Genomic DNA, 56,537 nt, shown 5'->3' with positions numbered 1-56,537 from the left:
GTCCAGTCCTCGATGCCGTCGGCGCGGCGCGCGAGCCCGGCCATCACCCCCCAGTGCTGGGCCGGGTCGATGCCGACGAGGTCGTGGCGCCAGCCCTGCGGGACGAACAGTCCGAACTTCATCGTGAGCTCTCCTCGTGGTCGTGGACCTCGATCATGCCCCAGCGCGCCGAACCGTAGGCTGTCGGCCGTGACCCACAGGATCTGCGTCGTCGGCACCTCGTACGTCGGGCTCTCGCTCGCGGTCCTGCTGGCGCGCCGGCACGACGTCGTCGCCTTCGACATCGACGAGTCCCGCGTCGCGACCCTGCGCGAGGGTCGCAGCCCCATCTCGGACCCCGACATCGAGAGCCACCTCGCCGCCGGCGGGCTGAACCTCACGGTGACGACCGACAAGGAGGAGGCGTACCGCGGCGCCGAGTTCGTCGTCGTCGCCACCCCGACGAACTACGACGAGCGGACGAACTACTTCGACACGAGCAGCGTCGAGCAGGTCGTCGGCGACGTCCGCCGCATCGCCCCCGACGCCACCGCCGTCGTCAAGTCGACCGTCCCCGTCGGGTTCACCCGCGGCCTGCGCGAGCGCCTGGGCACCGACCGCGTCGTCTTCAGCCCCGAGTTCCTCCGCGAGGGCCGCGCGCTGCACGACAACCTCCACCCCTCGCGCATCGTCGTCGGCGACCGCAGCGAGCGCGGCGAGCTCTTCGCCCGGCTCCTCGCCGAGGCGGCCCTCGACCCCGACGTGCCCGTCCTGCTCACCGACCCCACCGAGGCCGAGGCGATCAAGCTCTTCGCCAACACCTACCTCGCGATGCGGGTCGCGTACTTCAACGAGCTCGACACCTACGCGGCGACCCACGGGCTCGACACGCGCCAGATCATCGACGGCGTCGGCCTCGACCCGCGCATCGGGACGCACTACAACAACCCGAGCTTCGGCTACGGCGGCTACTGCCTGCCCAAGGACACCAAGCAGCTGCTCGCCAACTACGCGGACGTGCCGCAGACGCTCATCCAGGCGATCGTCGACGCCAACACGACCCGCAAGGACTTCGTGGCGACCGACATCCTCGCCCGCCGCCCGAAGGTCGTCGGCATCCACCGGCTCATCATGAAGTCCGGGTCCGACAACTTCCGCAGCAGCAGCGTCCAGGGCGTCATGAAGCGCCTCAAGGCCAAGGGCGTCGAGGTCGTCGTCTTCGAGCCCGAGCTGCACGAGGACCACTTCTTCGGCTCGCCGCTCGTCACGCTCGAGGAGCTCAAGGAGCGTGCCGACGTCATCGTCGCCAACCGCCTCGTCGACGAGCTCGCCGACGTCGCGGACCGCGTCTACACGCGCGACCTCTTCGGCAACGACTGACGGGCCCCGACCGTCCCGCCGTCGGGAGCCCACCCGCGCGGCGCCCCCCACCGGCACCGGCGGCGGAGCATGATGGACGGATGGGCGCACTGAGGCACCAGAACGACCCCGACCTGATCCGCGAGCTGCTCATGGACCCCGGCATCTGGGTGGTCGTCGGACTGTCGGACAACCGGTCCCGTGCCGCGTGGTCGGTGTCCCGCTGGATGAGCGTCGAGCTCGGCACGCCCATCATCCCCGTGCACCCCAAGGCCGAGACGGTCCACGGCGCACAGGGGTACGCGAGCCTCGCCGACATCCCCGACCAGGACCTCAAGGTCGTCGACTGCTTCGTCAACTCCTCGCGGGTCGGCGCGGTCGTCGACCAGGCGATCGAGCACAAGGACCGCCTCCAGCTCGACGCCGTGTGGATGCAGGTCGGGGTGGTCGACGTCGCGGCGGCCGAGCGCGCCCGGCGCGCGGGCCTCGGCGTGGTCATGGACACCTGCCCGAAGATCGAGTGGCCGAAGGTCCGCCGCGACGGCATGCAGCGCTGAGCCCCTCTCCCGGGCACCCCTCGGGCCCCGATATCGTTGACCCAGCGCGCGTGCTCACCGGCGCTCCCCTCTGCTCCGACCCCGAGAGGCCTCCACCGCCGTGCGGATCCTGCGTCCCGCCACCCTCGAGCGGCTCGAGGTCACCCAGACCGACGACAGGCTCGAGGTCCTCGTCGTCGCCCGCCCCGGGGTGCGGCTGCTCGAGGTCGCGGTGGTCGCCCGGACGGGCGAGGTCGCCACGCTGTGGTCGGCGCCCCTCGGCGGCAGCAGCACCGAGCGCGCCCGTGTGCCCCTCGCGCAGGTGGGCGCGTCCGCCGACCCCCGCTTCGAGACGATCGTCCGGGCCCCTCGCCCCGGCACCGACCCGATGGCCATCCTCGACCTCGAGCTCACCCTCGAGGCCGACGAGGGCGACGACGTCGTCCGCCCGGGGCGGGGCACCTACCGCACCCTGCCCGTCCGGCACTCCTCCTTCGCCGCCTCCCGGGCGGTGGAGGTCCCCGGCGGCGTCATCGCCCCGTACCAGCGCCGCGGGGGCAACCTCAGCCTCGCCTACGCCCGCCAGGAGCCCCCGGTATCGGGGTCCGGCCGGGTCGTCCGGGTGCGGGCCTCGCACGAGGGATGGGAGGTCCACGGTGTCGTCGACACCCGCAGCTTTGCCCTCACCTCCGGTGAGCTGACGCTCGTGGCGCGGCGGACGGGCGAGCGCATCCCGCTGCGCACCGAGCTGACGCCCCTCTCGCCGGTGGAGCGGCCGGCCGCGGCCCGGCGCACCCGCTTCGTCGCGCACCTGACGGCCGCGGACGTCGTCGGGCGCCTGGACCGGCCGGAGTTCCTCGACGTCGTGCTGTCGGCCGACGTCGCGCACCACCGCCTCCGCGCCGAGGTCCCCGTCCGCCAGGTGGCCCGGCGGATGCGGCTCTCGATGCCCGCGTCCGTCCTGCGGTCCGGCGACGGCGCCGGCGAGGTCCGCGCCTACCGCACCTTCAAGTCCGGCGCCCTCGCCCTCGAGTTCCGTCCGCTCGACGCCGCGGCCGTCGACCTCGCCCGCTCACCGGCGCGCAACGGTGTCCGCCTGCGCTGGCAGACCCGGCACCGTCCGGTCTGGGTGGTCGGCGAGCGTCCGGACACCGCCCAGGACACCGGGATCGCGCTGTACCGCCACCTGCGCGAGCACCACCCCGAGATCGACGCGCGCTACGTCATCGCCCCCGGGTCCCCCGACCGCGAGGCCCTCGGCGACGACCCGGGAGTGCTGGAGTTCGGCAGCCGCGAGCACGTCGAGGCCACCCTGGCGGCGCGGCGCATCCTCTCCTCGCACCACGGCGACTACCTGCTCGCCACCCGCAGCCCCGCCTTCCAGCGCAACGTGCGGGCCCGCAGGGTCTTCCTCCAGCACGGCGTCATGGGGACCAAGAACATGGTCTCCAACTACGGCTGGAAGGCGCCCGGCTTCAGCGCCGACGCGTTCGTCGTCAGCTCCGAGCGCGAGCGCCGGATGATCGTCGACGACTTCGGCTGGCCCGAGCACCGGGTCGTCGTCACGGGCCTGTCGCGGCACGACCGGCTCTTCGAGGAGCACCCCCCGCCCGAGCGCCGCCTCCTCGTCATGCCGACGTGGCGGGACTGGCTGCGCACCTCCGACGACGTCGTGACGAGCGAGTTCTTCGCGCGGTGGAACGACCTGCTCCACGACCCCGCGTTCGTCGACTTCCTGCGCCGCAACGACCTGCGCGCGGACCTCTACCTCCACGCGAACATGCAGCCGTTCGCGCACCTCTTCGACCTCTCGCACGTCGACGTCGTCCGCCACGGAGAGGTGAGCATCCAGGACCTGCTGCTGCGCTCGACCGCGATGCTCACCGACTACACGAGCGCGGCGATCGACTTCTCGTTCCTCGACCGCCCGGTCGTCTACTACCAGTTCGACCGCACCCGGTTCATCGGCAAGCGCCCCTCGCACTTCGACCTCGACGAGGAGCTGCCCGGCGAGATCGTCGCGACCCGGGCGGAGGTGCTCGAGGAGCTCGACGCCGCCGCCGCACGCGGGTTCGCCATCAGCCCGGCGGCGCGGCGCAAGTCCGACAACCTCATCGCCCACCGCGACGCCGGCGCCCGCGAGCGCATCGTCGAGGCGGCCCGCTCGGCCCCCCGTCGCCGCCTGGACCCGCCGGGCCTGCGCGACCTCGTCGGGTCCGCGGAGCGGCTGTGGAAGCGCTCGAGCCGCCGCGGCAAGGTCGCCGCCGTCCGTCGCCGGGTCGTGCGTCCTGCCGGCCGGGTCGCCTTCACCGTCGCGAGCCGGCTGCCGCGCTCCTCCCTCGTCGTCTTCGAGAGCAACATCGGCAACGACCTCGGTGACAGCCCCGGCGCCATCCACCGCGAGGTGCTGCGCCGCCGCCTGCCGGTGCGGACCGCGTGGAGCCTCGAGCCCGGCGTGCCGGTGCCGGCCGACGTGCCGGTGCTGCGCCGGCAGTCGCTGCGCCACCAGTGGGTCATGGGTCGCGCCCGCGTCTGGGTCAGCAACCAGAACATGCCGGCCCTCGTCCCCCGGCCGCGGGCGACGTCATGGGTGCAGACCTGGCACGGCACGCCGCTCAAGCGGATGCTGCACGACCTCGACGCCGTCGTCGGCCGCGACGCCGGCTACGTCGGGCGCGTCGACCGGATGATCGGCGACTGGAGCGTGCTGCTCTCGCCCGGGCCGTGGGCCACCGAGCGCTTCCGCTCCGCCTTCCGGTACGACGGGCCGGTCATCGAGCAGGGCTACCCGCGCAACGACGTGCTCGTCACCGCGCCGCAGGAGCGCGCCGCCGCGGTGCGCCGCCGCCTCGGCCTCGCCCGGTCCAAGAAGGTCCTCGTCTACGCGCCGACCTTCCGCGACGACCAGCGCTCGGGCAACCGCTTCACCTTCACCGTGCCGGTCGACCTCGACGCGCTGGTGCGCCTCGTCGGCGAGGAGTACGAGGTGCTCGTGCGCCTGCACCCGGTGGTCCGCGGCAAGGTGCGGCTGCCGTGGGGTGTCCACGAGACCGGCGCCGGCTTCGAGATGGACGACCTCCTCGCCGCCGCGGACGTCCTCGTCACCGACTACTCCTCGGTGATGTTCGACTACTCCGTGCTCGGCCGGCCGATGGTCTTCTTCGTCCCGGACCTCGACCACTACCGCGACTCGCTGCGGGGCTTCTACCTCGACTTCGAGCAGGAGGCGCCCGGGCCGCTCGTGCGCACGACCGCCGAGCTCGCCGAGGTGCTGCTCGACGACGCGCGCCTGGCCGGGTACTCCCCGGCGGTCCGCGACTTCCGCGAGCGGTTCGCGCCCCTCGACGACGGCGGCGCCGCGCGGCGCGTCGTCGACGACCTGCAGCGGCGCGGCATCCTCCCGGCCGACCCCGCCTGAGCCGACCTGCCGGGGCCGGCCTCCCGGAGCCGAGGGCTCAGGAGCGGCGGCGCTCCCGCAGGGCCGCGCCCTTGGCGTGCGCCTGGTCGCGCAGCGCGGTGCGGAACTCCCCCATCGCCGCGCGCAGCCGCTGCGCCTCGGCGCCCTCGCCGGACCCGAGGATGCGGGCCGCGAGCAGGCCCGCGTTGCGCGCCCCGCCGACCGACACCGTGGCCACCGGCACGCCGGCGGGCATCTGGACGATCGAGAGCAACGAGTCCATCCCGTCGAGGTACTTCAGGGGCACCGGCACGCCGATGACCGGCAGCGACGTGACCGACGCGAGCATGCCGGGCAGGTGCGCGGCACCCCCGGCCCCGGCGATGACCACGCGCAGCCCGCGCTCCTCGGCCGAGCGGCCGTACTCGAGCATCTCCTCGGGCATCCGGTGCGCGGAGACGACGTCGACCTCGCACTCGACGCCGAGCTCCTCGAGCGCGGCGACGGCGGCCTCCATGACGGGCCAGTCGGAGTCCGAGCCCATGACGACGCCGACGACCGGCTGCGTGCTCATTCGGTGACCACTCCCTGAAGGTAGTCGGCGGCGTGCCCGGCCCGCTCGCGCAGGTCGGCGAGGTCGTCGCCGGAGACGTTGACGTGCCCGATCTTGCGGCCCGGGCGCACGCCCTTGCCGTAGAGGTGGACCTTGGCCTCGGGGTCACGGGCCATGACGTGCCGGTAGGCCGGGTAGAGCTCGGGGTAGTCGCCGCCGAGGACGTTGGCCATGACGGTCCAGGGCGCGCGCGGCCGCGGCGAGCCGAGCGGCAGGTCGAGCACCGCCCGCAGGTGCTGCTCGAACTGCCCCGTCACCGCGCCGTCCATCGACCAGTGGCCGGAGTTGTGCGGCCGCATCGCGAGCTCGTTGACGACGAACCCGGGCTCGCCGTCCGCCCCCTCCAGCTCGAAGAGCTCGACCGCGAGGACACCGGTGACGCCGAGCGCGCCGGCCACCCGCAGCCCCGCCTCGACGGCCCGCGCCGACAGGTCCGCGTCGAGCGCGGGCGCCGGGGCGAGCACCTCGGTGCAGATGCCGTCGGTCTGGACGGTCTCGACGACGGGCCACGCGGCCGCCTGCCCCGAGGGGCTGCGTGCGAGGAGCACGGCGAGCTCGCGGCGGAAGGGCACCTTCTCCTCGAGGAGCAGCCCGGTGCCGGCCTCCTGGGCCCGGGCGAGCCAGTCCTCGAGCTCGGCGGCGGACGACACGACGGCCACGCCCTTGCCGTCGTACCCGCCCCGCGGGGTCTTGGCGACGAACGGCCGGCCGACCTCGTCGGCGAAGGCCTCGACGTCGGCCGCGGTGTCGGCGCGCACCCAGCGGGGGCACGGCACCCCGAGCGCGGTGAGCCGCTCGCGCATCGCGAGCTTGTCCTGGGCGAAGCGCAGGGCGTCGGGCGTCGGGTGCACCGGCACCCCGGTCGCGACGAGCTGCTCGAGGACCTCGGCCGGGACGTGCTCGTGGTCGAAGGTGACGACGTCGCAGGCCTGCGCGAAGGCGAGGACGGCCTCGGCGTCGGTGTGGTGGCCGACCGGCGAGCTGGGCACGACGAGGGCGGCGCTGGCGTCCTCGGCCTCCGCGAGGACGCTCAGCGTGACGCCGAGCTCGGCGGCGGGGCCGGCGCACATCCGCGCCAGCTGCCCTCCCCCGACGATGCCGACGACGGGGAACCCTCCGGGCGCACGACGTGGGGTGGTCACCCGGCCGAGGATACCGACCTGCACTCAGTAGGCTGCACGGGTGACCGCCCAGGACGCCCCCTCGCGAGGCCCCGTCTCCCGCGTCCTCGCCTCGGCGCGGGGCGCGGTCGACGTGCTGTACCGCGAGATGATCAAGTTCGGGGTCGTCGGCGCCGTCGCCTTCGTCATCGACCTCGGCGGCGCGAACCTCCTCTGGCACACGGTGCTCGCCGACAAGATCACGACCGCCAAGATCATCTCCGGGGCGGTGGCCACGCTCGTCGCGTGGATCGGCAACCGGCAGTGGACCTTCCGGCACCGCCGCAGCCGCCCGGTCCACCACGAGGTGATGCTCTTCTTCGGGGTCAACCTCGTCGCGCTCGGCATCTCGGCGCTCGTGCTGGCCCTCTCGCACTACGGGCTCGGGTTCGAGAGCCGCCTGGCCGACAACGTCGCGACGGTCGTCGGCATCGGCCTCGGGACGCTCTTCCGCTTCTGGGCCTACCGGCGGCTCGTCTTCTCGCACGAGCCCCTCTGAGACCTGCCGCTCAGTCGGTGCTGACCGACAGGAAGAGCGCGAAGACCGGCGGCGCGGCGCGGGCCAGCTCCAGCCGGCCCCCGGCGCCCTCGGCGAGGTCGCGCGCGAGCGAGAGCCCCAGCCCGGAGCCGGACGACGACACCGAGCGCTCGAAGATGTGCGGCGCCATCGACGCCGGCACCCCGTCGCCCTGGTCGCTCACCTCGATGACGACCGACGGCCCCGCGCGTCGCGCGTTGACCTCGACCGTCCCGCGCCCGTAGGCGAGGGAGTTCTCGAGCAGCGTCGTGAGGATCTGGCCGAGCGCCACCGGGGTCGCGCGCACGAGGAGGCCGCGCTCGCCGCTCACCTTGATGCTGCGCCGTGCCTGCGCGAAGGCCGGCTGCCACTCGCGCTGGAGCGAGGCGAGGACCGAGTCGAGCGAGACCGACGGGTTGACCTCGGCGCCGTGCCGCGTGCGCGTCATCAGGTCGTCGACGACCTTGCTCAGCCGCTCGACCTGCCCGATGGCGATCGTCGACTCCTCGGCGACGACGGAGAGGTCGTCGGTGAGGTTGATCTCCTCGAGGCGCATGAGGAGCGCAGTGAGCGGCGTGCGCAGCTGGTGCGAGGCGTCGGCCGCGAAGTCGCGCTCCGACGCCAGGCGCCGGGCGCCCTGGGCCGCGCCGCGGATGAGGGCCGCGTCGAGCCGGTCGACCTCGACGATGCCCGAGTGCAGCGGCACCGGCCGGTCACCGGCGTTGAGCCGGTCGACCCGTTGTCGGAGCGTCTCGAGCAGCGTCGAGACGCGCGCGGCACTGCGCTCGGCGAGCCACATCGCCCCGAGGACCGCCACGGCGAGCGCGGCGAGCACGGTGATCCCGGGCGCGACCCAGGACGCGGGGTCGTCGGTCGTCGGCACACCCTCGGCGGCGACCCCCGCGACGGCGGCGACGGCGGCCACGGTCGTGAGCCCGAACGCCTGGAGGACGACGGTCAGCGCGATGCGGCGCACGCGGCGTCAGTCCTCCGGGGAGTCGAACCGGAAGCCGAGGCCGCGGATCGTCGTGATGTAGCGCGGGCTCGCGGCATCGTCGCCGAGCTTCCGGCGCAGCACGGAGATGTGCATGTCGAGCGTCTTCGTCGACCCGTACCAGGCGCTGTCCCAGACGTCGCGCATCAGCTTCTCGCGGGAGACGACCTTGCCCTCGTTCGCGACGAGCACGCGCAGCAGCTCGAACTCCTTGCCGGTCAGCTGCACCTCCTCGCCGCGCAGGAACACCCGGCGGCCGTCGGGGTCGATGTCGATCAGCTGCTCGCCCTCGTCCTCGGCGGCCTCGACGACGCCGCGGCGCAGCAGCGCCCGGGCCCGCGCGAGCAGCTCGGCGAGCCGGAAGGGCTTGGTCACGTAGTCGTCGGCGCCGGCGTCGAGCCCGACGACGGTGTCGACCTCGTCGGCGCGGGCGGTGAGGATGAGGACGGGGACGCCGCTGCCCTCCTGCCGCAGGCGGCGGCAGACCTCGAGGCCGTCCATCTTCGGCAGGCCGAGGTCGAGCACGACGAGGTCGGGCTGGCGCAGGGCCGCCGCGAGGGCGGACTCACCGTCGGAGCACACCTCGACGTCGTAGCCCTCGCGCCGCAGGGCGCGGGCGAGCGGGTCGGAGATGGCCGGGTCGTCCTCGGCGAGCAACACCTTCGTCATGGGGGCGATCGTAGTCACGCAGAGCCGTTCGGCACGGCAGGGCGGCGACCTCCGGGCGAGCGCTGGAGCTCGTGGAGGGTCACGACGCCGATGCCGCGCAGCATCCGGCGGCGGCGTTCGACCGCCGTGAAGCCGGACACCGAGCCCAGCGCACGGGCCATGTCCTCGTCGACGAAGACGGTGCCCGACGGCGTGACGGCGGTGATCCGGCTGGCCTTGTTGACCGTCACCCCGAAGACGTCCCCGAGCCGCGAGACGACCCGGCCGTGCGCCATCCCGACGCGCACCGGGGGCAGCAGCTCGTCCCCGGCCATCGCGTCGACGAGGTCGAGGGCGATCGCGGACGCCGCGGCGATGTCGGTGTGGACGAAGAGGACCTCGTCACCCACCGTCTTGATGACGCGGCCACCGTGCTCGGCGACGACGTCGCTCGCGAGCAGCTCGAAGTGCTGGACGAGCCGGGCGAGCTGGCGCTCGCTCATCCGGCGCACGAAGGACGTGAACGACACGAGGTCGGCGAACCCCACGGCGCGCACGGGCGCCGACGGGTCGGAGCGGACGGCGGGGTCGGCGTCCGCGAGCATGCGCTGGATCGCGTTCGTCAGGTGCCGGCGCCACACGTAGACGAGCAGCGGCTCGATGTCGTCGATGGTGCGCGAGAGCAGGTTCGCCGCGTCGGCGGCGATGCGGGGCTCGGGCACCGAGCGGGTGTCCTTGCCCTCGAGCTGGTCCGAGACCTCCGGCGTCAGCGACTCGGCGACGAGCTGGGTCTGCCAGACCGCGAGCCGGTCGGCCGTCCGGGCGAAGGCCCGGGTCATCCCGAGCGCGAGCTCCTCGCTCACCGCACCGCGCTGGACGAGGTCGGTGACGCGGCGCAGGGCGGCCCGGTCGGCCTCGGTGAACATCGCCTCGTCGTCCTCGACGAGCTGGAAGCCCATCGCGTGCCAGAAGCGGCGCGCCTCGGTGGGGTCGACGCCCGCGGCCGCGCTCACCTCGGCGCGGGCCATCGACGCCGAGCGACCGAGCAGCGAGCGCTCGACCCGCTCGGCGAGGTCGTCGGCGGCCGGCTCCGGCGGCGGGACGGGGAGGACGGTCTCCTCCCCCGGTGGCTCCTGCGTCATCCCACCTCCCTCGCTCAGCGCGACCGGACGTGGACGACGTCGCCGGCGGAGACGCTCGTCGTCCCGCCCTCGGTGCGCACGGCCAGTCTGCCCTCCGCGTCCACGCCTGTCGCCCTGCCCCGCCGGACGCTGCCGTCCGGCTGGTGGACCTCGACGTCGCGCCCGACCGTGCCGCACGCGTCGCGGTAGGCGGCGACCGACGGGCCCGCCGGGCCGGTGTCCTCCCGCAGGACCGCGGCGAGGTGGCGCAGGTAGGACGTGAGCAGCGCGGCCCGGTCGACGCCCGGTGCGCCCGCGGCCCGCAGCGACGTGGCGGTGTCGAGCGGCAGCTCCTCGCGCGGCGTGTCGACGTTGACCCCGCAGCCGACGACGACCCCGGCGGGCGGGACCCACTCGCAGAGCAGGCCGGCGAGCTTGCGGTCGCCGTCCCCGGGGACGAGGACGTCGTTGGGCCACTTGAGGCTCGTCGCGACGCCGGCCACCTCCGAGACCGCCCGGTGCAGCGCGAGCCCGGCGAGCAGCGGCACCCACCCGGCGCCGGAGGCCGGCACCGGGACGCAGACCGAGACGGCGAGCGCCGTGCCGGGCGTCGTCGTCCACGCGCGACCGAGCCGGCCGCGCCCCGTCTCCTGCACCTCCGCGACGAGGACGCGCCACGGCCGGGGGTCGGCGCGCACCTCGTCGTTCGTCGACCCGACCCGCTCCCTCACCTCGACCGGCAGCCACGGGTCGCCGGGTGTGACGGACGCCGCGTCCAGCGCCGCGTTCAGGGGGTTCTCGCTCACGGCGCCAAGGCTAGGCTCGGGTCATGTCGAAGAGCGACCACCACTCCATGGGCGGTACCGACGTACCGACCGACATCGACACCACGACCACCGCGGGGAAGCTGGCCGACCTCAAGCGGCGGGTCGCCGAGGTCGCGAACGCGGGGTCCGAGCGCGCGGTCGAGAAGCAGCACGCACGCGGCAAGAAGACCGCCCGCGAGCGCCTCGAGATGCTCCTCGACGAGGGCTCCTTCGTCGAGATGGACAAGTACGCGCGGCACCGGTCGGTCTCCTTCGGGCAGGACAAGAACCGCCCCTACGGCGACGGCGTGGTCACCGGGTACGGCACGGTCGACGGCCGCACCGTCGCGGTGTTCGCGCAGGACTTCACGGTCTTCGGCGGCTCGCTCGGCGAGGTCTTCGGCGAGAAGATCTGCAAGGTCATGGACTTCGCGATGAAGGTCGGCTGCCCGGTGGTCGGGCTCAACGACTCGGGCGGCGCGCGCATCCAGGAGGGTGTCGTGTCGCTCGGCCTGTACGGCGAGATCTTCCGGCGCAACGTGCACGCCTCCGGTGTCGTCCCGCAGATCTCGCTCATCATGGGCCCCTGCGCCGGCGGCGCCGTGTACTCGCCGGCGGTCACCGACTTCACCGTGATGGTCGACCAGACCTCGCACATGTTCATCACCGGCCCGGACGTCATCAAGACCGTCACCGGCGAGGACGTCGGCTTCGAGGAGCTCGGCGGCGCGCGGACGCACAACACGAAGTCCGGTGTGGCGCACTACATGGGCACCGACGAGGACGACGCCGTCGAGTACGTCAAGGCGCTGCTGTCGTACCTGCCCAGCAACAACATGGACGACCCGCCGGTCTTCGGCGAGGAGCTCGACCTCGAGGTCACCGACGACGACCGCTTCCTCGACACGATCGTCCCGGACAGCCCGAACGTCCCCTACGACATGCACCAGGTCATCGAGAAGGTCGTCGACGACGGCGAGTTCCTCGAGGTCTCGCCGCTGTTCGCGCCGAACATCATCACCGGCTTCGGTCGCGTCGAGGGTCGCTCGGTCGGCGTCGTGGCGAACAACCCGATGCAGTTCGCCGGCACGCTCGACATCGACGCCTCCGAGAAGGCCGCCCGCTTCGTGCGCACCTGCGACGCCTTCAACGTCCCCGTGCTGACCTTCGTCGACGTGCCCGGCTTCCTCCCCGGCACCGACCAGGAGTGGGACGGCATCATCCGGCGCGGCGCCAAGCTCATCTACGCGTACGCCGAGGCCACCGTCCCGCTCGTCACGGTCATCACCCGCAAGGCGTACGGCGGTGCCTACGACGTCATGGGCTCCAAGCACCTCGGCGCCGACATCAACCTCGCGTGGCCGACCGCGCAGATCGCCGTCATGGGCGCGCAGGGCGCGGTGAACATCCTCTACCGCAAGGAGCTGGCGAAGGCCGCCGAGAAGGGCGAGTCGGTCGAGGAGGCGCGCGCGGCGTTCATCAAGCAGTACGAGGACGCGCTGGCCAACCCCTACGTCGCCGCCGAGCGCGGGTACGTCGACACCGTCATCACCCCGTCGAACACGCGGATGAACGTCACCAAGGCGCTGCGGGCGCTGCGCACCAAGCGTGAGTCCCTCCCGCCGAAGAAGCACGGGAACATCCCCCTGTGATGGCTTCGCAGGCTCAGCCCTCCCACGGGACCCGCCCTATGACCTCTTCGCAGGCTCAGAGCTCAGGGGGACCCGGCCCTGTGATGGTCGACGACGTGCAGCAGAACGAGCCGCCGGCGATCGTCGTCCACGGCCCCGCGACCCCCGAGGAGGTCGCGGCGGTCGTCGCCGTCCTCGCGGCCGCCGGCGGCGGCGAGGACCCGGCGCCGCCGCAGCGCACCTCGACGTGGGCGGCCCACGACGCCGCCGTCCGCCGGCCCGTCGGCCACGGCCCCGGCGCCTGGCACACGACCTACCGCCGCTGACCGCCCCGCTCGCCCTCCCCTCTCTCCCCGCGAACGTGTGTGAACCCGCCGGTCTCGTCCGGCGGTTTCACACGCGTTCGCGGGAGGCGGGCGAGGCTCAGGGGGTGCGGCGGGCGACCGACCGCTCGAGCTCGGCGTGGTGCTGGGGGTCGAGCACCCGCGCCCCGAGCACCTCGGCCGCGGCCTCCAGGTCGCCGCACAACGCCCGGAACACCCGCGGGACGACGATGCCGTGCTCCGGCCGCTCCACCACCTCGACGACGTCGCCGACCGACACCGTCCCCGGCTCGAGCACCGCGAGGTAGGCCCCGGTCCGCCCGCGCTCGGTGAAGCGCCGCACCCAGCCGCGCTCGCCCATCCACGCCCCGAACGTCGCGCACGGGATGCGCGGTCCGGTCACCTCGAGCAGCGCCGTCCCGACCCGCCAGCGCTCGCCGACGAGCGCCGCGTCGACGTCGAGGCCCTCCGTCGTGAGGTTCTCGCCGAAGAGCCCGTCGCGCAGCCCGCGCCCGAGCTCGGCGCCCCAGTGGTCGAGCTCCTCCCGGGCCACGGCGTAGACCGCCTGCGAGGACCCGCCGTGGTGCTTGCGCGAGACGACGTCGTCCCCGACGACCCCGCTGCCGAGCCCGCCCCTCTTCGGCCCGGGGTCGCGCACCTCGACCGCCACGACCGGCTGCTTGTCGATGGCGCTGGCCCGGCCGCGCGCCCCGACGCCCTCGCGCGGGCCGCCGACGTTGACCGACCGGATGCGTGCTGTCACGGACCCGAGCCTAGGCCGGGAAACCGGGGCGCCGCAGACGCCCTCCTCGGGTAGCGTCCGCCGGGTGAGCGAGCCCACCACCGTCCGCACCCCCACCGCCGTCGACGCCGTCGCCGACGCCCACTTCGACGCCGCCGTCGCCCTCAGCCCGATGGAGGCCACCTACCTCGGCGTCCCCGGCCACGAGCACGAGCTCGACGACCTCTCCCCCGAGGGCTACGCGGCCCACGCGGACCTCGCCCGCGCCACCCTCGCCCGCCTCGACGCCGCGGAGCCGGTCGACGACGTCGACCGCGTCACCGTCGCCGCGATGCGCGAGCGGCTCGGCCTCGCGCTCGAGACCCACGACGCCGGCCTGGACCGGATGCAGCTCGACGTCATCGCCTCCCCGCTGCAGGGCGTCCGCGACGTCCTCGACCTCATGGCGACCGACACCCAGGACGACTGGGCGACGATGGCCGCCCGCGTCGGGCAGATCCCGCGGGCGCTCGAGCAGTACACCGGGACCCTGCGCGAGTCGGCCGACCGCGGGCTCGTCACGCCGCGGCGGCAGGTCGAGGCCTGCATCCGCCAGTGCGAGGACCTCGTCGCCCCCGACGGCTACTTCGCGGGCCTCCTCTCGGGAGCCCGGGCGGGCGACGCGTCGCTCGACGACGCCGTCGCCGCCGACCTGCGCCGGGCCGTGGAGGGCGCGGCCGCCGCCTACCGCCGCGCCGGCGAGGACCTCGCGACGCACCTGCTCGACCGGGCGCCGGAGTCCGACGCCGCCGGCCGCGACCGCTACGCCCTCGCCTCGCGCTCCTTCCTCGGCGCGGCCGTCGACCTCGAGGAGACCTACGCGTGGGGTCAGGAGGAGCTCGCCCGCATCACCGCCGACATGGAGCGCACCGCCGCCCGCATCGTCCCCGGCGGCTCGGTCGACGACGCCGTCGCGCACCTCGACCGCGACGAGGCCTACCGCCTCCACGGCACGGACGCGCTCCAGCGGTGGATGCAGGTGCGCGCCGACGAGGCCATCGAGGCGCTCGCCGGCACCCACTTCGACATCCCGGAGCCGGTGCGCACCATCGAGTGCCGCATCGCCCCGACGCAGACCGGCGGGATCTACTACACCGGCCCGAGCGACGACTTCGCGCGCCCCGGCCGGATGTGGTGGTCGGTGCCCAAGGGCGTCACGGAGTTCGGCACCTGGAAGGAGCTGACGACCGTCTACCACGAGGGTGTCCCGGGGCACCACCTCCAGGTCGCGCAGACGGTGTACCGCCGCGAGCTGCTCAACAAGTGGCGCCGGATGATGTGCTGGGTCAGCGGTCACGGCGAGGGGTGGGCCCTGTACGCCGAGCGGCTCATGGCCGAGCTCGGGTACCTCGAGGACCCCGGCATGTACCTCGGGATGCTCGACGCCCAGTCGCTGCGCGCCGTGCGCGTCGTCATCGACATCGGCGTCCACTGCGGGTTCGAAGCCCCGGCCGAGGTCGGCGGTGGCGCGTGGACCTACGAGAAGGCCTGGACGCTGCTCAGCCGCCACGCCCGCAACGACGAGGCCTCGCTGCGCTTCGAGCTCGACCGCTACCTGGGCTGGCCCGGGCAGGCCCCGAGCTACAAGATCGGCGAGCGGCTCTGGCTCCAGATGCGCGACGAGGTGGCCGCCCGCGAAGGGGACGCATTCTCGCTCAAGGACTTCCACCGCCGGGCGCTCGACGTCGGCTCGGTCGGGCTCGACGTGCTGCGCACCGCCGTCGTCGGGGGCTGAGGCACCCGGACGCACCGGCCGGGAAAACTCGAGGGCCCGAGGGGGTGGACACCGGTGGACCCGCGTCCCCTACGCTGGTGGATCACCGGGGGGTGGGGCCGACGGCCGGGTCGACGCCTCCCCGTCCTGCGACCGTGGGACCCGGACCCGGAGGAGCACCCATGCCGAGATCACGAGGGCGACGCCCGGCGGGCAGCAACACCCGCGAGGACATCCTCGCCGCCGCCACGCACCAGTTCGGTGAGCACGGGTACCCCGGCACGACGCTGCGGGCCATCGCCCGTGAGGCCGACGTCGACACCCGGCTCGTCACGCACTACTTCGGCACCAAGCAGAACCTCTTCGTCGCGGTCGTCGACTTCCCCTTCGACCCCGACCAGCTCGCGGGCGCGGTGATGTCCGAGGGCCCGGAGCGGGCCGGGTACCGCCTCGCGCAGGTGGTCGTCCGGATGTTCGACGACCCCGGCACCCGGCAGTCGATGACCGGCCTCGTGCGCGCCGCGGCCTCGGAGGACGACGCCGCGCTGCTCGTGCGCGACGTCCTGTCCGACCGGATGCTCACCCCGCTCGCGCGCCTGCTCGGCGAGGACGAGCCGGAGCTGCGGGCCTCGCTCATCGGCAGCCAGCTCGTCGGCTACATCTTCTCGCGCTACGTGCTGGCCCTCCCGGGCATCCCCGAGGAGGACCCGGACCGCCTCGCGGCCGCGGTCGGTCCGGTCCTGCAGCACTACCTCACCGGGGCCCTCGAGGACGTCGTCCCCCGCTGACGAGCGGCCGCGCGCCGGCAACCGGCGCGTCCACGGACCGGGCACCGCGGGGTCCGCCCGGCCCCGGGCTCCCCTCCGGCGCCGCAACAGGCGAGAATGCACGCCGTGGAGCCCGCCGCGCTCGTCGTCGCCATCATCCTCGTCGTCATCGTCGTCAGCCGTCTCGCCGCCCCCCTCCGGGTCCCGGCGCCGATCGCGCTGCTCGTCGTCGGCGCCGTGCTCTCGGCCATCCCCCAGGTTCCCGAGATCCGCCTCTCCCCCGAGGTCGCGCTCTTCGGGCTGCTGCCGCCGCTGCTGTACTCGGCCGCGCTGTCGAGCTCGCTCGTCGACATCCGGACCTTCCGCTCGAAGATCCTCAGCCTGTCGGTCGGCCTCGTCCTCTTCACCGCATTCGGGGTCGCGCTCGTCGTCTGGGCGCTCATGCCGGGCGTCTCGTTCGCGCTGGCACTGGCCCTCGGGGCGGTCGTGGCGCCCCCGGACGCCGTCGCGGCCACCGCCGTGGCGCGCCGCATCGGCCTGCCGCGCAAGATCACGACGATCCTCGAGGGCGAGTCGCTGCTCAACGACGCGACCGCGCTCGTCACCCTCCGCACCGCCCTCGCGGCGGCCGGCCTCGCGGCGCACGGCGCCGAGATCACGCAGGTCACCTTCGCGTCGGTCACCCTCGAGCTGCTCGTCGCGGCGGTCGGCGGCGTGGCCGTCGGGGTCGTCGCGTTCGTCGTCATCGGCTGGATGCGCCGCCGGCTCACCGAGGTCGCCGCCGACACGGCGCTGTCGTTCATCGCGCCGTACGTCGCGTACGCCCCGGCGGAGGCCGTCGGCGCGTCGGGCGTCCTCGCCGTCGTCACGGCGGGCCTGCTGCTCGCCTACCGGGCTCCGGTGCTGCAGTCCGCGCCGTCGCGCCTGGCCGAGCGGATCAACTGGGGCAGCGTCACCTTCGTCCTCGAGAACGCGGTCTTCCTGCTCATCGGCCTGCAGGTGTGGACGCTCTTCCAGGACACCCGCACCGGCGAGCTCGGCGCCGGCCGCACCCTGGCCGTCGCCGGCGCCGTCCTGCTGACCGTCCTCGTCCTGCGGCCGCTGTGGCTGTTCGGGCAGTCGGTCGTCCAGGTGCTGCGGGGACGGGCCGACCGCCGACAGATGCTCGGCTGGTCCCTCGTCACCGGCTGGGCCGGGATGCGCGGTGTGGTCACCCTCGCGGCGGCCCTCACGCTGCCCGAGGACACCCCGATGCGCCCCGAGCTCGTGCTCATCGCCCTCGTCGTCACCGTCGGCACGCTCGTCCTCCAGGGCACGACCCTGCCGGCGCTCGCCCGCGCCCTCGACGTCCGCGGCCCCGACCCGCGCGAGGACGCGCTCCAGGAGGCGACCGTGCTCGGCGCGACGACCGGGGCCGGGCTGCGCCACCTCGAGGCCGACCCCGACGTCGACCAGGACGTGCTCGAGGTCATCCGCCAGCAGGCCGCCGACCGGGTCAACCGCAGCTGGGAACGGCTCGGCACGCTCGGCCGGACCGACCGCGAGAGCCCCGCCGAGGCCCGCGCCCGGCTGCGCGCCGAGATGATCCGTGCCGAGCGCGAGGAGCTGCTGCGCATCCGCGGCAACGGCGAGGTCGACCACGCCGTCCTCACGAGCGTGCTCGCGCAGCTCGACGCCGAGGAGACCGCCCTCGTGTGGAGCGCCACCCGGACCGCGGGGGTGCGCGAGTCGGAGCTGCGACCCCCCGACCGCGTGGCCGGCGCGTGCGACCACCTCGCCGACGACAGCGCCCCGCACCCCCCGTCCGACACCGAGGGGTGCCCCGAGTGCCGGGCCGAGGGCCTCACCTGGGTGCACCTGCGCTCGTGCACCGAGTGCGGGCACGTCGGCTGCTGCGACTCCTCCGTCGGGCAGCACGCGAGCCGCCACTTCCACACCTCGGGCCACCCCGTGATGCGCTCGATCGAGCCCGGCGAGGCGTGGCGCTGGTGCTTCGTCGACGAGGTGCTGGGCTGAGGCCCGGCGCCGCCGTCTACCGTGTGCGCCATGCCCGACGTCACCCTCGTCCTCGCCTCCGCCAGCCCCGCCCGCCTCGCGACCCTGCGGTCGGCCGGCGTCGAGCCCGTCGTCCGCGTCTCCGACGTCGACGAGCCCGGTGCGGTCGCCGCGGCCGAGCAGGAGCACGGCACCCTCGCCGCCGAGGACGTCACCCTGCTCCTCGCCCGCGCCAAGGCCGAGGACGTCGTCGCGAGCCTCGAGGAGTCCGGCGAGGACCTCCAGGTCGAGCTCGTCCTCGGTTGCGACTCGATGCTCGAGCTCGACGGAGAGGTCCACGGCAAGCCGGCCGACGCCGCCGAGGCCGTCGAGCGCTGGCGCCGGATGCGCGGGCGCTCCGGGGTCCTGCACACCGGCCACTGGCTCGTCGACCTGCGCGACACGGGTGACGGCGGCACCGGCGGCCAGCTCGGCGGCACGGCGAGCACGACCGTGCACTTCGCCGACCTCTCCGACGCCGAGATCGACGACTACGTCGCGACCGGCGAGCCGCTGCGGGTCGCGGGTGCCTTCACCCTCGACGGCCTCGGCGGGCCGTACGTCGCCGGCATCGAGGGCGACCCCGGCACCGTCGTCGGCGTCTCCCTGCCGCTGCTGCGCGAGCTCGTCGGCGAGCTGGGCCTCGCCTGGCACGACCTGCGCACCCGCTGACCCACCCCTTCCCCCTCGCCCCGTCGCGGGCTACGCCGCAGTACCTGTCGCCGTGGCGACACGTACTGCGGCGTAGTCCGATGTGAGGCGTCTCAGAAAGTACTTGACAGAGTGGAAAGTACTTTCGTAACGTTGGACCCATGCACACGACACGGGAGGGATCCACGATGAACGACATCACGCCCCAGCAGGCCCGCGAGCGGCTCGCCCACGCGGAGGCCGCCACCGGCCGTCGCGACGCCGAGCGCCGCGTCCACGCCTGGGCCACCGCCGGCTTCGGCGCCGTCATGGGCGCCTACCTGTCGCTCTCACGAGCGACCGACGACACCCCGCTCGAGCAGCCCCTGCTCGTCGCCTACGTGCTCGCGGTCGCCGGGCTCGCGACGTGGCAGACCCGCGCCTCGCGGGCCTGGCCACGGCACGCCCGGCGCGCCGGCCGGATCGGGCTCGGGACGACCTTCGGGCTGTTCCTCGTCGCCGTCATCGGGCTCAACATCCGCGAGGCGGAGCAGAAGATGGACGGCCTGGCCCCGTCGGAGAACCCGTGGCTGCTCGCGCTCGCCGGGGTCGTCGTCGCGGCCCCGATGCTCCTCGCGGCGGTGCGCATCCGCCGCGGTGACCCGCGGTGAGCGCCGACGGCACCACCCGGCCCCCGCACGCGCGGCACCGCCTCGACGACGTCCTGCATGCCCCGGTGCGCTTCAGCATCGCCGCCACGCTCGCCGGTGTCGACGAGGCCGAGTTCGCCCTCGTGCGCGACGAGGTGGAGGTGTCGGACTCGGTGCTCTCCAAGCAGGTCTCGGCGCTCGAGCAGGCCGGCTACGTCAAGGTCCGCAAGGGCTACGTCGGCAAGCGGCCGCGGACCTGGCTGTCGCTCACGCGGGCCGGCCGCGACGCGTGGCAGGCCCACCTCGCGGCGCTGCGCGACATCGCCGGCGCCTGAGCACGCCGCCCGACCCCGACGCGAGAACCCGTCGAGTGAACAGAACACGCCGTGCGAGCGACCGCGCACGCGGCGTGTCCTGTTCACTCGACGGGTGGGCGCCGAGGGCTGGACGAGGTCAGACCGGGGGGACGTCTCGGCGCTTGGTCGAGAAGTGCCGGTCGCGGCGGGCGGCGTAGCGCAGCCGGTGCAGCAGCTCGGCCCGCAGCTCGTCGGCCTCCACCACCTGGTCGACGACGAGGTCGGCCGCGAGCCGCTCGAGGTCGACGTCCTCGAGGTACTCGGCCCGCCGCGCCTCGACGAACGCGTCGCGCGCCTCGGCCCCCTCGGCGGCCTCGATCTCGGCGATCTTGTTGGCGTACACCGCGTTGACGGCGGCTTCGGGCCCCATGACGGCGATGCGCGCCGTCGGCAGCGCGATCGTCGCGTCGGGGCCGAAGCCCGGCCCGCCCATCGCGTAGAGCCCTGCGCCGTAAGCCTTTCGAACGACGACGCAGAACTGCGGCACGGTCGCGGAGGCGACGGCCGAGACCATCTTCGCGCCGTGCCGGATGATGCCGCCGCGCTCGACCTCGGAGCCGATCATGAAGCCGGGGACGTCGGCGAGGTAGACGAGCGGGATCGAGAACGCGTCACACAGCCAGATGAACCGGGCAGCCTTGTCGGCGGAGTCGGTGAACAGCACGCCGCCCTTGACGGCCGAGTTGTTGGCGACGATGCCGATCGACTCCCCCGCCATCCGGCCGAAGCCGACGACGAGCTCGGGGGCGAAGAGGGGCTTGATCTCGAAGAAGCTGTCGTCGTCGACGAGGCCGTCGATCAGCTCGTGGACGTCGAACGGCTGGCTCTCGCGCTCGGGGACGCTGGCCTGCGTCAGCGGCGCGGTCGGCTCCTCCGCGTGGTAGCTCGGCGTGGGGACGCGCCACGAGTCGGGCACGTACGAGAAGTACAGGCGTGCGAGCTCGATGGCCTCGGTGTCGTCGGCGGCGAGCAGGTCGCCGACGCCCGAGACGGTGCAGTGCATCCGGGCACCGCCCATCTCCTCGAGCGACACCCTCTCGCCGACGACCATCTCGGCCATCCGCGGGCTGCCGAGGTACATCGAGGCGTTCCCCTCGACCATGATGATGACGTCGCAGAAGCTCGGGATGTACGCGCCGCCGGCGGCCGACGGGCCGAAGAGGCAGCAGATCTGCGGGACCTTGCCCGAGAGCGCGACCTGGTGGTGGAAGATCCGCCCCGCCCCGCGACGGCCGGGGAACATCTCGACCTGGTCGGTGATCCGGGCGCCCGCGGAGTCGACGAGCCAGAAGACCGGCAGCTCCTCGCGCAGTGCGGTCTCCGTGGCGCGCACGATCTTCTCGACCGTGCGGGCACCCCACGACCCCGCCTTGACGGTCGGGTCGTTGGCGATGACGACGACGGGCCGGTCCTCGACCGTGCCGCGCCCGGTGACCACGCCGTCGGCGGGCAGCCCGGCCGCGCGCGAGTTGGCGTAGCGGCCGTCCTCGACGAACGAGCCCTCGTCGAGCAGCAGCGCGATGCGGTCGCGGACGTAGAGCTTGCCCTGGGCGGCGAGCTTGGCCGCCGCCTTCTCCGTCGGCGCGGCCGAGGCCGCGTGGGCGGCCTGCAGCCGAGCGCGGACGTCGGCGACGCGGGCGTCGGTGGTCACGGGGTCGATGCTCATGCCGGGAGGCCGAGGCCCTTCGCGAGGACCATCCGCTGGACCTCGGAGGTGCCCTCGCCGATCTCGAGGATCTTCGCGTCGCGGTAGAAGCGCGCCACCGGGTACTCCTCCATGAAGCCGTTGCCGCCGAAGACCTGGGTCGCGATGCGGGTCGCGGTGACCGCGGCCTCGGAGGTGTAGAGCTTCGCCTTCGCGGCGGCCTGCTTGACCTCCTCGACCGAGCGGCGGCCGGCCTCGTGCTCGTCCTTGAGCCAGGCGGCGCGGTAGGTGAGCAGGCGGGCGGCGTCCTCCATGACGGCGAGGTCGGCGACGGGGAAGGCCACGCCCTGGTTGACGCCGATCGGGCGACCGAAGGCGGTGCGGGACTTCGCGTACGCCGCGGCCTCCTCCCGCATCCGCGTGATGAGGCCGAGCGCGAGCGCGCTGATCGCGATGCGCCCGTCGTCGAGGGTCTTGAGGAACTGGTGGAAACCGCGTCCGCGCTCGCCGAGGAGGTTCGCCTCCGGGACGCGGCACCCGGCGAACGAGAGGCCGTGGGTGTCGGAGATGTTCCAGCCCATCTTCTGGTAGGCCGGCTCGACGGTGAACCCGGTTGTGCCGGAGGGGATCATGATGGCGCTGATCTCGGGGCGGCCGTTCTCGAGCGTGCCGGTGCGCGCCGTGACCGTGACGACCGAGGTGATGTCGGTGCCGGAGTTCGTGATGAACGCCTTCGCCCCGTCGACGACCCACTCGCCGCCGTCGAGCACCGCCTTGGTGCGGGTGGCGCCGGCGTCCGACCCGGCGTCCGGCTCGGTGAGGCCGAAGCCGGCGAGCGCACGGCCGGCGACGAGGTCGGGCAGGAAGCGCCCCTTCTGCTCCTCGCTGCCGTACGTGAGGATCGGGTTGATGCCGAGGCCGACCCCGGCCGAGAGCGTGATGCCGATCGACTGGTCGACCCGGCCGAGCTCCTCGATGGCGATGCACAGGCTCGTGAACGCTCCGCCGTCGGCGTCCTCGAGCGACCCGCCGAACGCCTCGGGGACGACGAGCCCGAAGAGCCCGAGCTCCCCCATCCGCGGCACGAGGTCGGCCGGGAAGTGGTGGTCGCGGTCCCACTGCGCGACGTGCGGCTCGACGGCGTCGGTCGCGAACTCGCGGACGACCGCCCGGAAGTCCTCGTGGTCCTTGCTGAGCTCGTACATGGGCGCCCCTTCGCGCTCGAGGTGCACGGCCCCGGGTCACGGCGGCCGGCGGTGGTCACGTTCTTGACGTTGACGTCAACGTAAAGCAATACTCACCCCCGTGACAAGCCAGCGCACCTCCCCCGGCACGACGGACGTCCTGCCCGACGAGGTCGACCCGGCGGCCGACACGACGTGGACGATCGCCGAGGTCGCCGACGAGTTCGGCGTCACCCACCGCACCGTGCGTCACTACGAGGACCTCGGCCTCATCTCCCCCGAGCGCCGCGGCACCACGCGCGTCTACCACCGGCGCGACCGCACCCGCCTCGGGCTCGTCCTGCGCGGCAAGCGCCTCGGGTTCCCGCTCGAGGAGATCCGCACGATCATTGACCTCTACGACGCACCGCGCGGCCGGCGCAGCCAGCTCGAGTACGTCCTCGCCCAGATCGACGAGCGCCGGGCCGACCTCGAGCAGCGCCGCCGCGACCTCGAGGCCGCGCTCGCCGAGCTCGACGGCTTCGAGCGCCGCTGCCGCGAGGACCTCGGCCGGATAGGCTGAGCCCGCGCACCCCGATCACCCGCCGGTGCTCCGGCTCAGCCCGCCAGGAAGGCGTCGACCTCGGCGCGCGTCGGGGCAGTGTCCGGGCCGCGCCGCGTGACCTTGAGGGCGGCCGCCGCGTTGGCGCGCACGGCCGCGTCGACCCACGAGAGCCCGGCCGCGCGCTCGGCGAGCAGCACCCCGGTGTGGGTGTCGCCGGCGCCGTTGGTGTCGACCGGGCGCTGCGGGTGGCCCGGCAGCACGTCGACGCGCCCGTCCGCGCGCACGAGGCATCCGCGCGGGCCGTCACGGACGACGGTGACGGCGTCCGGCCGCAGGATGCCGGCCACGACCTGCGCCGCCTCCTGCAGGCCGCGCAGCCCCGCGAGCGCCTCCGACTCCTCGGCGTTGCCCGTCCACACGGTCGTGCGCGCCAGCAGCGCGTCGCGGACGGCGGGGGGCACCTCGGCGAAGGCGGCGCCGGGGTCGAGGACGACCTGCACACCGTCGTCGAGCGTGCCCAGCCACTCCATCAGCGGGTCGCGCGTGCGCCCGACCAGCGAGTAGCCGCTGACGCACACGAAGTCGCCCGCGACCGGCGCGCTCGTCGCCAGGGAGGCGACCGTGATCTCGCGCTCGGCGCCCTGGGTCGTCACGAAGCTGCGCTCCGCGCTCGGCTCGACGAGGACGATGCAGACCCCCGTGTCCGAGCCCTCGACCGGCGGGGCCGCCGCCTCCACGCCGTCCGCGGCGAGCGAGGCCCGCACGAGGTCGCCGTTCGGGCCGGTCCCGATCGCGCCGGCGTGGACGGCCTGGGCCCCCGAGCGGGCCGCCGCGAGCAGGATGGTCACGGCGCCCCCGGCGTAGCGCCGGTAGGAGCTCGCCATGACGTTGCCGCCGCCCCGCGGGAGGGACGGCACCTCCATCACGGCGTCGACGAGGGCCTGCGCGGTGTGGATGACCCGGGGCGGCATGCCTCGACCCTAGTGAGACGCCCGCGGGTCAGCCGACCTGCGTGCGCACCTCGTAGAGCTCGGGGAAGAAGGTGAGGTCGAGCGCGCGGCGCAGGAAGTCGACGCCGCTCGACCCGCCCGTCCCGACCTTGTGACCGATGGTGCGCGTGACGACCTGGAGGTGGCGGAAGCGCCACTGCTGGAACAGGTCCTCGATGTCGACGAGCTCCTCGCAGGTCTCGTAGACGCCCCAGTGCTCGTCCGGGGCGGCGTACACCTCCGCGACCACGGCGACGAGGTCGTCGTCCAGGCGGTACGGCTGGCGGACGTCACGGTGCAGGACCGCCTCCGGGACGGCATACTCGCGGCGCGCGAGCAGGCGCAGGAACTCGTCGTAGAGCGTCGGCTCGGCGAGGAGCTCCCCGAGCAGGGCGCTCGCCCGGGCGTCGTGCTCGAAGACGCGGAGCATGTCGGCGTTCTTGTTGCCGAGGAGGAACTCGACCGCCCGGTACTGGTCGCTCTGGAAGCCCGAGCTCGTCGCGAGGAACGGGCGGATCTGCGCGTACTCGCTCGGCGTGAGGGTCGCGAGCACGTCCCACATCTCCACGAGCTGGCGCTGCACGTGCTTGACCCGCGCGAGCCGCTTGAGCGCCGGGGCGAGCTCGTCGGCGGCGAGCAGCGTTCGCGCGGAACGCAGCTCGTGCAGCAGGAGCTTGAGCCACAGCTCCGACACCTGGTGCTGCACGATGAAGAGCAGCTCGTCGTGCTGGGGCGGCTCGCTGCGGGGGTGCTGCGCCGACAGCAGCGTGTCGAGGTCGAGGTAGGCGCCGTACGACATCGCGGTGCCGAAGTCCCGCGAGATGCCCTCCTCGAGTGCTCGCTGGGCCCGGTCGACCGCGTCGTCGCTCATGGCCGCCATCGTGCCACCGCGCGCCGCCGTCCCGCCGCAGCCCCGACCCGCCCGAGGCGCGCACGAACCGGACCACGAAAAGCCCGCACATGCGGGGTTGTCGCGCCCGAGTTCCGTGCCGGACCACGGAAAGCCCGCACGTACGGGGTTGTCGCTGCCCGCACGCCTCCCGGACCACGAAAAGCCCGCACGTGCGGGGATGCCGCCCCGGGTGCTCAGGCCGTGACGGCGCCGCGGTACCAGTCCGGGCCGACGAGCGCCGCGACCTCGGCCGGGTCGACCGGCGTGAACGCCGGCGCCCCCCGACCCTCCAGCACCTCGGCGAGCTCGTCGAGGCGCCGGGCGGCGAGGTCGGCCCCCGCGGCGCGCGCCGTCGCGTCCATCCGGCCGACCGCGTCGCCCCAGATCGCGCGCCCGGCCATGAAGCCGCTGCAGCCGTGGTCGGCGGCGACGTCGAGCTGGGTGCGGAACCCCTCGTACGTCACCCCCGCCGAGAGCAGGACCCACGGCCCGGAGACCGCCTCGTCGAGGGCGGCACAGGCCTCGTGCGCGGCGTCGAGGTCGTCGAGGTCGAGGACGGGGAACTCGACCTTCATGATGTCCGCGCCGGCCTCCCGGAAGGAGCGGGCCGAGGCCAGGACGCTGCTGCGGCGCACGCGCTGCACCGCGGGGTCGGCGGTGTCCTCGTCGCCCGTCGGGAACCACAGCGGCTCGACGACGAGCGGCATCTGCAGGGCCCGGCACTGCGCCGCGGCGTCCGCGACGACGGCGTGCTGCTGCTCGACGACCTCGGCGGGCTGGTCCTCGCGGTGGAAGACGACGAGCTTGGCGGCGTCGGCCCCGAGCGTCGCGAGCACCCGCGGCCCCCACCCCTCTTTGAGGTGCAGCCCGGTGTCGAAGCCGACCGCGCTGTCCGGCCGGTAGTACAGGTCCTCGATGCCGCTGATGACGCCGACGTCACCGGGCACGACGCCGGCGGCGACGGACTGGCCGAAGCTCCAGACCGGGTCGACGAGCACCGAGGTCGCGTGCCGCGAAAGCACGCGTAGCATGTCGAGCTTGGACTCCACGACCTCCTCGAACGAGACGGCGTCGAGGTCGGCGTCGAAGAGACGCAGGTAGTTCTCGGGGTGGTCGATGGCCATCGTGCGGATGTGGCCGGCGGCGTCGCAGATGCGTGCGAGCCGGCGGTGCAGGCCGATGGTCGAGGGGGTCGGGACGCGAGGCGTTGACAGCGCTGTCATGCCGCCCTACGGTACGCGGAGCGAGGCGGTCCGACAAGACCCCGCGCGCCCCGACACCGCCGTCGCCCCGGAAGGACCTCCGTGCTCGTCGTCACCCCCAACACGTGTCTCGACGTCACCACGTGGCTCGGCGCGCTGACCCCGGGCACGGTCTCGCGGGCCTCGCGCACCGTCACGGTGGCCGGCGGCAAGGGGGTCAACGTCTGCCGCACCCTGCGCGTCCTCGGCCGCGAGCACCGCCTCCTCGGCCTCGCCCCGCGCGACGACGACCGGCTGCCGACCCTCCTCGCCGCCGAGGGCTGCGCCTTCGTCCCGGTCCCCCACGACGGGCAGGGGCGGCTCTCGCTGATCTTCCTCGAGGACGACGGACGCGCCACCGTCGTCAACGGCCTCGGCCCCGACCCCGCCGCGTGGGACCGCGACGCGCTGCTGCCCGCCGTCGAGGCGGCGCTCGTCGACGCACCCGCCGTCGCCTGCTCCGGGTCGCTGCCGCCGGGCCTGCCCGGCGACACCTACGGCCGGGTCGTCGAGCTGGCCCACGCCCGCGGGCTCGAGGCCTTCGTCGACGGCTCCCCCGCCGTCCTCGGCGCCGCGCTGCCCTTCGAACCGGACCTCGTGAGCCCCAACCTCGGTGAGGCAGAGGCCCTCCTGCACGGTCGCGCCGACGAGGCGGTCGAGGAGACGGGCGACGACCTCGTCGACCGGTGCGTCGCCGCGGCCCGCGACCTGCACGGGCGGGGCGCGCGACGGGCGGTCGTCACCGCGGGCTCGCACGGCGCCGCCCTCGCCACGTCGGCCGGTGCGTGGTGGCTCGGAGCGGCCCGCGTGCCGGTCGCCAACCCCATCGGCGCCGGCGACTCCTTCCTCGCCGGGACGGCCGACGCGCTCCTGTCCGGCGCCCCCGACGCCGAGGCCGTCCGCCGCGGGATGGCCGTGGCGGCCGCCGCCGTGCAGCACCCGTCCGGCGGGATGCTCGACGCGGCCCTCGTCGCCCCGGCGCTGGCCGCGCTGCCCGAGGCGGTGCCCGCGTGAGCCGGCCCACGATCTACGACGTCGCCCGCGAGTCGGGGGTCTCCATCAAGACCGTCTCGCGCGTCATCAACGACGCCCCCAACGTCCGCCCGGCCACGCTCGCCCGGGTGCGCACCGCGATCGACCTCCTCGGCTACCAGCCCGACCCGGCCGCGCAGCGGCTCGGCGGCGGGCGCCTGCCCACGGTCGGCGTCGTCGTCGACTCCATCGCCGACCCCTTCTTCGCCCAGCTCGCGGCGGTCGTCGAGTCACGCGCCGCGGCCGTCGGGATGGACGTGCTCATCGCCTCGACCGGCCTCGACGAGGAGCGGCTGCGCTCGCAGGTCGAGCGGCTCTCGCGGCGCGGTGTGGCGGGGCTCGTCGTCGCCCCCTTCGGTGACCCGGCGGCCGTCGCCGCGGCCCTGCCGTCCGACGTGCCGGTGGTCGTCGTCGACCGTCCCTGCGGCACGGTCGGCACCGACGCCGTCCGGGTCACGGACGAAGCGGGCGCGTACGAGGCCGTCCGGCACCTCGTCGACCACGGGCACCACCGCATCGGATTCGTCGGTCGCACAGGGCAGTTCGTCACGCTCGCCGACCGCTACCGCGGTTACGAGCGGGCGCTGCGGGAAGCCGGTCTCGAGGTCGACCCCACCCTCGTCGAGACACGGGCGTGGACGACCGAGGAGGCCCTGCCGCTCGTGACGCAGCTGCTCACCCGCACCGACGCCCCGACCGCCCTCCTCGCCGCGACCCCGATGACCGGGCTCGCCGTCCTCACGGCGCAGCAGCGCCTCAACCGCCGGGACGTCGCCCTTGTCGTCTTCGGCGACCTCCCGGGAGCAGAGCTGATGACACCACCCACGACCGTCGTTGACCAGCAGCCGACCGCGTTGGCGGAGACCGCGTTCGACCTCCTCCAGCGACGGCTGCGCGAGCCGTCCGCCGAGCCGCTCGACACCGTGCTGCCGACCCGGCTCGTGCCCCGCGGCTCCGGCGAGCTGCGACCGCGGGGTGCGGCATGAGCACCGTCGACCTCGGCATCGACCTCGGCACGACGATGACCAAGGTGGCCGCCGTCGACGAGGCCGGCGTGGTCGTCGGCGACGCGGCTGTCGCCACTGCCTGGAGCGAGCCCGGCGACGGCCGGTCCGAGCGCACGCCGGAGTCGGTCGTCGAGGCGGTCGAGCACCTGCTCGACGAGGTCGTGGCCGCCCTGCCCGCCGGCACGGGCGTCCGCTCCGTCGGCATCACCTCGATGGCGGAAGCAGGGACGCTGCTCGACGCCGACGGGGCCGCGCGCTCCCCCGTCATGGCCTGGCACGACCCGCGCGGCGACGAGCAGGCAGCGGTCCTGCCTGCGGACCTCGCCCGGGCCTTCCCGGAGCGCACGGGGCTGCCCGTCGGCCACGTCGCGACGCTCTTCAAGCTGCTCTGGCTGCGCGACGAGGGCCTGGACCTGCGCGGCCTGCAGTGGCTCGGCGCACCGGAGCTCGTCGTGCACCGGCTCGGGGGCCGACGCGTCGCCGAGCGCTCGCTGCTCGGGCGGACCGGGTTCTTCGACGTCCACACCGGCGGATGGTGGGGCCCGGGCCTCGACCTGCTCGGGGTCGACGGCTCGCTCGTGCCCGACGCGGTCGCGGCCGGCGAGCCGGTCGGCACCGTGCGCGCGGACCATCCCGTCGTCCCCCTGCGCGGCGCGGTCCTCACGATGGCCGGCCACGACCACGCGGTGGCCGCGGCCGCGACGGGTTGCGGCACACCGGGATCGGCCCTCGACAGCTTCGGCACGGCCGAGGCCTGGCTCGCGGCGTCCGACCACGTCCCCGAGCCGGCGGTCGTCGGCCGCCTGTCGCACGAGGGCATCTCCGTGTACCCGCACGTCGTGCGCGGCAGCACGGCCCTCATCGGCGGGACCCGGACCGGGCTCGTGCTCAAACGGGTCCAACGCATCCTCGGAGCCACCGAGGACCCCGCGCGTTCGGAGCTCGACGCCGCTGCGCTCCTGCTGGCGCCGGGTGACTCGGCGGACGTCCGCGTCACGGGCTTCGGGATGGAGGACCGTGAGGTCGTCGTGCACCTCGGGTCCGACCACCACACCCCGGCCCACGTCTGGCGGGCCGCCCTCGACGGCGGCACGGCGCGCGGGCGGGCTGTCCTCGCGACCCTCGAGCGGGCCGGCGTGCCCGTCGAGCGCATCGTCGTCGCCGGCGGGTGGGCCCGGATGCGGTCCGTCGTCGCGGCGCGCGGCGACCTCGCGCCCCTCGTCGAGGTCGGCGACGTCGAGCAACCCGGCACCTGGGGCGCCGCGCGGTTCGGGGCCTGGGCCGCGACCGGCGGCGCGTCGGGCGACCCGGACCCGCGGCCGCCGGCGGACTGGTTCGCGCACTAGGGGGCGCTGCCGTCGTAGGGCGGTGCCGCGGCTCGGGTGTCAGGGATCGACGGAGACGTCGACGAGCGCCGCGTGGCCTCGTGCGTCGACGCGCACCGTCGCGACGGCGCGCCCCGCGCGGACCGCCTCCGCGAGCGCCGCGGCGCGGTCCTGCGGCAGGAACCAGCTCTCGATGCCGCACCGCAGGCGCCATCCCGCGTCGTCACACCGGAGGAAGGGCCCGTCCTCGGGGGCCGAGCGGCGGACCGGCCCGCCGACCCACACCTCGCCCGAGCGGGTCAGGGGGACGAAGGCCGTGCCCCGAGCCTCGGGCGGCTCGGCGTCGGGCCGGTCGCCGGTCCCGGCACTGTCCGGGAGGTCGGGGTAGGTGAGGTCGACGTAGGCGCCACGGAAGGGGTCGTAGGGGTCGACGGGCGCGACCCGCAGGCGCACCTCGTCACCGGTGAGCCTGGCGGACAGCGGAGCCCAGACGGCGACGCCGACGAGCAGGAGCTGGGCGAGGGTGGCGGCGACGACGCGTCCCGTACGGCCGGTCACGAACGCGCCTCCCGGCCCTCGGCGACGAGGCGTCGGCGCCCCCGGTCGGCGACGACGCCGGTGCCGAGGAGGACCACGCCGACGGCGAGGAAGAGCACGGCCCCGGAGAGCACCGGCGCGAACACCGCGAAGGCCTGGACGGTCGTGAAGAGGACGAGCGCGGCGGTGGCCACCCAGGTGAGCCGCTCGGAGTCGCGCATCCCGCCGAGGACGGCGTAGCCGCTCGTCACGGCGAGGTAGACGAGGACCGCGACGACCGCCCGAGCCCAGTCGGACGGTGTCGGGTCCGCCAGGCCACCGAGTCCGGCCGACGCCCGCCACAGCCCGAGGACGACGACGCCGACGAGGGTGACCGCCGCGAGCGCGATCTCGGTGCGGCCGAGGCGGTCGGCCCCCAGGGTCGCGGCGAGGGCGACGGCCGCGGCGACGCCGAGCGCGATGACGAAGACGGCGCCGGCCCGCTCACCGCCGTCGTCGACCGGGAGCGCGGCGACGAAGAGGCTGCCCAGGGCCAGCGCGGCTCCGAGCTCGCGCCACGCGACGCCCAGCGCCCGCCAGTCGCGCAGCGGGCCGTCGAGGCGCAGGTGGAGGACCCCGACGGCGACCGCGGCCAGCGCGGCGGCCGCGACGGTGAGGGTCACCCCGAGGACGGTGCGGCCCGCGTCGGCGGCGCTCCACACCGTCCAGATGCTGCCGAGCACGACGCCGAGGACGACCGGCCCGACGCCGACGACGGCGTAGCCGTAGAGCAGCACCCCGGCGGCCCACAGCCCGACGAGGCCCGGCCGGTCGGCGGGGACCTGGAGGCTCTGGGCGGCCTGGAAGACGACCGCCCCGAAGGCGGCCGCGGCGAGCAGCCGGACGGCACCGACGACCGGGGAGGCGACGTCGCCGAGGTGCTCACGTCGTCGCTGGAGGACCTCCGCTGTGACGACGAGCCCGAGCCAGACGAGCGCCACGAGGAGGATGCGGACGAGCGGCGAGACCGCGTCGAGGTTGGCCGCGACGGTCCACACGAGGCCGATGCCGACGAAGGCCGCCCCGAGGGTGAGCACGATCCGCGCGAGGGTGAGGCGGCGGTGGGCGACGTAGCGGGCGCGCAGGCGGTCGGCGGTGGGTGCGTCGACGAGGCCCTCGGACTGCCAGGCGGTGAGCTGGGTGTCGAGCCACGCCAGCTGGCCCGGCGTGGCCGGGTGGCGGAGCGTGGGGGCGCCGTCCGGGTCCGGGTGGGTCGCCGCTGCGGTGCTGGGGGGCGAGGTCATCGCGGTGCTCCTCGAGGAGAGCGGGCCCGGGTCCGGGTTCACCGCCAGTGTCCCGCGCCCCTCCCGGCGGGGCCATGGGCACTCGTGCTCAGACGGTGTCTCGTCGGCCACGTCGACCGGACCGGGTGGCCGCGGGCCGCGCGGAGGCCGACCGCACCCGGGACCCCGACGCCCGCCCCACGAATCCCGGGTGTCACTCGTGTCGCCGGCCGACGGACAACCCCGTGCCCCGATCTCCATGCGCACCGAAAGGGAAACCATGCGGAGCCGAAGGGAAACCTTGCGGAGCGGCAGGGAAACCATGCGGAGCCGAAGGGAAACCTTGCGGAGCGGAAGGGAAACGTTGCCGGGCGCAAGCATCGGGGCGGCGACGCCGCGAGGTGGTTGCCGGTGGAAGGGAAACCTTCCGCGGCGCATGGAGGCTGGGAGAACACCTGTCCCGGGCCGGTTCTCAGGTCGGCGGGCCCGCGCACCCGGGGGCCATCGCACCTCGAGCCGAGGTGGTTCCCCCTCCACGCCCCTACGAGCGGCAGGCCGCGGGCTCGGACGGCTCGCGGACCGCGTCGGCCGCCCCCTCGCGCTCCGACGTCCGGCCGTCGGAGCGCGATCCGCGCGGTACGCCCGCCCCGACCCGGTGGCCCCGCACGCGCTGCGCCCACCCCGCGGCCGCGGCACGCACCGGCGCCTGGGCCACCAGCACCCCACCGAGGACGACGAGCATCGCCCCGAGCTGCACCCACCCGAAGCCCTCGCCCAGCAGGACCACCCCGAGCACCGTCCCGACGACCGGGTTGAGCAGCCCTACCACCGCGACGGCGCCGGCGTCCATCCGGGTCAGCCCGCGGAACCACACGACGTACCCGACCACCGACCCGACGAGCCCGAGCCACAGCAGCGCCAGCACCGCCGCCCCGTCCAGCGCCGGCGGCGCCCCCTCGACCACCAGCGCCACCGGCACGAGCACCAGACCACCGGCCACCAGCTGCCACGCCGTCGTCGCGAGCACGGCGTCGCGCGGTGTCCAGCGCCGCACCAGCACGAACCCCACCGACGCCGACACGACGGCCCCGACCGACGCCGCCACCCCGACCGGGTCGACGGACCCCGCCGCCCCGCTCCCCGCGGAGACCAGCACGACCACTCCCCCGATGCCGGCCACCGCCGCGAGCACCGCGACCCACGGCTGGCGCTCCCCGAGCAGCAGCCACGCCACACCCATGACCACCAACGGGGAGACCGCGGTCAGCGTCGACGCCAACCCGCTCGGCAGCCGGTAGGCCGCGACGTACACGAGCCCGAAGAAGACCGCGTGGTTGAGCGTCCCCAGCACCGCCGCCCGACCCCACCACGCACCGCGCGGCCGCCGCCGCACCCAGAGCAGCAGCAGCACCCCCGCCGGGAGGATGCGCATGACCGCGGCGAACAGCGGGCGACCCGGCGGCAGCCAGAGCTGCGTCACCGCGTACGTCGACCCCCACACCACCGGAGCGACCGCCGTCACGAGCACCGTCCGCATCCCCGCTGTGTCTTCCATGGAAGAGACATTACCTTCCACGGAAGATATTGTCGAGGGATGGACCACGTCGCCACCGTCCACGCGCAATGGCGCACCGAGCGCCCCGACCTCGACACCACCCCGCTCCTCGTCATCGGACGCATCCACCGCATCGCGGCCGCCCTGACCCCCGAGCTGACCGCCGTCTACGCCGAGTTCGGCCTCGGCGAGGGCGAGTTCGACGTCCTCGCCACGCTCCGCCGCCAGGGCGAGCCCTTCACCCTCTCCCCCGGCGAGCTCGCCGAGCGGACGATGGTCACCTCCGGCGCCGTGAGCAAGCGCCTCGACCGGCTGCAGGCACGCGGCCTCGTCGAGCGACGGGCCGACGCCACCGACGGCCGCGCCCGCACCGTCGTCCTCACACCGGCGGGCCGCACCCTCATCGACGACGCGATGGCCGCCCACGTGGCCAACGAGGCCCGGCTGCTCGAGGCCCTCGGCGCCCGCGACCGCGACACCCTCGCCCGCCTGCTGGCGCGCCTCGCGGAGTCCCTCGGCGCCTGAGCAGAGCCCGCGCCGAGCACCCCGACCACGTGTGAGGGAGACCTCGCCGCGCCCCCGGGTGGGCGGCGCACGGGACCGATAGAGTCCGAGACATGCCGATCAGCAAGGTCCTCATCGCGAACCGGGGCGAGATCGCGGTGCGCATCGCCCGTGCCTGCAAGGACTCCGGGGTCGCGTCCGTCGCGGTCTACGCCGAGCCCGACCGGGACGCCCTCCACGTCAAGGTCGCCGACGAGGCCTACGCCCTCGGCGGCTCCACCCCCGGCGACTCCTACCTCCTGCAGGACAAGCTCATCGAGGTCGCGCAGCGGGCCGGCGCCGACGCCGTCCACCCCGGCTACGGCTTCCTCGCCGAGAACGCCGACTTCGCGCAGAAGGTCATCGACGCCGGCCTGACCTGGATCGGCCCCGGCCCCGAGGCCATCGACTCGCTCGGCGACAAGGTCAAGGCGCGGCACATCGCCCTCGCCGCCGATGCCCCGCTCGTCCCCGGCACCAAGGACCCGGTCGAGGGCCCCGACGAGGTCGTCGCCTTCGCGCAGGAGCACGGCCTCCCCGTCGCCATCAAGGCGGCGTACGGCGGTGGCGGCCGCGGCCTCAAGGTCGCCCGCACCATCGAGGAGATCCCCGAGCTGTTCGACTCCGCGGTGCGCGAGGCGGTCACCGCCTTCGGCCGCGGCGAGTGCTTCGTCGAGCGCTTCCTCGACCACCCCCGCCACGTCGAGACCCAGTGCCTCGCCGACCAGCACGGCAACGTCGTCGTCGTCTCGACGCGTGACTGCTCCCTCCAGCGCCGCAACCAGAAGCTCGTCGAGGAGGCGCCGGCCCCGTTCCTCACCGAGGAGCAGCACACCGAGCTCCTCCGCGCGAGCAAGGAGATCCTCCGCAAGGCCGGCTACGTCGGCGCCGGCACCTGCGAGTTCCTCGTCGGGCCGCAGGGCGACATCAGCTTCCTCGAGGTCAACACCCGCCTCCAGGTCGAGCACCCCGTCTCCGAGGAGGTCACCGGCATCGATCTCGTCCGTGAGCAGCTGCGCATCGCGAACGGCGAGTCCCTCGACTACCCCGACCCCGAGCCGCACGCGCACTCCATCGAGTTCCGCATCAACGGCGAGGACGCCGGCCGGAACTTCCTCCCCGCCCCCGGGACCGTGTCGCGGATGGTCGTGCCGCAGGGGCCGGGCGTGCGCTGGGACGCCGGCATCGTCGAGGGCGACACCGTCGCCGGCGCGTTCGACTCGATGATCGCCAAGCTCGTCGTCACCGGCCGCACCCGGCAGCAGGCGCTCGAGCGCTCCCGTCGCGCGCTCGCCGAGCTCGTCGTCGAGGGGATGCCGACCGTCGTCCCCTTCCACCGCAAGGTCGTCGCCGACCCGGCCTTCGCGCCGGCCGACCCCGACGAGAAGTTCACCGTCCACACGCGCTGGATCGAGACCGAGTTCGACAACGACATCGAGCCGTACTCGGGCCCGGTCGGTGACGCCCCCGAGGCGCAGGAGCGCCAGACGGTCGTCGTCGAGGTCGGCGGCAAGCGGCTCGAGGTCTCCGTCCCCGGTGGCCTGTCCTTCGGCGGCGGCGGCGGTGGCGGCGCCGCGCACGGCGCGAAGAAGAAGGCCCCCCGGCGCTCCGGCGGTGGGTCCGGCGGCGCCGCGGCGTCCGGCGACTCCCTCACCGCCCCGATGCAGGGCACCATCGTCAAGGTCTCCGTCGAGGAGGGCGCGACCGTCGCCGCCGGCGACCAGGTCGTCGTCCTCGAGGCGATGAAGATGGAGCAGCCGATCACCGCGCACAAGGCCGGTGTCGTCACCGGCCTCAAGGCCGAGGTCGGTGGGACGGTCGCCAACGGTGCGGTCATCTGCGACATCAAGGACGCCGAGGCACCCGCCGACGCCTGACCGCCTCCCAGCGGGACGACTCCAGGCGGTCGACCCCGTCGAGTGAACAGAACACGCCGTCCGAGCCAGCGCTCGGACGGCGTGTTCTGTTCACTCGACGGGTGTGGTGGAGCCGCTACCCCAGGTCACGGCGGGGCTGGGGGTCGTCACCGGTCCCCGGCGCGGGGTTGGGCGCGACCGGCGCCGGGTCCGCGGGGTCGTGAGGGTGCCACGGCTCGACGGGGTCGGGGTCGAGGGTGTCCGGCGCGTCGGGGTCGACCGGGTCCGGGGCCACGGGTGCCGCGGGCAGGTCCTCGTCGGGCAGGTCGGGGACGTCGGGGCCGGGCTCGGCGCTCATCCCGCCCGCCTCAGTGGGTCGGACCGGACGACGGCGGGGGCGGCGGGGGCACCTGACCGCCACCGGAGGGCGGCGGGGGCGGGGGCACCTGGCCCCCACCGGAGGTCGGCCCACTGGACCCGCCGTGCGGCGGCAGCCCGAGCCCCTTGCACAACGCGTCGCTGCCCTTGTCGACCTTCGCCGAGTGCGTCGGCCCGGCCTTGGACCGCACGAAGCCCTCCACCTTGCCGATGGCCTCGTCGGCCTTCTGCGGGTTGTTGCGGGCGTAGTCCTTGACCTTCGTGACGGCGGCGATGAGCGCCGCGGCGCGACCCTTGGCCATGTCGTCCTCCTCGGGGATGGGGTGTCTGAAGGGACAACCCATCCTGCCCGAGCAAGGTTCCCGGCGGGCCGGGCGCGACGCAGCAGCGACGGCGTCGCCGCAGGTCAGGCGATGGGGTGCAGCCGGCGCGCGGCCTCGGCGAGCGAGCCGGACAGCGACGGGTACACCGTGAAGGTCGACGCGACCTGGTCGACGTTGAGGCGGTGCTGCACGGCGAGGGTCACCGGGAAGATCAGCTCGGAGGCGCGCGGCGCGACGACGACGCCGCCGACGACCGCCCCCGAGCCCTTCTGCGCGAACAGCTTGACGAAGCCGTCGGTGATGCCGAGCATCTTCGCGCGCGGGTTGCGCGACAGCGGCAGCATGAGGACCTCGGCGTCGACACGCTCCTCGTCGACGTCCTTCTGCGAGATGCCGACCGTGGCGATCTCGGGGTCGGTGAAGATGTTCGCCGACACGACACCGAGGTTGAGCGGTGCGACGGCGTCCCCGAGGGCGTGCGCGATCGCGATGCGCCCCTGCATCGCCGCGACGGACGCCAGCGGCAGCACGCCGGTGCAGTCCCCGGCCGCGTAGACGCCGCGGACGGACGTGCGCGAGACGCGGTCGACGACGACGTGGCCCGAGGGCGCGAGCTCGACCCCGACCTCCTCGAGGCCGATGCCCCGCGTCGACGGCACCGACCCGACCGCCAGCAGCGCGTGAGTCCCGGTGACCTCCCGGCCGTCCTCGAGGCGCACGAGCACGCCGTCGCCGGTGCGCTCGACGGCGGCCATCCGCGAGCGACCGAGCACCTCCATCCCGCGCTTGCGGAACACCTCCTCGATGACCGAGGCGGCGTCGGGGTCCTCGCCCGGCAGGACCCGGTCGCGGGAGGAGACGAGGACGACCTCGGACCCAAGACCGAGGTAGGCCTGCGCGAGCTCGGCGCCGGTGACGCCGGACCCGACGACGACGAGCCGCCGCGGCAGCTCGGGCAGGTCGTAGATCTGCTGCCAGGTGAGGATGCGCTCGCCGTCGGGCACGGCGGTGTCCATCACGCGGGGCGAGGCGCCGGTGGCGACGAGGACGACGTCGGCGTCGAGCTGCTCGTCGTCGACGCGGACGGTGCTCGACGAGACGAGCGAGCCGGTGCCCTCGACGACGCGGACGCCGACCTCGCGCAGGCGCGCGCGGATGTCGTCGCTCTGCGCGCGGGCCAGGCGCAGGACCCGTCGGTTGACCTCGGGCAGGTCGGCGATCGCGTCGGAGACCTCGTCGCCCTCCTGGTCCTCGAGGTGGACGCCGAGGTCGGCCGCGGTCTCGAAGTCGCTCATGTAGTCGGCGGTCGAGATGAGAGCCTTGGACGGCACGCAGTCGGTGAGCACCGCGGCGCCCCCGATGCCGGTGCGCTCGACGACGGTGACGTCGGCGCCGACGTGGGCGGCGACGAGGGCGGCCTCGTAGCCACCCGGTCCCCCGCCGAGGATGACGACTCTGCTCGACCGCGCGTTCACGGCCACCATCCAACCACTCCGGGGCAGGTCACGATCCGGGCACCCGGATGACGAAGTGGCAAAGGTCCCTTTCCGAACCACTACCTCTGCCCCTAGGGTGCGAGCGGGACCCCCGCCGGTCCCCGGCCCCCGCCGTCCCCCGTTGTTGGAGGTCTCCCATGTCCCGTCCCCTCGGCCGCCGCGCGGGTGCTCTCGCCGCCGCCGGACTCACCGCCCTCGCCCTGGCCGCCTGTTCCCCGCCCTCGGAGGGCGGCTCGGGCGACAGCGCGTCCTCGGGCGGCTCCTCCGCCGCCACGGCCACCTCGGCCGCCGACCTCGGGGGGATGGACGCCCTCGTCGCCGCCGCCAAGAAGGAGGGCGCGCTCAACGTCATCGCGCTGCCGCCGGACTGGGCGAACTACGGCGAGGTCATCAAGGCGTTCCAGGCGAAGTACCCGGACATCAAGATCACGAGCGACCAGCCGGACGCGAGCAGCGCCGACGAGATCGCGACGGCGAAGCGCCTCAAGGGCCAGTCCGGCGCCCCCGACGTCTTCGACCTCGGAGCGGCCGTCGCCCTCGCGAACACCGACATGTACGCCAAGTACAAGGTCTCGACGTTCGACGACATCCCGGCCGACTTCAAGGACGCCGACGGCACGTGGGTCAACGACTACGGCGGGTACATGAGCATCGGCTACGACTCGGCCAAGGTCCCCGCCCCGACGAGCGTCCAGGACCTCCTCGGTGCGGACTTCAAGGGCAAGGTCGCGCTCAACGGCAACCCGACCGAGGCCGGCGCCGCGTTCGCGGGCGTCCAGATGGTCTCGATCGCGGAGGGCGGCAGCGCCGGTGACCTCACCAAGGGCGTCGACTTCTTCAAGCAGCTCAAGGCCGCCGGCAACTTCCTGCCGGTCGACCCCACGCCCGCCACCGTCGAGTCCGGCCAGACGCCGGTCGTCATCGACTGGGACTACCTCAACGCCTCGCTGAGCGCCAAGGTCCCGACGTGGAAGGTGTTCGTGCCCAAGGAGGCCGTCGTCGCCGGCTACTACTACCAGGCGATCAACGTCGACGCGCCGCACCCGGCCGCCGCGCGCCTGTGGCAGGAGTTCCTCTACAGCGACGAGGGCCAGAACCTCTGGCTCAAGGGCGGCGCCCGACCGGTCCGCTTCGACGCGATGAAGACCGCCGGCACGCTCGACGCCGACGCGGCCGCCAAGCTGCCCGCCGTCGAGGGCACCCCGGTCGTCCCGACCCAGGCCGACTCCGACAGCGGCAAGAAGTACCTCGCCGACAACTGGGCCAACGCGGTTGGCTGACACGGCGATCGCCCGCCCCGCGGGGGCGCTGCGACGGCTGCGGCCGTCCGGCGCCCTCGCGGGGGTCGTGCCGTTCTTCGCCTACACGACCGTCTTCCTGCTGATCCCGACGCTCGTCGTCGTCATCGGCGCCTTCCTCGACGCCGACAACCGGCCGACGCTCGGCAACGTCTCGGCGCTCACGCAGCCGGCGGTCGTCCGGGGGCTCGTGCAGTCGGTCGTCCTGTCGGCCGTCACCGCGCTCGGGGGCGCGGTCATCGGAGGTGTTCTCGCGTACGCCGTGAGCACCGCGCGGCCGGGGTCGGTCACGCAGCGCTTCTTCACCTCGCTGTGCGGCGTACTGGCCCAGTTCGGCGGTGTCGCACTGGCGTTCGCCTTCATCGCGTCGTTCAGCGCGCAGGGTCTGCTCAGCGTCCTGCTCTCGAAGGTCGGGATGTCGACCGGCGGCGGTCTGTGGCTCTACGAGTGGGACCGCGGGCTGATGCTCGTCTACCTCTACTTCCAGATCCCGCTCATGCTCATCGTCTTCCTGCCCGCGGTCGAGGGGCTGCGGCCGCAGTGGCGCGAGGCGACCGAGACCCTCGGCGGCACCACGTGGACGTACTGGCGCCGCGTCGCCGGGCCGATCCTCCTGCCGTCGTTCGTCGGCGCCACGCTGCTGCTGTTCACGAACGCGTTCTCGGCGTACTCGACGGCGAAGGCGCTCGTCCCGCAGGCGAACCCGCTGCTCCCGCTGCAGATCGGCAGCTCGCTGTCGTCCGAGGTCATCCTCGGCCAGGAGAACATCGGCAAGGCGATGGCCCTCGAGATGGTCGTCGTCGTCGCCGTCGTCATGGCCCTGTACGCGTGGCTCGACAAGCGCGCCGGCCGCTGGATGACGCGATGAGCGGCCGGTCGACGTTCCGTCGCCGCCAACGGGTCTTCCGCTGGGTGACCCTCACCTTGCTGCTCGCGTTCTTCGGCCTGCCGCTGCTCGGGATGCTCGAGTTCACGCTCCAGGGCCCCGGCGGGAACGGCCGGACGCTCGACACCTGGCGCACCCTGGCCGACGTCTCGCAGATCTCGCTCGAGTACCCGGCGCTCAAGGAGGGCTTCCTCGCGTCCGTCGGGCTGGCGGTCGTCACGCCGCTCGTCATGCTCGTGCTCCTCGTCCCGACGATGACGTGGGTGCGGCTGCGGCTGCCCGGCCTGTCGCGCACCGTCGAGTTCGTCTGCCTCCTGCCGCTCACGGTGCCCGCCATCGTCCTCGTCGTCGGCCTGACCCCGGTGTACGCGTGGGTGTACTACCTCGTGGGCTCCTCGACGATGTGGCTCGCGCTCGCCTACGTCGTGCTCGTCCTCCCCTACGCGTACCGCTCGCTCGACGCGGGGCTGCGCGCCATCGACGTCCGCACGCTGTCGGAGGCCGCGCGCTCGCTCGGGGCGTCGTGGTTCACCGTCATGTGGCGGGTCGTCCTGCCGAACCTGCGCACCGCCGTGCTGTCGGCGTCGTTCCTCTCGGTCGCGCTCGTCCTCGGCGAGTTCACCATCGCCAGCCTGTTCAGCAAGAAGAACCTCCAGGTCGCGATGTACGAGCTCGGCAAGTCCGACGCGAAGATCTCCGTCGCCGTCGGTCTCGCCGCCCTCGTCTTCGGCTTCGTCGTGCTCTTCGCCATGTCCTTCGTCGGCACCCGCCCGGCCGGCGCCGGGCGCATCGCCCGCCTGCGTCGTCCCCGTCCCGCCAAGGAGACCCCGTGACCGCCGCCCCCGACACCGCGACGACCCGCGGCACCGCCGTCCAGCTGACCGACCTGCGCCGCGTCTACGGCGGGGTCTCGGCCCTCGACGGGCTGACCCTGCACCTCGAGCCCGGCGAGCTGGTGTGCCTGCTCGGCCCGTCCGGCTGCGGCAAGACGACGGCGCTGCGCTGCCTCGCGGGCCTCGAGGACCCCGACAGCGGCACCATCGAGGTCGGCGGCCGCGACGTCACGCGCATCCCGACGAACAAGCGCGACATGGGGATGGTCTTCCAGGCCTACAGCCTCTTCCCGCACATGACGGCGCGGCAGAACGTCGAGTTCGGCCTCGAGCTGCGCGGCCGTGACAAGGCCTCGCGGCGGGCCCGCGCGGGCGAGATGCTCGACCTCGTCGGGCTCCAGCAGCACGCCGACAAGTACGCCCACCAGATGTCCGGCGGGCAGCAGCAGCGTGTCGCGCTGGCCCGGGCGCTGGCCATCGAGCCGCAGGTGCTGCTGCTCGACGAGCCGCTGTCGGCCCTCGACGCCAAGGTGCGCACGCAGCTGCGCGACGAGATCCGGCGCATCCAGCTCGAGGTCGGCACGACGACGCTCTTCGTCACGCACGACCAGGAGGAGGCGCTCGCCGTCGCCGACCGGGTCGGCGTCATGTCCACCGGCCGGCTCGAGCAGCTCGCGCCGCCGGCCGAGCTCTACTCCGCGCCGCGCACGCCGTTCGTCGCCGACTTCGTCGGGCTGACCAACCGGCTGCGGGCGCGCGTCGAGGGCGGCCGGGCGCACGTGCTCGGCGGCAGCATCCCGGTCCTGCCGGGCTCGGCCGAGGGCGACGCCGTCGTGCTCGTGCGCCCCGAGGGCGTCACGGTCTCCCCCGGGGGCGACGGTTCCGGCGAGGGCGGGGCGAGTGTCGTCAGCGCCAGCTTCCTCGGCGGCCACGGGCGCGTCATCGTCCGCACGCCGGCCGGCGAGCTCGTGACGGTCCAGGTGCCCAACACCGACGTCACGCGCTACCGGCCGGGTGACCACGTCGTCCTCGCCCCGCGCGGTGACGCCGCGCTGGGCGTCGCCGCCGACTGACGCCCCCAGCCCCGTGCGAGCGCGGGCTACACCGCAGTAACTGTCGTCCTGACGTCACGTACTGCGGTGTAGCCCGAGCCGCGGGTGGCCACGGATCAGCCGGGGACGACGACCGCGGAGCTGCGCCCGGCGAGGCGGTCCCCGGCGGCGACGACCGCCACGACCGTGACCGCGAGGACGAGGAGCGCGGCGGCCGCGCCGAGCGGCTCATCCACGGCGAACGTCGGGATCATCCGGGTCGGCAGCGCGAGCGCGAAGACCATCGCGATCGCCGAGCCGAGCCAGCTGCCGACCATGTTCGCCCGATGCGCCCGCAGGTCGCCGCGGCGGATGCCGACGACGCCGAGCGTGACGGTCACGAGCGTCACGAGGCTGAGGACGTGCAGCCAGCTGAACGCGCCGTCGCGCAGGTGGCGGATCCAGAACGAGGAGACCGCCGTCCAGAGCATGAGGACGACCCAGACCCGCCCGACGTGACGGTGGCGGGCGTCGCCCTTGCGGCGGGCGAGCTGCACGACACCGAGCGACACCGAGAGCAGCGCGGCGGCGACGTGGGAGGTGATGAGGAGGGTCCAGGCGTGCACGGTCAGTCCTTCCGGAGGGCGGTGACGAGGGTGGTGACGGTGTGCAGGAGGTCGGCCGGGTCGGCGCCGACCGCGCGGACGGCGTCGTCGAAGCGGTCACCGAGCACCTCGGTGGCGGCCGTGAGGCGGGTGACGCCCTCGGCGGTCACCGCCAGCTCGCGCCGGTTGCCGTGGCCGCGACCGACGTCGAGCAGACCGTCCGCCGCGAGGCCGGCGACCATCCGGCTCGTCGCGGCCTCGCTCGCGCCGAGACCGTCGGCGAGCTCGCGCTGGGTGGGCCGGTCGAGCCGCGAGGCGTGGAGCAGGACGAGGTAGCGCCGGTAGGTCAGGCCGCTGCCCGAGCGCGCGAGGAGGGTCTCGGCGCGGCGGTCCATCAGGGCGACGAGGACGTGGAGCTCGTGGGCGAGGGAGGCCATGCACCTAGACTTGCATGTGCAACTTGCATCCGCAAGTCCCAACGTGCGCCCGGTGCGCGCTACACCGCAGTACGTGCTGCCCCAGCGACCGTTACTGCGGTGTAGCCCGGCACTGGGGCGGTCCGCGCGGCGTCGCTAGGCTGCCGCCGTGACCGACACCGCCGCCGCCCACAACCTGTCCGACCCCTCGACCGACCCGTTCGCGGTCGCCGAGGCCGCCGCCGCCGTCATCCGCGAGCGCACGGGGGTCGAGCGCCACGACATCGCCCTCGTCCTCGGCAGCGGCTGGGGCCAGGCGGGCGACCTCATCGGCGAGACCGTGACGACGATCGAGAACACCGACGTCCCCGGCTTCGGCAAGGCCGCGGTCGCCGGGCACAGCGGCTCGATGCGCTCGGTGACCATCGGCGACACCGGCCGGCGCGCGCTCGTCTACGGCACCCGCACCCACTTCTACGAGGGCCGCGGCGTGCGTGCCGTCGTCCACGGCGTGCGCACCGCGGCGGCCGCCGGCTGCACGACCATCGTCATCACGAACGGCTGCGGCGGCCTGCGCCCCGAGTGGGCGCCCGGCACCCCCGTACTCATCAGCGACCACATCAACCTCACCGCGCACTCCCCCATCGAGGGCGCGAACTTCGTCGACCTCACCGACCTCTACAGCCCCCGGCTGCGTGCGGTCGCGCAGGAGGTCGACCCGACCCTCGACGAGGGCGTCTACGTCCAGTTCCGCGGCCCGCACTACGAGACCCCGGCCGAGGTGCGGATGGCCAAGGTCCTCGGCGGTGACCTCGTCGGGATGTCGACCTCGCTCGAGGCGATCGCCGCCCGGCAGAGCGGCCTCGAGGTGCTCGGCGTCTCGCTCGTGACGAACGCGGCGGCCGGCATCTCGCCGAACCCGCTCAGCCACGAAGAGGTCCTCGAGGCCGGCCAGGCCGCGGCCGAGCGCTGCGGACGACTCCTCGCCGACGTCGTCGGCCGCATCTGAGGACCGCCCCCGTGAGCGCCCCCACCGACCTCGACGCCCTGATCGCCGCCGCCCGCGCCTGGGCGGCCGACGACCCCGACCCCGTGACGCGCGCCGAGCTGGAGGGCTTGGCCGACCGCGCCGGCACCGACGACGCCGCCCGCGAGGAGCTTGCCGACGCGATGTCGGGGATGCTCGAGTTCGGCACCGCCGGCCTGCGCGGCAAGCTCGGCGGCGGCCCGAACCGGATGAACCGCGCCGTCGTCATCCGGGCCGCGGCCGGGCTCACCGCGTACCTGCGCACCGTCACCGACGAGCCGTTCGTCGTCGTCGGCTACGACGCGCGCACCAACTCCGACGTCTTCGCCCATGACACCTGCGCCGTCGTCACCGGGATGGGCGGCCGGGCCGTCGTCCTCCCCCGGCCGCTGCCGACCCCGGTGCTGGCGTACGCGATCCGCCACCTGGGTGCCGACGCCGGCGTGATGGTCACCGCCTCGCACAACCCGCCGCAGGACAACGGCTACAAGGTCTACGTCGGCGACGGCTCGCAGATCGTCCCGCCGGTCGACGGGCTCATCGCCGCCGAGATCGACCGCATCGCGTCGGTCGCGTCCGTGCCGCGGGCCGACGACGGCTGGGACACCCTCGGCGACGACGTGCTCGAGGCCTACCTCGACGACGTCGTCACCGTCGTCTCCCTCGACGCCCCGCGCGAGCTGACCGTCGTCCACACCGCGCTGCACGGCGTCGGCTCCGAGACCGTGCGCCGAGCCTTCCTCGCCGCGGGCTTCGCCGAGCCGCTGCCCGTCCCCTCGCAGGCCGAGCCGGACCCGATGTTCCCGACGGTCTCCTTCCCCAACCCGGAGGAGCCGGGGGCGATGGACGCCGCCCTCGAGCTCGCCGAGCAGACCGGCCCCGACCTCGTCGTGGCCAACGACCCCGACGCCGACCGCTGCGCCGTCGCGGTGCCCGGCCCGGGTGGCTGGCGGATGCTGCGCGGCGACGAGGTCGGCGCGCTGCTCGGCTCGTACGTGCTCGAGCGGGGCGTCGCCCAGGACTCCCCCGACGCCGTGTTCGCCAACTCGATCGTCTCCTCGCGCCTGCTCGCGGCGATGTGCCGGGCCGCCGGCGTGCGCCACGAGGAGACCCTGACCGGCTTCAAGTGGATCGGTCGCGTGCCCGGGCTGCGCTACGGCTACGAGGAGGCGCTCGGCTACTGCGTCGACCCCGGCCACGTCCGCGACAAGGACGGCGTCTCGGCCGCGCTGCTCGTCGCCGAGCTCGCGGCGACGCTCAAGCAGCAGGGCCGCACCCTCGTCGACCGCCTCGACGACCTCGCCCGCGCGCACGGCGTGCACGCCACCGACTCGTTCTCCGTGCGCGTCGAGGACCTCTCGCTGATCGGCCGGATCATGGAGCGGCTGCGCGCCCAGCCGCCGACGACGGTGGCCGGTGTCGACGTCGCCCGCGCCGACGACCTCGCGCGCGGCGACGGCGGCCTCCCGCCGACCGAGGGCCTGCGCTACCACCTGGCGGACGACTCGCGCATCATCGTGCGGCCCTCCGGCACCGAGCCGAAGCTCAAGGTGTACCTCGAGGTCGTCGAGCCGGTCACCGGCGACGACCTGCGCGGCGCCCGCGAGCGCGCGGCCGACCGGCTCGCGGCCGTCCGCGCCGACCTCGAGGCCGCGACCGCCCTCTGACCCCGGCGGCCGCAGCACCCTGATGGCCGCAGCACCCCGCGCTCCATCGGCGCCCGTCCGTGGCGCACCCGATGGTGGGGCCCGTGGCGCGCCGGCGGGGGTGATCACCCCCGTTCCCGCGCCACCAGCCGCACCTCCGGCCGGTGCCGGCGGCGCTTCGGCCCTCCGCCGGGCGCATCGCGGAGGGCGCTCCGGCCGGCGCCGCTGGGAGCATCGAGGGGCGCGGGCGCCGGCCCCTCGGCATCGTCCGAGGTCAGCGCCCGCGGGTGGCGAGATGTGCCATCCCGGCGGGCCCCGGGTCGTGCGGTGGTGCCCCCGTCCGACGGTGACCCGGCCCCACCGACCCCCGTACACTCCCGGGGTGAGCACGAGCACCGAGGTCGACCCGACGACGCGAGCCCGCGACATCCTCGGGGTCTCCCGCCTGACCAACTCCGCCCTGACCGGCTGGCTGCACGGCCTGCCCGGCGTCGACCAGGTCGGCTGCGAGGCCCGCGCGGCGGCGCTGTCGACCCGCTCGGTCAAGACCTCGAGCAAGGCGTGGGCCATCGACACCGCCATCTCGATGATCGACCTGACGACGCTCGAGGGCGCCGACACCCCGGGCAAGGTCCGCGGGCTCGCGACGCGCGCGCTCGTCCCGGACCCCAGCGACCCCAGCACGCCGAGCCCGGCCGCGGTCTGCGTCTACGGCGACATGGTCCCGTTCGCGCGTGAGGTCATCGGCGAGCGCGACGTGCGCATCGCCGCCGTCGCCACCGCGTTCCCGAGCGGCCGCGCGAGCCGCGCCGTCAAGCTTGCCGACACCCGCGACGCCGTGCAGAACGGCGCCGACGAGATCGACATGGTCATCGACCGCGGGGCCTTCCTCGCCGGCGACTACCTGTCGGTCTTCCGCGAGATCGCCGAGACCAAGGAGGCCTGCGGCGACGCGCGCCTCAAGGTCATCATGGAGACCGGCGAGCTCGTCACCTACGACAACGTCCGCCGCGCCTCGTGGCTCTCGATGCTCGCCGGCGGCGACTTCATCAAGACCTCGACCGGCAAGATCTCGCCGGCCGCGACGCTGCCGGTCACGCTCGTCATGCTCGAGGCCGTCCGCGACTGGCGCGACGCCACCGGCGAGCAGGTCGGCGTCAAGCCCGCCGGCGGCATCCGCACGAGCAAGGACGCCATCAAGTTCCTCGTCACCGTCAACGAGGTCGCCGGCGAGGACTGGCTGAGCAACGAGTGGTTCCGCTTCGGCGCCTCGAGCCTGCTCAACGACCTCGTCCTCCAGCGCCAGAAGATGACGACGGGCGCCTACTCCGGCGCCGACTACGTCGCCGACGACGCCCCCAGCGGCTACTGACCCGCCACCCCGACCGACCCAAGGACAGCAGCGAATGCCCACCTTCGAGTACGCGCCGGCCCCGGAGTCCCGGGCCGTCGTCGACATCGCCAGCAGCCACGGGCTGTTCATCGGCGGCGAGTTCGTCGAGGCCACCGGCGGCAAGCCGTTCAAGACGCTCAACCCCGCCACCGAGGAGGTCCTCTCGGAGGTCTCCGAGGCGACCGCGGACGACGTCGACGCCGCCGTCCGCGCGGCCCGCAGCGCCTACACCCGTGTCTGGTCGCGGATGAGCGGCGCCGACCGCGGCAAGTACCTCTACCGGATCGCCCGGATCATCCAGGAGCGCGCCCGCGAGCTCGCCGTCCTCGAGACGCTCGACAACGGCAAGCCGATCAAGGAGAGCCGCGACGTCGACATCCCCCTCGTCGCCGCGCACTTCTTCTACCACGCGGGCTGGGCCGACAAGCTGTCGTACGCCGCGCTCGGCGAGAACCCCCGGCCGGTCGGCGTCGTCGGCCAGGTCATCCCGTGGAACTTCCCGCTGCTCATGCTCGCGTGGAAGGTCGCGCCGGCCCTCGCCTGCGGCAACACGGTCGTGCTCAAGCCGGCCGAGACCACCCCGCTCACCGCGCTGCTCTTCGCCGAGATCTGCCAGCAGGCCGAGCTGCCCGCCGGTGTCGTCAACATCGTCACGGGCGCGGGCGCCACCGGGCAGGCCATCGTCGACCACCCGGGCATCGACAAGCTCGCGTTCACCGGCTCGACGGGCGTGGGCAAGATGATCGCCCGCTCCATCGCCGGCACCCGCAAGAAGGCGACCCTCGAGCTCGGCGGCAAGGGCGCGAACATCATCTTCGACGACGCCCCGGTCGACCAGGCGGTCGAGGGCATCGTCAACGGCATCTTCTTCAACCAGGGCCACGTCTGCTGCGCGGGCAGCCGGATCCTGGTGCAGGAGAACGTCGCCGACGAGGTCGTGCGTCGCCTCAAGCGCCGGCTCACGACGCTGCGCATCGGCGACCCGATGGACAAGAACACCGACGTCGGCGCCATCAACAGCCGCGCGCAGCTGCAGCGCATCGAGGAGCTGACGGCCGCCGGGTCGCAGGAGGGCGCCGAGCGCTGGGACTCCGGCTGCGAGCTGCCGAGCACCGGCTACTGGTTCCGCCCGACCGTGTTCACCGACGTGTCGCAGTCGCACCGGATCGCCCAGGAGGAGATCTTCGGGCCGGTCGTCTCGGTGCTGACCTTCCGCACCCCCGGCGAGGCGGTCGCCAAGGCGAACAACACGCCGTACGGCCTCTCGGCCGGCATCTGGACCGAGAAGGGCAGCCGCATCCTCTGGATGGCCGACCAGCTGCGCGCCGGTGTGGTGTGGGCCAACACGTTCAACAAGTTCGACCCGACCTCGCCCTTCGGCGGCTACAAGGAGTCGGGCTACGGCCGCGAGGGCGGCCGCCACGGCCTCGAGGCCTACGTCAAGACCGGGAGTGACCAGTGAGCGCGCGCGTGGACGTCCGCAAGACGTACAAGCTCTACATCGGCGGGAAGTTCCCCCGCTCCGAGAGCGGCCGCTCCTACGAGGTGCTCGCCGCGCCGACCGGCCGTCGCGCCACCCCGCGCTTCCTCGCCAACGCGGCGATGGGCTCGCGCAAGGACGCCCGTGACGCCGTCGTCGCCGCCCGCAAGGCGCAGCCCGGATGGGCCGGCGCCACCGCGTACAACCGCGGCCAGGTGCTCTACCGCGTCGCCGAGGTGATGGAGGGCCGCCGCGCGCAGCTCGTCCAGGACGTCCGCGACTCCGAGGGCCTGACGCCCGCGCGCGCCGAGGCCGTCGTCTCCGCCGCGATCGACCGGTGGGTCTGGTACGCCGGCTGGGCCGACAAGTACGCGCAGGTCCTCGGCGGGCTCAACCCGGTCGCCGGGCCGTACTTCGACATCTCCGCGCCGGAGCCCACCGGGGTCGTCGCGGTGCTCGCGCCCCAGGCGTCGTCGCTGCTCGGCCTCGTGTCGGTCGTGGCGCCGGTCGTCGTGTCCGGCAACACCTGCGTCGTCCTCGCCTCCGAGGACCGGCCGCTGCCGGCCATCGACCTCGCCGAGTGCCTGGCGACGTCCGACGTGCCGGGCGGTGTCGTCAACGTCGTCACCGGGCGGACCGCCGAGGTCGCGCCGTGGCTCGCCTCGCACCGCGACGTCAACGCCATCGACCTCACCGGCGCGGCGGACGCGGCCGGCGTGGAGTGGGGCGACCTCGAGCTCGCCGCCGCCGAGAACCTCAAGCGCGTGCTGCGCCCCGGCGGCTCCGGCCCCGAGGCGGTCGAGCCCGACTTCGACGCGGTGCCCGACCTCTCGCGCCTCACGGCGTTCCTCGAGACCAAGACGGTCTGGCACCCGAAGGGCCGCTGACCCCCGTCTCCTCCCCCGCCCCACCTTTTCGGGGTCACCCCGAAATGTCCACGAGACCCCGGATCCGTTCCGGGGTCTCGTGGACGTTCCGGGGTCTCGGAGCGTCAGATGCGTCCCGCGCTGCTCCGCGCCGGAAACCCGGTCGCCCCGACGCGTCGACCGCTCCTAGCCTGCCGGGATGCCGACACCGCTGCCGACCCCGACCCTGGAGACCGCCAGGCTGCGGCTGCGTCCCTTCCGCCCGGAGGATGCCGACGCGCTCTTCACCCTGATGAGCGACCCCGTCGTGCTGCGGTACTGGGACGCCCCGCCGTGGCGGGACCGCGAGCGGGCGCCGGCGTTCGTCCGGGCGTGCGAGCGGGTCGCCGAGAACGGCTCCGGCGCACGACTCGTCGTCGAGCGTCGCTCCGACGGCTCCTTCGTCGGCTGGTGCGCCCTGACGCAGTACGACGCGGGGTACCGCAGCGCCGTCATCACCCACGTCCTGCGGCAGGACGCCTGGGGGCAGGGCCTGGCCACCGAGGCCGGGAGCGCGCTGCTCGACTGGGCCTTCGCGACCCTCGACCTCAACCGCGTCCAGGGCGAGGCCGACACGCGCAACCCGGCCTCCCGGCGCGTCCTCGAGAAGCTCGGCTTCGTCCACGAGGGCACGCTGCGCGAGGACTGCGTCGTCGACGGCGAGGTGTCGGACACGTGGGTCCTCGGCCTCCTGCGCCGCGACCGACGGCCGGCTCCGCCCACCGGCGCCTGAGGGGCGGGCGGTCCGGGCGACCCCGCCGCGCGCCGTAGGATGGTGGCCCGTGGGTGAGCAGGACACGGACGCGCAGGACACGACGACCGACCCTCCCCGCGACCGGCGCCGCGTCGTCGTCCTCGCCGGCCCCAGCGGAGCCGGCAAGTCCCGTCTCGCCGAGCGGCTCCACGCCCGCCGCGGCTGGCCGGTCTTCCGCCTCGACGACTTCTACCGCGACGGCGACGACCCCGCCGCGCCGCGCCATCCCACCCTCGGCATCGTCGACTGGGACCACCCCGACAGCTGGGACGCCGACCGCGCCGTCGCCGCCCTGCGCGAGCTCGTCGACACCGGGCGCACGCTGCTGCCGGTCTACGACATCTCGACGAGCCGGGCCACCGGGTCGCACGAGGTGACCGCCGGCCCGACCGACCTCGTCCTCGCCGAGGGCATCTTCGCCGCCGAGGTCGTCGCACGCCTCGAGAACGAGGGGATGCTGCACAGCGCCTGGTGCGTCCACCACCGACCGTCGGTCACGTTCGTCCGCCGCCTGCTGCGCGACCTCGGCGAGCGCCGCAAGCCGCCCACCGTCCTCGTGCGCCGCGGCTGGCGGCTGATGCGGGAGGAGCCGGGGATCGTCCAGCGGCAGACCGCACTCGGGGCCGTGGGCTCTCGCGCAGCCGCCGTGGAGCGCACGCTCCTCGGCTAGGGTGGCGCCGTGAGCGTCGAGGGGGTCCGAGGATGACCGACCAGCCCTGGGTGGCGCCCGGGTCCGGGCCCGAACGACCCGACCCGACGGCCCCGCCGCCCCCGGGCGGATGGACGCCGCCGGCCGTCCCGCCGACTCCCGGCGCGGCCTACCCCCCGCCTCCCGGCGCCGCCTACCCGCCGCCGCCCGTGGGGTCCGCTCCCCCGCCGGGATGGCAGCCGCCGGCCTACCGCACGGTCGACGTGCGGCCGGGCATCGTGCCGCTGCGCCCGCTCGGCCTCGGGGACGTCTACGGCGGCGTGCTCAAGGCCGTGCGCGGCAACCCCGCCGCGACGATCGGCCTCGCCGCCCTCACCTGCTTCGCGCTGCTCCTGCCGACGACCGCTCTCGGCGCGTTCCTCGCCGGCCAGGCGTCCAGCGACCCCCTCGGCTCCTTCGCGGCCACCGACACGGTCCCGGACAACGCCGGGATCTCGCTCGTCGGCCAGTACCTGCCGACCATCGGCCAGCTGCTCTCCGCGGTCCTGCTCGCCGGGTTCCTCGCCCAGGTCGTCGGCCAGGCCGTCCTCGGCCGCAAGGTCGGGATGGGCGAGATCTGGCGCTCCACGCGCGGGCGCGTCCTGCCGCTGGTCGGGGTCGTCCTCCTCACGGGCATCCTGCTCCTCGTCGTCCTCGTCGTCGGCGTCGCGGGGGCCGTGGCGCTCGTCGTCGCGCTCGACCCGAGCGGCACCGGGGGCATCCTCGCGGCGATCGGCATCGTCCTGCTCGTCGGGCTCCTGACCGTCGCCGTGCTCGCGCTGCTCGCGACCCGATGGGCCTACGCCGCACCGGCGGTCGTCCTCGAGCGGATCGGGGTCATGGCCTCGCTCCGGCGCTCGTGGGGACTCGTCGGCGGTCCGTCGAGGGGCCCGTTCTGGCGCGTCTTCGGCATCCGCCTGCTCACCGCCGTCATCACCGGCGTCGCCTCCACCGTCATCACCTTCCCCATCTCCCTCCTCCTGCTCGGCGTCGTCGCGGCGACGACCATCGGCTCGGGCTCCTCCGACGGCGGCACGCTGCTCGTGGCGCAGACCCTCGTGAGCGGGCTGACGGCCCTGCTGACCGGGGCGCTGACGACGCCGTTCAGCGCCGGGGTCGACGCGCTGCTGTACGTCGACGGGCGGATGCGCCGGGAGGGGCTCGACATCCAGCTCATCCAGAGCGCCCAGGGTGCCGCCGCCCCGCCGTGGCCCTCCACCTCGCCGTGACCCCGGCCGACGCCCCGCTCGACCCGAGCAACGAGCAGGCGCGCCGCTGGCTCGAGGAGGAGCTGACCGCCTCCCGGTACCACGCGCAGCCGAGCATCCTCGAGCGCCTCAACGAGCTCCTCGACCGGCTGCTCAACGCCCGCCCCGAGGGCGGCCTGCCGGGCGTCGCCGTGCCCATCGCCGTCGGGCTCGTCGTCGCGGTGCTGGCCCTCGTCCTCTGGCGGCTGCTGCGGCGCGACGTCGGGGGCAGCGCCGGCCGCGGGTCCTCGCGCGCCCTCGACGTCCCCGACGTCCCGGCGGCGACGCTGCGGGCGTCCGCCCGGGCGGCCCTCGAGCGCGGCGACCTCGACGCAGCGGTCCTCGACGGCGTGCGGGCGATCGCGCGAGCCGGGGTCGAGCGGGTGCTGCTCGACGACGCGCCCGGCCGGACGGCGCACGAGGTCGCGCAGCTGCTCGGCGTGACCTTCCCCGGCGAGCACACGGCCCTCGCCGACGCCGCCGACGCCTTCGACGCCGTCCGGTACGGCGACCGCCGCGCCACCGCCGAGCAGGCCCGCGGCGTGCTCGACCTCGACGCGCGCCTGGCCGCCGCCCGCCCGGAGCGCCCGACGGTCCCGACCGACCCGCCCGCAGCGGCTCCCGCCCCGGAGCCGGTGCGATGAGCGTCGCCCCGGCCGGCGTCGACGCCGGCCGCGTCGTCCGCCGCACCCGCGACGTCGTCCTCTGGGTGCTCGCGGTCGTCGTCGGCGGCGCCCTCCTGGCCGTCGCGGCAGGCGGCCCCCCGCCCGAGGACCGCCTGCACCCCGACGGCACCGGGCAGGGCGGGACCCGGGCGCTCGTCGAGGTGCTGCGCGACCAGGGCATCGACGTCGAGGTCGTCACCTCGTCGCAGGAGGCCGTCGAGGCCACCGACGACGGCAGCACCGTCGTGGTCGGCAACTCCGACCTCCTGACCGACACCGCGGCCCGCCGGCTGCTCGAGGGCACCCGGGCCGCCGACCGCGTCGTCCTCCTCGACACCGCACCGGGCGTCCTCGACGCGCTCGGGCTCGGGGTCACGGCGCGCCCGGCCGACGGCCCGGCGACCGACCCGCAGTGCACGCTCCCGTGGGTCGGGCGCGAGGACCGCGTGAGCCGGACCTCGTGGGCGCTCGTCCCGGTCGACGGCCGCGAGCTGCCCCCCGGTGTCGTCGGCTGCTGGCCCACGCCGGACGACGGCGGCGACAGCGGCGACGGCGGCGACGGCCCCACGGCGTACGCGGCGGTCGACGTCCCCGCCACCGACACGCACGCGCCGGTCACCGTCGTCGGCTTCCCCGACGCCGCCACGAACCGTTTCGTCACCGAGGACGACGACGCCGGGCTGATGCTCCGGCTGCTCGGCGCGTCCCCGCGCCTCGTCTGGTACCACCCGGGCGCCGAGGACGCGACGGCCAACCCGTCGACCGACGACTCGTCGGTGTGGCCGGAGTGGGTCGGCCCGGGCCTGCTCCTCGCCGGCCTGGCGTTCGTCGCCTTCGCCGTGGCCCGTGGACGCCGGCTCGGCCGCCTCGTGCCCGAGCCGCTGCCCGTCGTCGTGCGCGCCGCCGAGACGACCGAGAGCCGCGCCGAGCTCTACCGCGCCTCGGGCGACCGGGTGCGCGCCGCCCGGGTGCTCCGTCAGGCCACGGGTGCCCGGCTCGCCGTCCGCCTCGGGCTGCCCGCCCGCACACCGGCGGACGAGCTCGTCCCCGCCGTCGCGGCGGCCGCCGGGGTGCCCGCCACCGAGGTCGACGCGCTCCTGCGCTCCCCCGCCCCGCTCGACGAGGCCGGCCTCGTCGCCCTCGCCCAGCAGCTCGCCCATCTCGAGGAGAAGGTCCGCACGTCATGACAGACACCCCCAGCACGCCCGCCCCGCAGGCCGCCGACGCGCGCGCGGCCCTCGTCCGGGTCCGCGAGGAGGTCGCCAAGGCCGTCGTCGGGCAGGACGCCGCCGTCGCCGGGATGCTCGTCGCGCTGCTCTGCCGCGGGCACATCCTCCTCGAGGGCGTCCCCGGCGTCGCGAAGACGCTGCTCGTGCGCAGCCTCGCCGCGTCGCTCGACGTCGGTACCAAGCGCGTGCAGTTCACGCCGGACCTCATGCCGGGCGACCTCACCGGCTCGCTCGTCTACGACAGCCGCGCGAGCGACTTCGAGTTCCGTCCCGGCCCGGTCTTCACGAACCTCATGCTCGCCGACGAGATCAACCGGACGCCGCCCAAGACGCAGTCGGCCCTGCTCGAGGCGATGGAGGAGCGGCAGGTCACGGTCGACGGCACGCCGCACCCGCTGCCCTCGCCCTTCCTCGTCGCCGCCACCCAGAACCCCGTCGAGTACGAGGGCACCTACCCGCTGCCCGAGGCCCAGCTCGACCGCTTCCTCCTCAAGGTCGTCCTGCCCGTGCCGGAGCGCGACGACGAGGTGTCGGTGCTGCGCCGGCACGCGTCGGGCTTCGACCCGCGCGACCTCGCCGGCGCCGGGCTGCGACCGGTCGCCACGGCCGCCGACGTCGAGGCCGGGGCGGGCGCCGTCCGCGAGGTCGAGGTGTCGGACGAGGTGCTCGGCTACGTCGTCGACATCGCGCGGGCCACCCGCACCTCTCCCTCGCTGGCGCTGGGTGTCTCGCCGCGTGGCGCGACGGCCCTGCTCGCGACGAGCCGGGCCTGGGCGTGGCTGAGCGGTCGTGGCTACGTCACCCCCGACGACGTCAAGGCCCTCGCGGTCGCGACCCTCGCGCACCGCCTCATGCTGCGTCCCGAGGCCGAGCTCGAGGGCACGTCGGTGACGTCGGTCCTGCACGGCGTCCTCGCGTCGGTGCCCGTGCCGCGCTGATGGCCCTGACGACGCGCGCCGCCGCGCTGCTCCTCCTCGGCCTCGTCCCCGTCGGGCTGCGGCCCGAGGGGTCGACGGTCGCGCTGTGGACGCTCGTGTGGCTCTTGCTCGTCGGCCTCGACCTCGCCCTCGCGGCCACCCCGAGCGCCCTGCGGCTGACCCGCGAGGACCCCGCCCTCCAGGTCCGGCTCGGCGAGTCGACGACGACCGGGGTGCTCGTCGAGAACACCGGACGACGGCGGGCGCGCGGGCTGCTCCGTGACGGGTGGCCGCCCTCGGCCGGCTCGTCCCCGTCCCGTCATTCGCTGGATGTCCCGACCGGCGAGGTGCGGCGCGTCTCGACGCGGCTGACCCCGACACGGCGCGGTGACCGGCGGGCCGACCGCGTGACGGTGCGGCTCCTCGGGCCGCTGGGGCTCGCCGGGCGGCAGCGGTCGGTGGAGGCCCCGGCCCGGCTGCGCGCGCTGCACGCGTTCCCGTCCCGCAAGCACCTGCCGAGCCGGCTCGCGGTGCTGCGCGAGCTCGACGGGCGGGCGGCCGTGCGCACCCGGGGGCAGGGCACCGAGTTCGACAGCCTGCGCGAGTACGTCGACGGCGACGACGTCCGCTCCATCGACTGGCGGGCCACCGCGCGCCGCCAGCACCTCGTCGTACGCACCTGGCAGCCGGAGCAGCACCGGCGCATCGTCATCGTCGTCGACACCGGCCGCACGAGCGCCGGCCGGATCGGTGAGGCCCCGCGCCTCGACGCCGCGATGGATGCAGCCCTCCTGCTCACCGCGCTCGCGGGGCACGCGCGCGACCGGGTGCAGGTCGTCGCCGGCGACCGTGGCATCCGGACCCGGGTCAGCGGCGCGGACCGTGCCGGCCTGCTGCACGACGTCATCTCCGCGATGACCCCCATTGACCCCGAGGTCGTCGAGACCGACTGGGGCGTCCTCGCCGCCGAGGTGACGCGCTCGACGCACCGCTCGCTCGTCGTCCTCCTGACGCCGCTCGAGCCGGCGGCGATCGAGGAGGGGCTCATCCCCGTGCTGCCGGCGCTCGTCGCGCACCACCGGGTCGTCGTCGCATCCGTCGCCGACCCCGCCCTCGACGCGATGCGCGCGGCGCGCGACGGGTCCGAGGAGGTGTGGGGCGCGGTCGCTGCCGAGCGCACGGTGTCGTTGCGGCGGCAGGCCTCGGATGCCCTCGGCCGGCTCGGGGTCGACGTCCTCGACGCGACGCCGGACGACCTACCGGTGCGCCTCGCTGACCACTACCTCGCGCTCAAGCGCGAGGGGCTGCTCTGAGGAACCGGTCCGTCCACACGTCCGTGTCCACGCCTGTCGCAGAGCGGTTTTCCACAGCGGGGTAGGACGGCAGCCGTCGTCCACAGGTGCCCGTCCCGACCTGATGCCCTGTCGGTGTCCGGTGCCAGGATGGTCACATGTCAACGGGGACAGCCGAACTCGAGGAGCGCCGCTCCCGGCTCGAGGCTGGCCGCGACGCCCTGACCGGGCTCGACGAGGTCCTGACCGCCGCGCCCGGTGACGACCTCGGTGGGTTGATGGAGCTGCTCGACGAGGTCGCCGCGCGGGCCTCTGCTGCCCGGGTCGTGGTCGCGCTGGAGGCCGTGCGGCGCGGGGAGGTCGCCGGGTCCGCCACCCACGCCTGGGTCCGGCAGCACGC

56 protein-coding genes (1 of these 56 running past the window's edge) are annotated in these 56,537 nt (G+C 74.4%); 35 read left to right on the top strand and 21 right to left on the bottom strand.

All coding sequences use genetic code 11. From position 1 onward, the window contains the following. Positions 1-122, bottom strand: the 5' end (the start) of a protein-coding gene (locus J3473_RS07795; RefSeq protein WP_207022632.1) for an LLM class F420-dependent oxidoreductase. Its footprint begins 940 nt before the window's first position; 122 of the gene's 1,062 nt are visible here — the first part of the coding sequence; it begins with the start codon at positions 120-122; its stop codon lies beyond the left edge, outside the window. Between the two features lie 67 nt (positions 123-189). On the opposite strand from J3473_RS07795, the gene J3473_RS07790 reads away from it, so the two are divergent. From J3473_RS07790 to J3473_RS07780, 3 genes are all read left to right on the top strand, one after another. Then, complete coding sequence (locus tag J3473_RS07790) at positions 190-1,359, top strand: nucleotide sugar dehydrogenase (protein WP_242525768.1); 1,170 nt, start codon at positions 190-192, stop codon at positions 1,357-1,359. An 80-nt stretch (positions 1,360-1,439) separates the two neighbouring features. Beyond that, a complete protein-coding gene (locus J3473_RS07785; protein WP_207022630.1) occupies positions 1,440-1,895 on the top strand; it encodes a CoA-binding protein in 456 nt (151 codons plus the stop codon). Positions 1,896-1,995: 100 nt separating this feature from the next. After that, positions 1,996-5,292 carry a CDP-glycerol glycerophosphotransferase family protein gene (locus J3473_RS07780; RefSeq protein ID WP_207022629.1) on the top strand — a complete coding sequence of 1,099 codons (3,297 nt, stop codon included), beginning with the start codon at positions 1,996-1,998 and terminating at the stop codon, positions 5,290-5,292. 37 nt (positions 5,293-5,329) lie between these two features. Here J3473_RS07780 and purE read toward each other — a convergent pair whose 3' ends face one another. After that, positions 5,330-5,845, bottom strand: coding sequence for a 5-(carboxyamino)imidazole ribonucleotide mutase (gene purE, locus J3473_RS07775; RefSeq protein WP_207022628.1), 516 nt, complete (start codon positions 5,843-5,845; stop codon positions 5,330-5,332). Next, on the bottom strand, positions 5,842-7,026 hold the full coding sequence (locus J3473_RS07770; protein ID WP_207022627.1) for a 5-(carboxyamino)imidazole ribonucleotide synthase: 1,185 nt from the start codon (positions 7,024-7,026) through the stop codon (positions 5,842-5,844). Before J3473_RS07770 ends, purE begins: the two co-directional genes overlap by 4 nt. Before the next feature lie 40 nt (positions 7,027-7,066). Between J3473_RS07770 and J3473_RS07765 the strand changes: the two genes are divergently transcribed. Continuing rightward, complete coding sequence (locus J3473_RS07765; RefSeq protein ID WP_030527675.1) at positions 7,067-7,543, top strand: GtrA family protein; 477 nt, start codon at positions 7,067-7,069, stop codon at positions 7,541-7,543. A gap of 10 nt (positions 7,544-7,553) precedes the next feature. On the opposite strand, the gene J3473_RS07760 is transcribed toward J3473_RS07765, so the two are convergent. From J3473_RS07760 to J3473_RS07745, 4 genes are read right to left on the bottom strand one after another with little or no spacing between them, the layout of a single operon-like run. Further along, a complete protein-coding gene (locus tag J3473_RS07760) occupies positions 7,554-8,537 on the bottom strand; it encodes a sensor histidine kinase KdpD (protein WP_242525766.1) in 984 nt (327 codons plus the stop codon). 6 nt (positions 8,538-8,543) lie between these two features. Then, positions 8,544-9,224 (bottom strand): response regulator transcription factor, encoded by a 681-nt coding sequence (locus tag J3473_RS07755; protein WP_030527677.1) that lies wholly within the window; start codon positions 9,222-9,224, stop codon positions 8,544-8,546. Between the two features lie 14 nt (positions 9,225-9,238). Further along, complete coding sequence (locus J3473_RS07750; RefSeq protein WP_051750361.1) at positions 9,239-10,345, bottom strand: adenylate/guanylate cyclase domain-containing protein; 1,107 nt, start codon at positions 10,343-10,345, stop codon at positions 9,239-9,241. A 14-nt stretch (positions 10,346-10,359) separates the two neighbouring features. Beyond that, positions 10,360-11,130 carry a biotin--[acetyl-CoA-carboxylase] ligase gene (locus J3473_RS07745; RefSeq protein ID WP_242525765.1) on the bottom strand — a complete coding sequence of 257 codons (771 nt, stop codon included), beginning with the start codon at positions 11,128-11,130 and terminating at the stop codon, positions 10,360-10,362. A 23-nt stretch (positions 11,131-11,153) separates the two neighbouring features. Between J3473_RS07745 and J3473_RS07740 the strand changes: the two genes are divergently transcribed. Together J3473_RS07740 and J3473_RS07735 are read left to right on the top strand one after the other, a co-directional pair. After that, on the top strand, positions 11,154-12,782 hold the full coding sequence (locus J3473_RS07740) for an acyl-CoA carboxylase subunit beta (protein ID WP_242525764.1): 1,629 nt from the start codon (positions 11,154-11,156) through the stop codon (positions 12,780-12,782). A 95-nt stretch (positions 12,783-12,877) separates the two neighbouring features. After that, the gene (locus J3473_RS07735) at positions 12,878-13,087 is read left to right on the top strand and encodes an acyl-CoA carboxylase epsilon subunit (protein WP_242525763.1); all 210 of its coding nucleotides are present in this window, start codon (positions 12,878-12,880) and stop codon (positions 13,085-13,087) included. 97 nt (positions 13,088-13,184) lie between these two features. On the opposite strand, the gene J3473_RS07730 is transcribed toward J3473_RS07735, so the two are convergent. Then, a complete protein-coding gene (locus J3473_RS07730) occupies positions 13,185-13,847 on the bottom strand; it encodes an MOSC domain-containing protein (protein ID WP_207022625.1) in 663 nt (220 codons plus the stop codon). Positions 13,848-13,911: 64 nt separating this feature from the next. On the opposite strand from J3473_RS07730, the gene J3473_RS07725 reads away from it, so the two are divergent. The 6 genes from J3473_RS07725 to J3473_RS07700 all read left to right on the top strand — a co-directional run bounded on the left by J3473_RS07725 (position 13,912) and on the right by J3473_RS07700 (position 19,995). Then, entirely contained in the window at positions 13,912-15,600 is a 1,689-nt protein-coding gene (locus J3473_RS07725; RefSeq protein WP_242525762.1) for a DUF885 domain-containing protein, read from the top strand. A gap of 161 nt (positions 15,601-15,761) precedes the next feature. After that, positions 15,762-16,367, top strand: a complete 606-nt coding sequence (locus tag J3473_RS07720) for a TetR family transcriptional regulator (protein WP_030527685.1) — start codon at positions 15,762-15,764, stop codon at positions 16,365-16,367. Between the two features lie 96 nt (positions 16,368-16,463). Beyond that, positions 16,464-18,362 carry a cation:proton antiporter gene (locus J3473_RS07715; RefSeq protein WP_207022623.1) on the top strand — a complete coding sequence of 633 codons (1,899 nt, stop codon included), beginning with the start codon at positions 16,464-16,466 and terminating at the stop codon, positions 18,360-18,362. 30 nt (positions 18,363-18,392) lie between these two features. Next, a complete protein-coding gene (locus J3473_RS07710; protein ID WP_207022622.1) occupies positions 18,393-19,052 on the top strand; it encodes a nucleoside triphosphate pyrophosphatase in 660 nt (219 codons plus the stop codon). Between the two features lie 167 nt (positions 19,053-19,219). Further along, the gene (locus tag J3473_RS07705) at positions 19,220-19,681 is read left to right on the top strand and encodes a hypothetical protein (protein ID WP_207022621.1); all 462 of its coding nucleotides are present in this window, start codon (positions 19,220-19,222) and stop codon (positions 19,679-19,681) included. After that, complete coding sequence (locus tag J3473_RS07700) at positions 19,678-19,995, top strand: transcriptional regulator (protein WP_030527689.1); 318 nt, start codon at positions 19,678-19,680, stop codon at positions 19,993-19,995. The genes J3473_RS07705 and J3473_RS07700 overlap by 4 nt, the downstream gene beginning before the upstream one ends. A 118-nt stretch (positions 19,996-20,113) precedes the next feature. Here J3473_RS07700 and J3473_RS07695 read toward each other — a convergent pair whose 3' ends face one another. Then, positions 20,114-21,682, bottom strand: coding sequence for an acyl-CoA carboxylase subunit beta (locus J3473_RS07695; protein WP_207022620.1), 1,569 nt, complete (start codon positions 21,680-21,682; stop codon positions 20,114-20,116). Then, complete coding sequence (locus J3473_RS07690; RefSeq protein ID WP_207022619.1) at positions 21,679-22,866, bottom strand: acyl-CoA dehydrogenase family protein; 1,188 nt, start codon at positions 22,864-22,866, stop codon at positions 21,679-21,681. Before J3473_RS07690 ends, J3473_RS07695 begins: the two co-directional genes overlap by 4 nt. A 139-nt stretch (positions 22,867-23,005) precedes the next feature. Between J3473_RS07690 and J3473_RS07685 the strand changes: the two genes are divergently transcribed. Next, positions 23,006-23,407 (top strand): MerR family DNA-binding transcriptional regulator, encoded by a 402-nt coding sequence (locus J3473_RS07685; RefSeq protein ID WP_207022983.1) that lies wholly within the window; start codon positions 23,006-23,008, stop codon positions 23,405-23,407. A 35-nt stretch (positions 23,408-23,442) separates the two neighbouring features. Here the strand turns inward: J3473_RS07685 and J3473_RS07680 are convergent, their stop codons facing one another. The 3 genes from J3473_RS07680 to J3473_RS07670 form a co-directional block, all read right to left on the bottom strand. Then, the gene (locus J3473_RS07680; protein WP_207022618.1) at positions 23,443-24,360 is read right to left on the bottom strand and encodes a PfkB family carbohydrate kinase; all 918 of its coding nucleotides are present in this window, start codon (positions 24,358-24,360) and stop codon (positions 23,443-23,445) included. Between the two features lie 28 nt (positions 24,361-24,388). After that, positions 24,389-25,249 (bottom strand): tryptophan 2,3-dioxygenase, encoded by an 861-nt coding sequence (locus tag J3473_RS07675; protein WP_207022617.1) that lies wholly within the window; start codon positions 25,247-25,249, stop codon positions 24,389-24,391. 215 nt (positions 25,250-25,464) lie between these two features. Then, entirely contained in the window at positions 25,465-26,493 is a 1,029-nt protein-coding gene (locus tag J3473_RS07670) for a hypothetical protein (RefSeq protein WP_207022616.1), read from the bottom strand. Between the two features lie 81 nt (positions 26,494-26,574). Between J3473_RS07670 and J3473_RS07665 the strand changes: the two genes are divergently transcribed. The 3 genes from J3473_RS07665 to J3473_RS07655 are packed head-to-tail and all read left to right on the top strand — an operon-like array spanning position 26,575 to position 29,896. Further along, positions 26,575-27,525, top strand: a complete 951-nt coding sequence (locus J3473_RS07665) for a 1-phosphofructokinase family hexose kinase (protein ID WP_207022615.1) — start codon at positions 26,575-26,577, stop codon at positions 27,523-27,525. Next, a complete protein-coding gene (locus tag J3473_RS07660; protein WP_207022614.1) occupies positions 27,522-28,529 on the top strand; it encodes a LacI family DNA-binding transcriptional regulator in 1,008 nt (335 codons plus the stop codon). Before J3473_RS07665 ends, J3473_RS07660 begins: the two co-directional genes overlap by 4 nt. Further along, the gene (locus tag J3473_RS07655; RefSeq protein WP_207022613.1) at positions 28,526-29,896 is read left to right on the top strand and encodes an L-fuculokinase; all 1,371 of its coding nucleotides are present in this window, start codon (positions 28,526-28,528) and stop codon (positions 29,894-29,896) included. Before J3473_RS07660 ends, J3473_RS07655 begins: the two co-directional genes overlap by 4 nt. Positions 29,897-29,935: 39 nt before the next feature. Here the strand turns inward: J3473_RS07655 and J3473_RS07650 are convergent, their stop codons facing one another. From J3473_RS07650 to J3473_RS07640, 3 genes are all read right to left on the bottom strand, one after another. Beyond that, positions 29,936-30,433, bottom strand: coding sequence for a GDYXXLXY domain-containing protein (locus tag J3473_RS07650; protein ID WP_207022612.1), 498 nt, complete (start codon positions 30,431-30,433; stop codon positions 29,936-29,938). After that, a complete protein-coding gene (locus tag J3473_RS07645; RefSeq protein WP_207022611.1) occupies positions 30,430-31,695 on the bottom strand; it encodes a DUF2157 domain-containing protein in 1,266 nt (421 codons plus the stop codon). Before J3473_RS07645 ends, J3473_RS07650 begins: the two co-directional genes overlap by 4 nt. A gap of 520 nt (positions 31,696-32,215) precedes the next feature. Next, positions 32,216-33,229, bottom strand: a complete 1,014-nt coding sequence (locus J3473_RS07640; RefSeq protein ID WP_207022610.1) for an EamA family transporter — start codon at positions 33,227-33,229, stop codon at positions 32,216-32,218. 39 nt (positions 33,230-33,268) lie between these two features. Here J3473_RS07640 and J3473_RS07635 point away from each other — a divergent pair, with 39 nt between their 5' ends. Further along, the gene (locus J3473_RS07635; RefSeq protein WP_030527702.1) at positions 33,269-33,754 is read left to right on the top strand and encodes a MarR family winged helix-turn-helix transcriptional regulator; all 486 of its coding nucleotides are present in this window, start codon (positions 33,269-33,271) and stop codon (positions 33,752-33,754) included. 92 nt (positions 33,755-33,846) lie between these two features. Beyond that, positions 33,847-35,649 (top strand): biotin carboxylase N-terminal domain-containing protein, encoded by a 1,803-nt coding sequence (locus J3473_RS07630; RefSeq protein WP_207022609.1) that lies wholly within the window; start codon positions 33,847-33,849, stop codon positions 35,647-35,649. Positions 35,650-35,764: 115 nt separating this feature from the next. Here the strand turns inward: J3473_RS07630 and J3473_RS07625 are convergent, their stop codons facing one another. The 3 genes from J3473_RS07625 to J3473_RS07615 form a co-directional block, all read right to left on the bottom strand. Continuing rightward, complete coding sequence (locus J3473_RS07625; protein WP_207022608.1) at positions 35,765-35,986, bottom strand: hypothetical protein; 222 nt, start codon at positions 35,984-35,986, stop codon at positions 35,765-35,767. 10 nt (positions 35,987-35,996) lie between these two features. After that, the gene (locus tag J3473_RS07620) at positions 35,997-36,308 is read right to left on the bottom strand and encodes an antitoxin (protein ID WP_207022607.1); all 312 of its coding nucleotides are present in this window, start codon (positions 36,306-36,308) and stop codon (positions 35,997-35,999) included. Positions 36,309-36,412: 104 nt separating this feature from the next. Then, positions 36,413-37,813 (bottom strand): NAD(P)H-quinone dehydrogenase, encoded by a 1,401-nt coding sequence (locus tag J3473_RS07615; RefSeq protein WP_207022606.1) that lies wholly within the window; start codon positions 37,811-37,813, stop codon positions 36,413-36,415. Positions 37,814-37,962: 149 nt separating this feature from the next. Here J3473_RS07615 and J3473_RS07610 point away from each other — a divergent pair, with 149 nt between their 5' ends. Genes J3473_RS07610 through J3473_RS07595 form a run of 4 tightly spaced genes read left to right on the top strand, consistent with a single transcriptional unit; the run spans position 37,963 to position 41,915 of the window. Beyond that, the gene (locus J3473_RS07610) at positions 37,963-39,105 is read left to right on the top strand and encodes an ABC transporter substrate-binding protein (protein WP_207022605.1); all 1,143 of its coding nucleotides are present in this window, start codon (positions 37,963-37,965) and stop codon (positions 39,103-39,105) included. Beyond that, on the top strand, positions 39,098-39,991 hold the full coding sequence (locus tag J3473_RS07605; protein WP_242525758.1) for an ABC transporter permease subunit: 894 nt from the start codon (positions 39,098-39,100) through the stop codon (positions 39,989-39,991). The genes J3473_RS07610 and J3473_RS07605 overlap by 8 nt, the downstream gene beginning before the upstream one ends. Then, complete coding sequence (locus tag J3473_RS07600; RefSeq protein ID WP_207022604.1) at positions 39,988-40,842, top strand: ABC transporter permease; 855 nt, start codon at positions 39,988-39,990, stop codon at positions 40,840-40,842. Before J3473_RS07605 ends, J3473_RS07600 begins: the two co-directional genes overlap by 4 nt. Further along, a complete protein-coding gene (locus J3473_RS07595) occupies positions 40,839-41,915 on the top strand; it encodes an ABC transporter ATP-binding protein (protein ID WP_207022603.1) in 1,077 nt (358 codons plus the stop codon). The genes J3473_RS07600 and J3473_RS07595 overlap by 4 nt, the downstream gene beginning before the upstream one ends. Before the next feature lie 95 nt (positions 41,916-42,010). On the opposite strand, the gene J3473_RS07590 is transcribed toward J3473_RS07595, so the two are convergent. Next, positions 42,011-42,499 carry a DUF2306 domain-containing protein gene (locus J3473_RS07590; protein ID WP_207022602.1) on the bottom strand — a complete coding sequence of 163 codons (489 nt, stop codon included), beginning with the start codon at positions 42,497-42,499 and terminating at the stop codon, positions 42,011-42,013. A gap of 2 nt (positions 42,500-42,501) precedes the next feature. Then, positions 42,502-42,915 carry a MarR family winged helix-turn-helix transcriptional regulator gene (locus J3473_RS07585; protein WP_207022601.1) on the bottom strand — a complete coding sequence of 138 codons (414 nt, stop codon included), beginning with the start codon at positions 42,913-42,915 and terminating at the stop codon, positions 42,502-42,504. A 148-nt stretch (positions 42,916-43,063) separates the two neighbouring features. On the opposite strand from J3473_RS07585, the gene J3473_RS07580 reads away from it, so the two are divergent. The 13 genes from J3473_RS07580 to J3473_RS07520 form a co-directional block, all read left to right on the top strand. Next, entirely contained in the window at positions 43,064-43,903 is an 840-nt protein-coding gene (locus tag J3473_RS07580) for a purine-nucleoside phosphorylase (protein WP_207022600.1), read from the top strand. An 11-nt stretch (positions 43,904-43,914) separates the two neighbouring features. After that, on the top strand, positions 43,915-45,588 hold the full coding sequence (locus tag J3473_RS07575) for a phospho-sugar mutase (RefSeq protein ID WP_242525757.1): 1,674 nt from the start codon (positions 43,915-43,917) through the stop codon (positions 45,586-45,588). A 361-nt stretch (positions 45,589-45,949) separates the two neighbouring features. Further along, positions 45,950-46,939 (top strand): deoxyribose-phosphate aldolase, encoded by a 990-nt coding sequence (gene deoC / locus J3473_RS07570; RefSeq protein WP_242525756.1) that lies wholly within the window; start codon positions 45,950-45,952, stop codon positions 46,937-46,939. Between the two features lie 34 nt (positions 46,940-46,973). Beyond that, positions 46,974-48,422 (top strand): aldehyde dehydrogenase family protein, encoded by a 1,449-nt coding sequence (locus J3473_RS07565; protein WP_207022598.1) that lies wholly within the window; start codon positions 46,974-46,976, stop codon positions 48,420-48,422. Continuing rightward, the gene (locus tag J3473_RS07560) at positions 48,419-49,327 is read left to right on the top strand and encodes an aldehyde dehydrogenase family protein (RefSeq protein WP_030527716.1); all 909 of its coding nucleotides are present in this window, start codon (positions 48,419-48,421) and stop codon (positions 49,325-49,327) included. The genes J3473_RS07565 and J3473_RS07560 overlap by 4 nt, the downstream gene beginning before the upstream one ends. A 178-nt stretch (positions 49,328-49,505) precedes the next feature. After that, positions 49,506-50,078, top strand: coding sequence for a GNAT family N-acetyltransferase (locus tag J3473_RS07555; RefSeq protein ID WP_207022597.1), 573 nt, complete (start codon positions 49,506-49,508; stop codon positions 50,076-50,078). Between the two features lie 49 nt (positions 50,079-50,127). Further along, entirely contained in the window at positions 50,128-50,769 is a 642-nt protein-coding gene (locus tag J3473_RS07550) for a uridine kinase (RefSeq protein ID WP_207022596.1), read from the top strand. 32 nt (positions 50,770-50,801) lie between these two features. Next, entirely contained in the window at positions 50,802-52,016 is a 1,215-nt protein-coding gene (locus J3473_RS07545) for a hypothetical protein (RefSeq protein WP_207022595.1), read from the top strand. Continuing rightward, entirely contained in the window at positions 51,995-52,678 is a 684-nt protein-coding gene (locus J3473_RS07540; protein WP_207022594.1) for a DUF4129 domain-containing protein, read from the top strand. The genes J3473_RS07545 and J3473_RS07540 overlap by 22 nt, the downstream gene beginning before the upstream one ends. Then, positions 52,675-53,886, top strand: a complete 1,212-nt coding sequence (locus J3473_RS07535) for a DUF4350 domain-containing protein (protein ID WP_207022593.1) — start codon at positions 52,675-52,677, stop codon at positions 53,884-53,886. Before J3473_RS07540 ends, J3473_RS07535 begins: the two co-directional genes overlap by 4 nt. Next, positions 53,883-54,866: a MoxR family ATPase gene (locus J3473_RS07530; RefSeq protein ID WP_207022592.1), complete on the top strand. Its 984-nt coding sequence runs from the start codon at positions 53,883-53,885 to the stop codon at positions 54,864-54,866. The genes J3473_RS07535 and J3473_RS07530 overlap by 4 nt, the downstream gene beginning before the upstream one ends. Beyond that, the gene (locus tag J3473_RS07525; RefSeq protein WP_207022591.1) at positions 54,866-56,158 is read left to right on the top strand and encodes a DUF58 domain-containing protein; all 1,293 of its coding nucleotides are present in this window, start codon (positions 54,866-54,868) and stop codon (positions 56,156-56,158) included. The genes J3473_RS07530 and J3473_RS07525 overlap by 1 nt, the downstream gene beginning before the upstream one ends. Before the next feature lie 137 nt (positions 56,159-56,295). Continuing rightward, a partial coding sequence (locus tag J3473_RS07520; RefSeq protein WP_207022590.1) for a hypothetical protein occupies positions 56,296-56,537 on the top strand: 242 nt, incomplete at its 3' end.

This window comes from Phycicoccus sp. DTK01, from assembly GCF_017312765.1.
Taxonomy (GTDB): Bacteria; Actinomycetota; Actinomycetes; order Actinomycetales; family Dermatophilaceae; genus Phycicoccus; species Phycicoccus jejuensis.
The sequence above is the reverse complement of the archived record's forward strand: the minus strand, read 5'-3'. Positions and strand labels throughout refer to the sequence as shown.

Bases quoted from the DNA above. Each gene is read 5' to 3' on its own strand.
- J3473_RS07785 (WP_207022630.1), top strand. From the start codon at position 1,440: ATGGGCGCACTGAGGCACCAGAACGACCCCGACCTGATCCGCGAGCTG.
- purE (WP_207022628.1), bottom strand. From the start codon at position 5,845: ATGAGCACGCAGCCGGTCGTCGGCGTCGTCATGGGCTCGGACTCCGAC.
- J3473_RS07755 (WP_030527677.1), bottom strand. From the start codon at position 9,224: ATGACGAAGGTGTTGCTCGCCGAGGACGACCCGGCCATCTCCGACCCG.
- J3473_RS07750 (WP_051750361.1), bottom strand. From the start codon at position 10,345: ATGACGCAGGAGCCACCGGGGGAGGAGACCGTCCTCCCCGTCCCGCCG.
- J3473_RS07740 (WP_242525764.1), top strand. From the start codon at position 11,154: ATGTCGAAGAGCGACCACCACTCCATGGGCGGTACCGACGTACCGACC.
- J3473_RS07720 (WP_030527685.1), top strand. From the start codon at position 15,762: ATGCCGAGATCACGAGGGCGACGCCCGGCGGGCAGCAACACCCGCGAG.
- J3473_RS07715 (WP_207022623.1), top strand. From the start codon at position 16,464: ATGCACGCCGTGGAGCCCGCCGCGCTCGTCGTCGCCATCATCCTCGTC.
- J3473_RS07710 (WP_207022622.1), top strand. From the start codon at position 18,393: ATGCCCGACGTCACCCTCGTCCTCGCCTCCGCCAGCCCCGCCCGCCTC.
- J3473_RS07705 (WP_207022621.1), top strand. From the start codon at position 19,220: ATGAACGACATCACGCCCCAGCAGGCCCGCGAGCGGCTCGCCCACGCG.
- J3473_RS07695 (WP_207022620.1), bottom strand. From the start codon at position 21,682: ATGAGCATCGACCCCGTGACCACCGACGCCCGCGTCGCCGACGTCCGC.
- J3473_RS07690 (WP_207022619.1), bottom strand. From the start codon at position 22,866: ATGTACGAGCTCAGCAAGGACCACGAGGACTTCCGGGCGGTCGTCCGC.
- J3473_RS07680 (WP_207022618.1), bottom strand. From the start codon at position 24,360: ATGCCGCCCCGGGTCATCCACACCGCGCAGGCCCTCGTCGACGCCGTG.
- J3473_RS07675 (WP_207022617.1), bottom strand. From the start codon at position 25,249: ATGAGCGACGACGCGGTCGACCGGGCCCAGCGAGCACTCGAGGAGGGC.
- J3473_RS07670 (WP_207022616.1), bottom strand. From the start codon at position 26,493: ATGACAGCGCTGTCAACGCCTCGCGTCCCGACCCCCTCGACCATCGGC.
- J3473_RS07655 (WP_207022613.1), top strand. From the start codon at position 28,526: ATGAGCACCGTCGACCTCGGCATCGACCTCGGCACGACGATGACCAAG.
- J3473_RS07645 (WP_207022611.1), bottom strand. From the start codon at position 31,695: ATGACCTCGCCCCCCAGCACCGCAGCGGCGACCCACCCGGACCCGGAC.
- J3473_RS07640 (WP_207022610.1), bottom strand. From the start codon at position 33,229: ATGGAAGACACAGCGGGGATGCGGACGGTGCTCGTGACGGCGGTCGCT.
- J3473_RS07635 (WP_030527702.1), top strand. From the start codon at position 33,269: ATGGACCACGTCGCCACCGTCCACGCGCAATGGCGCACCGAGCGCCCC.
- J3473_RS07630 (WP_207022609.1), top strand. From the start codon at position 33,847: ATGCCGATCAGCAAGGTCCTCATCGCGAACCGGGGCGAGATCGCGGTG.
- J3473_RS07625 (WP_207022608.1), bottom strand. From the start codon at position 35,986: ATGAGCGCCGAGCCCGGCCCCGACGTCCCCGACCTGCCCGACGAGGAC.
- J3473_RS07620 (WP_207022607.1), bottom strand. From the start codon at position 36,308: ATGGCCAAGGGTCGCGCCGCGGCGCTCATCGCCGCCGTCACGAAGGTC.
- J3473_RS07615 (WP_207022606.1), bottom strand. From the start codon at position 37,813: ATGGTGGCCGTGAACGCGCGGTCGAGCAGAGTCGTCATCCTCGGCGGG.
- J3473_RS07610 (WP_207022605.1), top strand. From the start codon at position 37,963: ATGTCCCGTCCCCTCGGCCGCCGCGCGGGTGCTCTCGCCGCCGCCGGA.
- J3473_RS07600 (WP_207022604.1), top strand. From the start codon at position 39,988: ATGAGCGGCCGGTCGACGTTCCGTCGCCGCCAACGGGTCTTCCGCTGG.
- J3473_RS07585 (WP_207022601.1), bottom strand. From the start codon at position 42,915: ATGGCCTCCCTCGCCCACGAGCTCCACGTCCTCGTCGCCCTGATGGAC.
- J3473_RS07565 (WP_207022598.1), top strand. From the start codon at position 46,974: ATGCCCACCTTCGAGTACGCGCCGGCCCCGGAGTCCCGGGCCGTCGTC.
- J3473_RS07555 (WP_207022597.1), top strand. From the start codon at position 49,506: ATGCCGACACCGCTGCCGACCCCGACCCTGGAGACCGCCAGGCTGCGG.
- J3473_RS07545 (WP_207022595.1), top strand. From the start codon at position 50,802: ATGACCGACCAGCCCTGGGTGGCGCCCGGGTCCGGGCCCGAACGACCC.
- J3473_RS07535 (WP_207022593.1), top strand. From the start codon at position 52,675: ATGAGCGTCGCCCCGGCCGGCGTCGACGCCGGCCGCGTCGTCCGCCGC.
- J3473_RS07530 (WP_207022592.1), top strand. From the start codon at position 53,883: ATGACAGACACCCCCAGCACGCCCGCCCCGCAGGCCGCCGACGCGCGC.
- J3473_RS07525 (WP_207022591.1), top strand. From the start codon at position 54,866: ATGGCCCTGACGACGCGCGCCGCCGCGCTGCTCCTCCTCGGCCTCGTC.